At 66.8% G+C, this 45,764-nt stretch carries 40 protein-coding genes, 1 tRNA gene and 1 pseudogene; 20 read left to right on the plus strand and 22 right to left on the minus strand.

The annotated features are described in order from the left end of the window. Positions 1 to 235: 235 nt before the first annotated feature. A complete protein-coding gene (locus AC1RQF_RS28140; protein ID WP_492873455.1) occupies positions 236 to 925 on the minus strand; it encodes a hypothetical protein in 690 nt (229 codons plus the stop codon). Between the two features lie 36 nt (positions 926 to 961). Here AC1RQF_RS28140 and xisR point away from each other — a divergent pair, with 36 nt between their 5' ends. Then, the gene (gene xisR / locus AC1RQF_RS28145; protein WP_273996585.1) at positions 962 to 1,171 is read left to right on the plus strand and encodes an excisionase family protein; all 210 of its coding nucleotides are present in this window, start codon (positions 962 to 964) and stop codon (positions 1,169 to 1,171) included. Between the two features lie 23 nt (positions 1,172 to 1,194). Next, on the plus strand, positions 1,195 to 2,328 hold the full coding sequence (locus AC1RQF_RS28150) for a tyrosine-type recombinase/integrase (RefSeq protein WP_492873438.1): 1,134 nt from the start codon (positions 1,195 to 1,197) through the stop codon (positions 2,326 to 2,328). Positions 2,329 to 2,352: 24 nt separating this feature from the next. Here AC1RQF_RS28150 and AC1RQF_RS28155 read toward each other — a convergent pair. The 6 genes from AC1RQF_RS28155 to AC1RQF_RS28180 form a co-directional block, all read right to left on the minus strand. Beyond that, positions 2,353 to 2,428: transfer RNA gene (locus AC1RQF_RS28155), tRNA-Ile, on the minus strand. A 148-nt stretch (positions 2,429 to 2,576) separates the two neighbouring features. After that, on the minus strand, positions 2,577 to 5,000 hold the full coding sequence (gene rpoD, locus AC1RQF_RS28160) for an RNA polymerase sigma factor RpoD (protein ID WP_492873439.1): 2,424 nt from the start codon (positions 4,998 to 5,000) through the stop codon (positions 2,577 to 2,579). A gap of 77 nt (positions 5,001 to 5,077) precedes the next feature. Beyond that, positions 5,078 to 6,958 (minus strand): DNA primase, encoded by a 1,881-nt coding sequence (dnaG, locus tag AC1RQF_RS28165; protein WP_492873440.1) that lies wholly within the window; start codon positions 6,956 to 6,958, stop codon positions 5,078 to 5,080. A gap of 63 nt (positions 6,959 to 7,021) precedes the next feature. Further along, on the minus strand, positions 7,022 to 7,468 hold the full coding sequence (locus tag AC1RQF_RS28170) for a GatB/YqeY domain-containing protein (protein ID WP_273996589.1): 447 nt from the start codon (positions 7,466 to 7,468) through the stop codon (positions 7,022 to 7,024). A 164-nt stretch (positions 7,469 to 7,632) separates the two neighbouring features. Further along, the gene (rpsU, locus tag AC1RQF_RS28175; protein WP_006479415.1) at positions 7,633 to 7,845 is read right to left on the minus strand and encodes a 30S ribosomal protein S21; all 213 of its coding nucleotides are present in this window, start codon (positions 7,843 to 7,845) and stop codon (positions 7,633 to 7,635) included. 81 nt (positions 7,846 to 7,926) lie between these two features. After that, positions 7,927 to 9,144 carry a BaiN/RdsA family NAD(P)/FAD-dependent oxidoreductase gene (locus AC1RQF_RS28180; RefSeq protein WP_492873441.1) on the minus strand — a complete coding sequence of 406 codons (1,218 nt, stop codon included), beginning with the start codon at positions 9,142 to 9,144 and terminating at the stop codon, positions 7,927 to 7,929. 115 nt (positions 9,145 to 9,259) lie between these two features. Here AC1RQF_RS28180 and tsaD point away from each other — a divergent pair, with 115 nt between their 5' ends. Beyond that, positions 9,260 to 10,300 (plus strand): tRNA (adenosine(37)-N6)-threonylcarbamoyltransferase complex transferase subunit TsaD, encoded by a 1,041-nt coding sequence (gene tsaD, locus AC1RQF_RS28185; RefSeq protein ID WP_273996592.1) that lies wholly within the window; start codon positions 9,260 to 9,262, stop codon positions 10,298 to 10,300. Between the two features lie 95 nt (positions 10,301 to 10,395). Here the strand turns inward: tsaD and folE2 are convergent, their stop codons facing one another. The 4 genes from folE2 to AC1RQF_RS28205 all read right to left on the minus strand — a co-directional run bounded on the left by folE2 (position 10,396) and on the right by AC1RQF_RS28205 (position 14,492). Then, on the minus strand, positions 10,396 to 11,205 hold the full coding sequence (gene folE2, locus AC1RQF_RS28190; protein ID WP_273996593.1) for a GTP cyclohydrolase FolE2: 810 nt from the start codon (positions 11,203 to 11,205) through the stop codon (positions 10,396 to 10,398). Between the two features lie 119 nt (positions 11,206 to 11,324). Next, positions 11,325 to 13,229, minus strand: a complete 1,905-nt coding sequence (gene dxs, locus AC1RQF_RS28195; protein WP_273996594.1) for a 1-deoxy-D-xylulose-5-phosphate synthase — start codon at positions 13,227 to 13,229, stop codon at positions 11,325 to 11,327. A gap of 88 nt (positions 13,230 to 13,317) precedes the next feature. Continuing rightward, positions 13,318 to 14,202, minus strand: coding sequence for a polyprenyl synthetase family protein (locus AC1RQF_RS28200; protein ID WP_273996595.1), 885 nt, complete (start codon positions 14,200 to 14,202; stop codon positions 13,318 to 13,320). Further along, on the minus strand, positions 14,199 to 14,492 hold the full coding sequence (locus tag AC1RQF_RS28205) for an exodeoxyribonuclease VII small subunit (RefSeq protein ID WP_273996596.1): 294 nt from the start codon (positions 14,490 to 14,492) through the stop codon (positions 14,199 to 14,201). Before AC1RQF_RS28205 ends, AC1RQF_RS28200 begins: the two co-directional genes overlap by 4 nt. 259 nt (positions 14,493 to 14,751) lie before the next feature. Between AC1RQF_RS28205 and AC1RQF_RS28210 the strand changes: the two genes are divergently transcribed. Together AC1RQF_RS28210 and AC1RQF_RS28215 are read left to right on the plus strand one after the other, a co-directional pair. Next, the gene (locus AC1RQF_RS28210) at positions 14,752 to 15,858 is read left to right on the plus strand and encodes an aromatic ring-hydroxylating oxygenase subunit alpha (protein WP_273996597.1); all 1,107 of its coding nucleotides are present in this window, start codon (positions 14,752 to 14,754) and stop codon (positions 15,856 to 15,858) included. Positions 15,859 to 15,956: 98 nt separating this feature from the next. Next, the gene (locus AC1RQF_RS28215) at positions 15,957 to 16,826 is read left to right on the plus strand and encodes a sulfurtransferase (RefSeq protein ID WP_273996598.1); all 870 of its coding nucleotides are present in this window, start codon (positions 15,957 to 15,959) and stop codon (positions 16,824 to 16,826) included. Positions 16,827 to 16,844: 18 nt separating this feature from the next. On the opposite strand, the gene AC1RQF_RS28220 is transcribed toward AC1RQF_RS28215, so the two are convergent. Then, positions 16,845 to 17,720 (minus strand): dienelactone hydrolase family protein, encoded by an 876-nt coding sequence (locus AC1RQF_RS28220; RefSeq protein WP_492873442.1) that lies wholly within the window; start codon positions 17,718 to 17,720, stop codon positions 16,845 to 16,847. A gap of 629 nt (positions 17,721 to 18,349) precedes the next feature. Here AC1RQF_RS28220 and AC1RQF_RS28225 point away from each other — a divergent pair. Further along, positions 18,350 to 20,134, plus strand: coding sequence for a TadG family pilus assembly protein (locus tag AC1RQF_RS28225; protein ID WP_492873443.1), 1,785 nt, complete (start codon positions 18,350 to 18,352; stop codon positions 20,132 to 20,134). Between the two features lie 67 nt (positions 20,135 to 20,201). On the opposite strand, the gene AC1RQF_RS28230 is transcribed toward AC1RQF_RS28225, so the two are convergent. Both AC1RQF_RS28230 and polA read right to left on the minus strand, forming a co-directional pair. Beyond that, positions 20,202 to 21,530 carry an NAD(P)/FAD-dependent oxidoreductase gene (locus AC1RQF_RS28230; RefSeq protein ID WP_492873444.1) on the minus strand — a complete coding sequence of 443 codons (1,329 nt, stop codon included), beginning with the start codon at positions 21,528 to 21,530 and terminating at the stop codon, positions 20,202 to 20,204. 235 nt (positions 21,531 to 21,765) lie between these two features. Beyond that, entirely contained in the window at positions 21,766 to 24,543 is a 2,778-nt protein-coding gene (polA, locus tag AC1RQF_RS28235) for a DNA polymerase I (RefSeq protein WP_492873445.1), read from the minus strand. A gap of 2 nt (positions 24,544 to 24,545) precedes the next feature. Between polA and AC1RQF_RS28240 the strand changes: the two genes are divergently transcribed. After that, complete coding sequence (locus tag AC1RQF_RS28240) at positions 24,546 to 25,295, plus strand: LOG family protein (RefSeq protein ID WP_492873446.1); 750 nt, start codon at positions 24,546 to 24,548, stop codon at positions 25,293 to 25,295. A gap of 98 nt (positions 25,296 to 25,393) precedes the next feature. Here AC1RQF_RS28240 and AC1RQF_RS28245 read toward each other — a convergent pair whose 3' ends face one another. Continuing rightward, positions 25,394 to 27,544, minus strand: coding sequence for an FUSC family protein (locus tag AC1RQF_RS28245; protein ID WP_273996607.1), 2,151 nt, complete (start codon positions 27,542 to 27,544; stop codon positions 25,394 to 25,396). Positions 27,545 to 28,608: 1,064 nt separating this feature from the next. Here AC1RQF_RS28245 and AC1RQF_RS28250 point away from each other — a divergent pair. The 3 genes and pseudogenes from AC1RQF_RS28250 to AC1RQF_RS28260 all read left to right on the plus strand — a co-directional run bounded on the left by AC1RQF_RS28250 (position 28,609) and on the right by AC1RQF_RS28260 (position 30,195). Next, a pseudogene (locus tag AC1RQF_RS28250) lies at positions 28,609 to 29,090 on the plus strand (DUF2778 domain-containing protein). Beyond that, positions 29,087 to 29,392 (plus strand): hypothetical protein, encoded by a 306-nt coding sequence (locus tag AC1RQF_RS28255; protein WP_492873447.1) that lies wholly within the window; start codon positions 29,087 to 29,089, stop codon positions 29,390 to 29,392. The pseudogene AC1RQF_RS28250 and the gene AC1RQF_RS28255 overlap by 4 nt, the downstream one beginning before the upstream one ends. Positions 29,393 to 29,724: 332 nt before the next feature. Next, the gene (locus AC1RQF_RS28260; RefSeq protein ID WP_492873448.1) at positions 29,725 to 30,195 is read left to right on the plus strand and encodes a GNAT family N-acetyltransferase; all 471 of its coding nucleotides are present in this window, start codon (positions 29,725 to 29,727) and stop codon (positions 30,193 to 30,195) included. Between the two features lie 246 nt (positions 30,196 to 30,441). On the opposite strand, the gene AC1RQF_RS28265 is transcribed toward AC1RQF_RS28260, so the two are convergent. Next, positions 30,442 to 31,968 carry an AMP nucleosidase gene (locus AC1RQF_RS28265; protein ID WP_273996613.1) on the minus strand — a complete coding sequence of 509 codons (1,527 nt, stop codon included), beginning with the start codon at positions 31,966 to 31,968 and terminating at the stop codon, positions 30,442 to 30,444. A 159-nt stretch (positions 31,969 to 32,127) separates the two neighbouring features. Here AC1RQF_RS28265 and AC1RQF_RS28270 point away from each other — a divergent pair, with 159 nt between their 5' ends. From AC1RQF_RS28270 to AC1RQF_RS28290, 5 genes are all read left to right on the plus strand, one after another. Further along, positions 32,128 to 32,526 carry a hypothetical protein gene (locus AC1RQF_RS28270; protein WP_492873449.1) on the plus strand — a complete coding sequence of 133 codons (399 nt, stop codon included), beginning with the start codon at positions 32,128 to 32,130 and terminating at the stop codon, positions 32,524 to 32,526. A gap of 112 nt (positions 32,527 to 32,638) precedes the next feature. Then, the gene (locus tag AC1RQF_RS28275; protein WP_273996617.1) at positions 32,639 to 33,634 is read left to right on the plus strand and encodes a homoserine kinase; all 996 of its coding nucleotides are present in this window, start codon (positions 32,639 to 32,641) and stop codon (positions 33,632 to 33,634) included. Beyond that, a complete protein-coding gene (locus AC1RQF_RS28280) occupies positions 33,625 to 34,431 on the plus strand; it encodes a BPSS1780 family membrane protein (protein ID WP_273996619.1) in 807 nt (268 codons plus the stop codon). Before AC1RQF_RS28275 ends, AC1RQF_RS28280 begins: the two co-directional genes overlap by 10 nt. Before the next feature lie 127 nt (positions 34,432 to 34,558). Then, positions 34,559 to 35,011 (plus strand): MarR family winged helix-turn-helix transcriptional regulator, encoded by a 453-nt coding sequence (locus tag AC1RQF_RS28285; RefSeq protein WP_273996620.1) that lies wholly within the window; start codon positions 34,559 to 34,561, stop codon positions 35,009 to 35,011. Between the two features lie 142 nt (positions 35,012 to 35,153). Then, positions 35,154 to 35,573 (plus strand): organic hydroperoxide resistance protein, encoded by a 420-nt coding sequence (locus AC1RQF_RS28290; RefSeq protein ID WP_273996621.1) that lies wholly within the window; start codon positions 35,154 to 35,156, stop codon positions 35,571 to 35,573. Positions 35,574 to 35,686: 113 nt separating this feature from the next. Here the strand turns inward: AC1RQF_RS28290 and AC1RQF_RS28295 are convergent, their stop codons facing one another. Both AC1RQF_RS28295 and AC1RQF_RS28300 read right to left on the minus strand, forming a co-directional pair. Continuing rightward, a complete protein-coding gene (locus tag AC1RQF_RS28295; protein ID WP_252985265.1) occupies positions 35,687 to 35,863 on the minus strand; it encodes a DUF3563 family protein in 177 nt (58 codons plus the stop codon). 96 nt (positions 35,864 to 35,959) lie between these two features. Beyond that, positions 35,960 to 37,024 (minus strand): extracellular catalytic domain type 1 short-chain-length polyhydroxyalkanoate depolymerase, encoded by a 1,065-nt coding sequence (locus AC1RQF_RS28300; RefSeq protein ID WP_492873450.1) that lies wholly within the window; start codon positions 37,022 to 37,024, stop codon positions 35,960 to 35,962. A 242-nt stretch (positions 37,025 to 37,266) separates the two neighbouring features. On the opposite strand from AC1RQF_RS28300, the gene AC1RQF_RS28305 reads away from it, so the two are divergent. The 4 genes from AC1RQF_RS28305 (at position 37,267) to AC1RQF_RS28320 (ending at position 40,266) form a co-directional block, all read left to right on the plus strand. Continuing rightward, complete coding sequence (locus AC1RQF_RS28305) at positions 37,267 to 37,965, plus strand: phosphatase PAP2 family protein (protein ID WP_492873451.1); 699 nt, start codon at positions 37,267 to 37,269, stop codon at positions 37,963 to 37,965. Positions 37,966 to 38,080: 115 nt separating this feature from the next. Beyond that, the gene (gene modA, locus AC1RQF_RS28310) at positions 38,081 to 38,878 is read left to right on the plus strand and encodes a molybdate ABC transporter substrate-binding protein (RefSeq protein ID WP_492873452.1); all 798 of its coding nucleotides are present in this window, start codon (positions 38,081 to 38,083) and stop codon (positions 38,876 to 38,878) included. Positions 38,879 to 38,888: 10 nt separating this feature from the next. Beyond that, the gene (gene modB / locus AC1RQF_RS28315) at positions 38,889 to 39,563 is read left to right on the plus strand and encodes a molybdate ABC transporter permease subunit (protein WP_273996624.1); all 675 of its coding nucleotides are present in this window, start codon (positions 38,889 to 38,891) and stop codon (positions 39,561 to 39,563) included. Between the two features lies 1 nt (position 39,564). After that, the gene (locus AC1RQF_RS28320; RefSeq protein ID WP_273996625.1) at positions 39,565 to 40,266 is read left to right on the plus strand and encodes an ATP-binding cassette domain-containing protein; all 702 of its coding nucleotides are present in this window, start codon (positions 39,565 to 39,567) and stop codon (positions 40,264 to 40,266) included. 528 nt (positions 40,267 to 40,794) lie between these two features. Here the strand turns inward: AC1RQF_RS28320 and AC1RQF_RS28325 are convergent. The 4 genes from AC1RQF_RS28325 to AC1RQF_RS28340 form a co-directional block, all read right to left on the minus strand. Further along, positions 40,795 to 41,640, minus strand: a complete 846-nt coding sequence (locus AC1RQF_RS28325; RefSeq protein ID WP_273996626.1) for a TOBE domain-containing protein — start codon at positions 41,638 to 41,640, stop codon at positions 40,795 to 40,797. Between the two features lie 34 nt (positions 41,641 to 41,674). After that, positions 41,675 to 43,255 carry a CHAD domain-containing protein gene (locus AC1RQF_RS28330; RefSeq protein ID WP_492873453.1) on the minus strand — a complete coding sequence of 527 codons (1,581 nt, stop codon included), beginning with the start codon at positions 43,253 to 43,255 and terminating at the stop codon, positions 41,675 to 41,677. A 683-nt stretch (positions 43,256 to 43,938) separates the two neighbouring features. After that, positions 43,939 to 44,334, minus strand: coding sequence for a GFA family protein (locus AC1RQF_RS28335; RefSeq protein WP_273996628.1), 396 nt, complete (start codon positions 44,332 to 44,334; stop codon positions 43,939 to 43,941). Between the two features lie 289 nt (positions 44,335 to 44,623). Continuing rightward, on the minus strand, positions 44,624 to 45,010 hold the full coding sequence (locus AC1RQF_RS28340; RefSeq protein WP_273996629.1) for a tautomerase family protein: 387 nt from the start codon (positions 45,008 to 45,010) through the stop codon (positions 44,624 to 44,626). A gap of 113 nt (positions 45,011 to 45,123) precedes the next feature. Between AC1RQF_RS28340 and AC1RQF_RS28345 the strand changes: the two genes are divergently transcribed. Then, positions 45,124 to 45,764, plus strand: a 641-nt coding sequence (locus AC1RQF_RS28345) for a LysR family transcriptional regulator (RefSeq protein ID WP_492873454.1), incomplete at its 3' end; no start/stop codon positions are given.

The following is a 45,764-nucleotide window of genomic DNA, read 5'->3' on the forward strand; positions in this document are numbered from 1 at the left end:
AACGACCTCCTGGTTCAGGGTCAAGTTTGCCGCAAAACTCGCACTCGGATTGGTCCAGAATTCCTAAAGCGGATCAGTGTAGCAACCTCGATCTTTCGACCCTTGTATTCGTCGATTTGTGCGTTTCTCGGGCCGTGCTCAGTTTGGATTCTTGCCATAACAATCTCCATATCAATCGAAGAAAGATTGAAGCATGAAGAATACCCAGTTTGCTCCAGGCACAGATTATCTATTTTTACACGCGAGAAACGATTTCCCTATTCAATTTATCTGCTGCCTTCTTTAGAGAATCGCGCAAAATCATAAGGTCTCTTTCAAATTTTGCCAGAAAAACACCACCTGGACTTGGAAGGATCCGTACGGCCCGGGTGATGGCTATACGTACTTCCAGTACCGCCTCGGCAGCCGCCCCCGTTGGCGCCAATTCCGGTGGAAGAATAGAAACTATCTCAATTGACGCTCTCATAGCGACCACAAGTTCGTCGTCGAGCTGTTTTGCTCCCGCATTCATCGGCGCCATAACGGAGTACTTGTACACCTCATCTACTCGCGCCCAACATCTATCGATCATCGTCCAAAGAGACTCCAGTCGATCGCACACTTCGTCAACTCGTAGACGCCGGTCCGCCCGCGCCTGCCGTGATGCAATCCAAATGGCCGCCGCAATGGCCGCGATCGATCCGACTCCCTGAACCCACGCAGCATATACCTGCGAAACCGTTGCCGAGGCCGCATCCATGCGTGAACTCCCGATATTGTTTTCTGGTTCGATGGTACGGGCCATCCTTGACGGTCGCAAGACGCAGACGCGTCGCGTCGTGAAGGTACGCGGCGACCAGCCTCCAGCATGGGCGGCGTTCGCGTCCGCCGTCGCGCGCGGCTCGCAGTTCATCTCGTAGCCACGCATTACAAATTTCTTCTGCATCTGTCCAATCATTTCTTGAGACTGAGGGATCGTTACATGCTCGAATCTCCCCCCCTTATAGCCCCCGCCCCCTACGTCACGGTCGCCCTGGCCGCGATGGTCACCGGCCTTACCCAGAAGGCAATACGCCGCAAGATTGAAGACGGCAAATGGATCGAGGGCAAAGAGTTCCGTCGCTCGCCTGACGGCGGCATTTTCATTTCCATCAAGGGATACCAGCAATGGGGCGAAAAGGAAGCGGCATAGAGATTCGCGCAAAGTCGATCCGCATGACGTTCGTCATCGACGGAGTCGAAGTACGCAGGACACTCAAGGTTGCCGGCAAAGCCATGCTCCCCACGCCGGCCAACATCAAATATGCACATCGACTCGCCGCTGAAATTCGAGATCGAATTCGTCATGGAACATTTAGCATTACAGAGTACTTTCCAGACGAAGGAGGGACCACCACAAGTTTGATCGGTGAATGGTTGGACACATGGTTGGCCGCGCAGCGGATCGAAGCATCGACACGAGCGGGATATGTAGCCGCAATCAGATTCTGGAAGGGAGTGGCGTATGACAAAAACCAATCAAAACCGCTCGGCGCTCTGGCGATTCGAGCGCTCAAGGTAATCCACATCCAAACAGCGATCGCAAACAGACCGGACCTTAGCGGTAAGACGATCAACAACTACTTGTCCGTGCTGCGCACGGCGCTATCACTCGCGGTCGTTGATAATCTGCTCGCGGGAAATCCCGTCAAGAGCGTCCCTAACGCGAAACATCAAAAGCGCCCGCCAGACCCATTCTCGCGCGATGAGGCGCATTTGATCATCGCCGAGGCCCAGCGGGCATACGATGAGCAAGTCCATAACTTGATCGAGTTTTGGTTTTGGACCGGCCTGCGGACCTCCGAAATTCTCGGGCTGGAATGGCAGAACGTCGACCTGGCCAACGGCACCATGCTAGTAGCAAAAGCATTCGTGCGCGGCCAGCAATTAGATCGGACGAAGACGGAAGTGCCGAGAGTCGTTCACCTGAACAGCCGGGCCTTGGCGGCGTTGCATCGCCAACGGACACACACGCAGATAATCGGCAATCGGGTTTTTCATGATCCGCGGTACGGCGCGGAGTGGGCAGACGAGGACGCGTTCCGGCGCACCTACTGGGCCCCGATGTTGAAGCGTTTGGGCGTCCGATACCGGCGCCCATACAACATGCGGCATAGCTACGCGACCGCCATGTTGATGGCCGGCATGACGCCCGCATTCTGCGCAAAGCAGCTCGGCCACAGCGTCGAAATGTTCCTCACCACCTATTCGAAGTGGGTCGACGGGGAGCAAAACGAACTGGAGATGGCGAGACTGGAAAATGCGATTTCCTCCCCGGAACCTCCCCAGAGAAGACGCAAACCCGCCTAAGCGATTGATTTACCAGAAAAACCTTGGTGGGCCCGGTGGGTTTCGAACCCACGACCAATCGATTATGAGTCGACTGCTCTAACCCCTGAGCTACAGGCCCTGCGGAGAAAAACGCGAGACAACAACCCCGCTCCGGCGTTTGCTGACGCGTGCCGGGGCGGCATTGTAACAACTTGGAAGACAACTGGAGGGAAAAACCGCCGCCGGGTTTCAAACCCCGGCGGCGGCGGTACGACATCAGACGTCGATCAGTTCCCTTCGAGGAACGACTTGAGCTTGTCCGAACGGCTCGGATGACGCAGCTTGCGCAACGCCTTCGCCTCGATCTGGCGGATCCGTTCGCGCGTCACGTCGAACTGCTTGCCGACTTCCTCGAGCGTGTGATCCGTGCTCATCTCGATACCGAAGCGCATCCGCAGCACCTTCGCCTCGCGCGGCGTCAGCGAATCGAGCACATCCTTCACGACGTCGCGCATGCTCGCATGCAGCGCGGCATCCGCCGGCGCGACCGTGTTGGTGTCCTCGATGAAGTCACCCAGATGGGAATCGTCGTCGTCACCGATCGGCGTTTCCATCGAGATCGGCTCCTTCGCGATCTTCATGATCTTGCGGATCTTGTCTTCCGGCATCTCCATCTTCTCGGCCAGCGTCGCCGGATCCGGTTCGAGGCCCGTCTCCTGCAGGATCTGACGCGAGATGCGGTTCATCTTGTTGATCGTCTCGATCATGTGAACCGGAATCCGGATCGTACGCGCCTGATCCGCGATCGAGCGTGTGATCGCCTGACGAATCCACCACGTCGCATACGTCGAGAACTTGTAGCCGCGACGATATTCGAACTTGTCCACCGCCTTCATCAGGCCGATGTTGCCTTCCTGGATCAGGTCGAGGAACTGCAGACCGCGGTTCGTATACTTCTTCGCGATCGAGATCACGAGACGCAGGTTCGCCTCGGTCATCTCGCGCTTCGCCTGGCGCGCCTTCAGTTCACCCGCCGCCATCTGGCGGTTGGTTTCCTTCAGGTCCTTCAGCGGCAGCACCACGCGCGCCTGCAGATCGAGCAGGCGTTGCTGCTGCTCACGGATCGCCGGGATGTTGCGCGTCAGGATCGGGCCATAGCTATGGCCTTCCGCCACCACCTTCTCCGACCAGTCGAGATCGGTCTCGCTGCCCGGGAACCGCGTGATGAATTCCGAACGCGGCATGCCGCACTTGTCGACGACGATGTTCAGGATCTGCCGCTCCACCTGGCGAACCTCGTCCACCTGCGCGCGCAGCGTGTCGCACAGACGCTCGACCGTACGCGCGGTGAAGCGGATCGTCATCAGCTCGTTCTGGATGGTTTCCTGCGCCTTCAGGTAGGACTTCGACTTGTAGCCCTCCTTCTCGAACGCACGGCGCATCTTGTCGAACCACTCGCTGATCGACGCGAACTTCTCGAGCGAAGCGCGCTTCAGCGCGTCGAGCTGGGCCGCGTTGGCCGTGGCTTGCGCCGCACCGTCGTCGTCCTCTTCCTCTTCTTCCGCCTCTTCTTCCGCTTCCTCGTCCTCGTTCTCGATCTCTTCCGCTTCCTTCGCGGAGAAACCGTCGGTGTCCGTGTCCTGCGCGTTCGGATCCATGAGGCCGTCGACCAGCTCGTCGACGCGGATTTCCTCGTTCGCCACGCGCTCGGCCATCGCGAGGATGTCCGCGATCGTCGTCGGGCATGCGGAGATCGCCATCACCATGTGGCGCAGGCCGTCCTCGATCCGCTTCGCGATCTCGATTTCGCCTTCGCGGGTCAGCAGCTCGACCGTACCCATCTCGCGCATGTACATCCGGACCGGGTCGGTCGTGCGGCCGAATTCGGAATCGACGGTCGACAGCGCGACTTCCGCCTCTTCCTCGACTTCATCGTCCGACGACGCGGCGGGCGCGTTGTCGTTCAGCAGCAGCGTTTCCGCATCGGGCGCCTGCTCGTACACCGCCACGCCCATGTCGTTGAACGTGCCGATGATGCCTTCGAGCGCTTCCGTTTCCGTGAAGTTGTCCGGCAGATGGTCGTTGATCTCGGCGTACGTCAGGAAGCCCCGCTCCTTGCCGAGCTTGATCAGCGCGCGCAGCTTCGAGCGTCGCTCCTCGAGCTCCTCGGCGGTGCCGGGCTGGCTCGTCGCGAACGCCTCCTTCAGCAGCGCCTTTTCCTTGGCGCGACGATCGCGCGCCTTGGCTTTCTCGCCTTTGCCCGGTGCAGCGGTCGGCTGCTCGTCGCTCTGATTTGCGTCGTCATCGACGGATACTTCGTTCAGCTTTTTCGTCATGGAGTTCGCCGTACCGGCTAAATCGACTCGCGGCTGCTGGACAACAGCCGATTGAACCGTGGATGCTTGAGTAGTGCGTACTGCCGAATCGTCCGGCGCGGCAGCCGCTCCCCTTGCGCTTTTCGCACTCGCCCGCTTCGCGGCCGGCTTCGCAACCGACCTGGATTCGGACTTCGCGGCGGCCCGTGTCACCTTGGCCGCCGGCGCCGGCGCAGCGTGAGCAGTGCCGGCCGCGGCCTGCTTTCCCGCAGCGGGCGCCGCACCGGCTGAAGACGTCCGCGCGGAAGAAGAAGCAGACTTGGCCGACATGACCTTCGTGGTCGGCTCCGTTGAGCCCTTGCCCGCTGCTTTTTTCCCGCCTGTAGTCTTTGCCATTGCGATTCTCGCCTCTGCTTAGAAAACAAACCGCTGAAAACCTTATATTATAGCACGTTGGGACAGCCTCTTTCGGCCTAGGCCCCAAGGCGCCGCTTCATCTCAGCGCGCTTCTGGTGCAGGTCCTTGAGTTCCGCCAATATTTCGGGAGTCGGCGCCGATTGTCTCGACAACTGGTCGAGCCGGCTGCAACACGCGTCATAGCGCATCTTGAGCACCGCAGCCTGAAGCTCCTCCCCCGCAATCCGTTCCCGCTCGCGCAGCCCTTCCTGCCCTGCGTCATCCTCCGGATTCTGTGGCATCAAGTCGCGGACGTTTTCATCATAGACCAGAATTTCGCGGAAAATTTCATCGTAGGTCGCCGCGTTAGCCGAATTGCGGAGTATGTCGGTCAACAGACGGAATTCAGCCGCATCCCCCAACGCACACGCATGCTCGATCACCTCGTCGAACAGCTCCCCATTTTTCGACAAGGTCCGCAGCGCCTCGCGATCCTCCTCGCCGAGCGCGATCGCCACTCGCGGCAGCATCACAAGCGTGCGCAGCGCGCGCTTGTCGCCGTCGGTCACCCGGCGCCGCTCGCTGCGCGCGGGCGCCTGGCGCGCCGGCGCGGCGATCCGCGCGTCCACGTCGCTCAGGCCCGCCACCTCCTCGAACGGAATGTCGAGACGGTCCGCGAACATATGCATGATCTGCGCGCGCAGCGCGTTCGCCGGCAGCGCCTGCAGCAGCGGCTTCGCGTCGAACAGCGCCTTCGCGCGCCCTTCCGGCTGGTCCAGCTCCTTGCCCACCGTCGCCTCGTTCAACAGGAACTGCGACAGCGGCATCGCTCGCCGCACCTGCTCCGAGAAGGCATCCGCCCCGAATTCCCGTACATAGCTGTCCGGATCGTGTTCCTGGGGCAGGAACAGAAACCGGATCGTGCGGTTGTCCGCCGCGTGCGGCAGGCAGGCTTCCAGCGCGCGCCGGGCGGCGCGCCGCCCGGCCGAGTCGCCGTCGAAGCTGAAAATCACCGTGTCGGTCTGTCGCAGCAGCTTTTGCACATGGATCGGCGTGCACGCCGTGCCGAGCGTCGCGACCGCGTTCGGGAACCCGAGCTGCGCCAGCGCCACCACATCCATGTAGCCCTCGACCACGAGCGCGTACTTGTGCTCGCGGATCGCGAGCCGCGCCTCGAACAGCCCGTACAGCTCGCTGCCCTTGTTAAATAGGGGTGTTTCGGGCGAATTCAAATACTTGGGCTCGCCGCCGTCCAGCACCCGGCCGCCGAAACCGATCACCTGCCCCTTCACGTTGCGGATCGGGAACATGATCCGCTCGCGGAACCGGTCGTAGCGGCGCGCCACGCCCTGCGCATCGGTCTTCTCGCTGACGATCACGAGCCCCGCCTCGACGAGCGCGTCGTTGCGGTAGTCGTCGAACGCCCCCTCCAGGTTCTGCCAGCCGTCCGGCGCGTAGCCGAGGCCGAAGCGCAGCGCGATCTCGCCCGTCAGGCCACGCTTCTTCAGGTACTGGACCGCGTTCGTCGCACCGCGCAATTGCTTGCGGTAGAACTCGCTGGCTGTCTGCATCAGGTCCGACAGCGCGGTCGTGACAGCCTTGGACGCGGCCGGCGGCGCATAGCCGTCCCCGCCGCCACCGCCGCCACCGCCGCGCATCGGCGACGGCTCGTGCGGCACCGTCAGGCCGGCGGACTGCGCCAGCTCCTGCACGGCCTCCGGGAACGTCAGCCCCGCATGCTCCATCAGGAAACCGATCGCGGTGCCATGCGCGCCGCAGCCGAAGCAGTGATAGAACTGCTTGGTCGGGCTGACGGTGAACGACGGGCTTTTTTCGTTATGGAATGGGCACAGGCCCATGAAATTCGCGCCGCCCTTCTTGAGCTGCACATACCGACCGACCACGTCGACGATATCGACGCGGTTCAGCAGGTCTTGCAGGAAGGAATGCGGAATCACCGTGTTTTCTGGGCAGAGATCAGGTCGGGGGGACGCGCGGGCGGCCACCCGCGCACATGGCGCTTACTTCGAGAGCGCCGCCTTGACGAGCGCGGACACCGCGGTCATGTCGGCCTTGCCGGCCAGCTTGCCCTTCAGCACGCCCATCACCTTGCCCATGTCCTGCGGGCCGGCCGCGCCGGCTTGCGCGACCGCCGCCTGCACTTCCGCGGCGACTTCGGCCTCCGACAGCTGCGCCGGCATGTAGGCGGCCAGCACCACCAGTTCGGCCTGTTCCTTCGCGACCAGATCGTCGCGCCCCGCCGCCTCGAACTGGCTGATCGAATCCTTGCGCTGCTTGATCATCTTGTCGATGACGGCCGTCACCGCGGCATCGTCGAGCATCACGCGCTCGTCGACTTCACGCTGCTTGATCGCCGCCAGCAGCAGGCGAATCGTCGCGAGGCGCTCGCTCTCCTTGGCGCGCATCGCAGTCTTCATGTCTTCGCTGATCTGGTCTTTCAAACTCATCATTCACCCGAATATGGAAAAATCGGTGAGACGCCCATCCCATAGGCATCAACACAAAAACCCGCTTGGGACGTTTTCCTCAAGCGGGTTTGCTCGGATCCGGCATCGGCGGCACTCGCGAACCACCACTGCGCCGCCCGGCGAACCGCGCGGCGCGACAGGTCTCAGTACAGCTTTTTCGGCAGCGTCTGGCTGCGGATGCGCTTGTAGTGGCGCTTCACGGCTGCCGCCTTCTTGCGCTTGCGCTCGGCGGTGGGCTTCTCGTAGAACTCGCGCGCACGCAGCTCGGTCAGCAGACCGTTCTTCTCGATCGTGCGCTTGAAGCGTCGCATCGCGACTTCAAAAGGCTCGTTTTCTTTAACGCGGATGATCGTCATGACCCGTCACGTAAAAAGTTGGAGTAACGCGGAGAAAGACTTTCGAGTATAGCAGACGGGCTGCACAAACGCACTAGCCCGTCAAGCGCCGCGCGCCTGTTCGGCCGCCGCCCGCCCGGCCGCCGCGCCCGACGCCCACGCCCACTGGAAGTTGTAGCCGCCCAGCCAACCCGTCACGTCCACCGCCTCGCCGACGAAATAGAGGCCCGGCACCCGCGTGCTCATCAGCGTCGCCGACGACAGCTCGCGCGTGTCCACCCCACCCTTCGTCACCTCGGCCTTCCGGTAGCCTTCGGTGCCGTTCGGAGTCAGCGTCCAGCACGACAGCGCGTCGCCGACCAGGCGCAACGTCCGGTCCGCGAGATCGGCCAGACGCGCGTCCGGCGCAACCCGATGCGTATCGAGCCAGACATGCGCGAGCCGATGGGGCACCCACTCGGACAGCAGCGTCCCGATCTGCCGCTTCGAGCCGGACTTCGCCTCGACCAGCGCGTCGGCGGCGCGCTGCTGCGGCAACAGGTCGATCCGGATCGGATCGCCAGGACGCCAGTAGCTCGAGATCTGGAGGATCCCGGGCCCGGACAGCCCGCGATGGGTCAACAGCAGGTCCTCGACGAAAGCGCCGCCGCCCTGCTTCGCGCCCGTCGCCACGCGCACCTCGAGCGATACGCCGGACAGCGCGGCAAACGGCGCCCAATCCTCGCTCGAGAAGGTCAGCGGCACGAGCGCCGGGCGGGTGTCGACGAGCTTGTGCCCGAACTGCTTGGCGATGCGATAGGCGAAGTCGGTCGCGCCGATCGCCGGAATCGACAATCCGCCCGTCGCGATCACGAGCGCGCGCGCGCGGATCGGCCCGGCGCTGGTATCGAGCGCGAATCCGTCCGCTTCGAGATGCCGCACCGCCTCGACCGCCACCGGCCGCCGCCAGGTCACGCCGCCCGCGTCGCACTCGCGCTTGAGCACCTCGATGATCGCGTCGCTCGACTGGTCGCAGAACAGCTGCCCCTTGTGCTTCTCGTGCCACGTTACCCGGTGGCTTTTCAGGAGCGCCAGAAAATCGCGCGGCGTGTAGCGAGCGAGCGCCGAGCGGCAAAAGCGCGGGTTCGAGGACAGGTAGTTGTCGGGCCCGGCATGCAGGTTCGTGAAGTTGCAACGGCCGCCGCCCGAGATCCGGATCTTTTCCGCGAGCCGCGGCGAATGGTCGATCAGCACCACGCGCCGGCCGAGCTGGCCGGCCACCGCGGCGCTCATCATGCCGGCCGCGCCCGCGCCGATCACAGCAATATCGAAATTTTCCATGGCGCGGATTGTACCCGCGTCGCCCGCCGGCGCCGGCGAGCCGCCGGGCCGCACTGTTATACTTTTCCGTTACGTTGATTCCGGGTTGCGCCCGTGCAGCCGCCCGCCCCACACCATGCTCGTTCTCGGCATCGAAAGCTCCTGCGACGAAACCGGCCTCGCGTTGTACGACACGTCCCGCGGCCTGCTCGCGCATGCCCTCCACTCGCAGATCGCCATGCATCGCGAATACGGCGGCGTCGTGCCCGAGCTTGCCTCGCGCGACCATATCCGGCGCGCCCTGCCGCTGCTCGAACAAGTGCTGGCGGAAAGCGGCGCGCGCCGCGAGGATATCGACGCGATCGCCTTCACCCAGGGCCCCGGCCTCGCCGGCGCGCTGCTGGTCGGCGCGAGCATCGCGAACGCACTCGCGATGGCGTGGGACAAGCCGACGATCGGCATCCATCACCTCGAAGGCCACCTGCTGTCGCCGCTGCTCGTCGACGAGCCGCCGCCGTTTCCGTTCGTCGCGCTGCTCGTGTCGGGCGGCCACACCCAACTGATGCGGGTCACCGACGTCGGCGTCTACGAAACCCTCGGCGAAACGCTCGACGACGCGGCGGGCGAGGCCTTCGACAAAACCGCGAAGCTGCTCGGCCTCGGCTACCCCGGCGGCCCCGAAGTCTCGAAGCTCGCGGAATCGGGCACGCCCGGCGCGGTCGTGCTGCCGCGCCCCATGCTGCACTCGGGCGATCTCGATTTCAGCTTCAGCGGCCTCAAGACCGCCGTCCTGACCCACATGAAGAAGATCGAGGCCGCCGGGCTCGACGGCGCCGCGCTCGAACGCGCGAAGGCGGACCTCGCGCGCGGCTTCGTCGATGCGGCGGTCGACGTGCTGGTCGCGAAATCGCTCGGCGCGCTCAAGCAGAGCCGACTCAAGCGCCTCGTGGTCGCGGGCGGGGTCGGCGCGAACCGGCAACTGCGCGATGCGCTGTCGGCCGCGGCCCGCAAGCGCGGCTTCGACGTGCACTACCCCGACCTCGCGCTATGCACCGACAACGGCGCGATGATCGCGCTCGCGGGCGCGCTGCGGCTCGCGCGCTGGCCCGAACACGCGAGCCGCGACTACGCCTTCACGGTAAAGCCGCGCTGGGATCTGACATCGCTCGCGCGCTGATCCCGCCGCCGCAGCAGCGGGCGAAGAACCGGCCCACAGCAAAAAGGCCCGTCCATCAGGACGGGCCTTTTTGCATGAACCGCTGCGCCGGGGTCTTACGCGGCCACGCGCTTGTCGCGCTCGATCAACGCATAGGCGCTGTGATTGTGGATCGATTCGAAGTTCTCGGCTTCAAGCACATACGCGACCACCCGGCCGTCCTGATCGAGCCGTTGCGCGACGTCGCGCACCAGGTCCTCGACGAACTTCGGATTCTCATAGGCGCGCTCGGTCACGAACTTCTCGTCGGGCCGCTTGAGCAAGCCCCACAGCTCGCACGACGCCTCTTCCTCCGCGATGCGGATCAGATCCTCGACCGGCACGTCGTCGCCCAGTTCGGCGTCGATCGTCACATGCGAACGCTGATTGTGCGCGCCGTACTGCGAGATCTTCTTGGAGCACGGGCAGAGGCTCGTCACCGGCACGAGCACCTTCAGGAACAGGCGCGTCACGCCGCCCCGCACGTCGCCCGTCAGCGTGACTTCGTAGTCGAGCAGGCTGCGCACGCCCGACACCGGCGCCGTCTTGTTCACGAAGTACGGAAACGACACCGCGATGCGGCCCGCCTCGGCCTCGAGCTTCTCGAGCATCCCGGCCAGCATCGTGCGGAACGCGGCGAGCGTGAGCGGCGCCTGGTGCTCTTCCAGCAGCGCGACGAAGCGCGACATGTGCGTGCCCTTCTGATCGGCCGGCAGATGCACGTCGAGATCCCAGGTCCCGACGCTCGGCTGGACCGCGCCGTCCGCGGCCAGCACCGTCAACGGATGACGCACCGCCTTGACACCGACGCGCTGGATCGGAATCTGACGGGTATCGACCGTGCTCTGCACGTCGGGCATCACGAAGGCGGGATTCATCTGGTTCATCTTGTTCGATCCTCAAAAGCCGGACGCGGCATGACGCCGCACCCCTGCGCGGGGCCTGCCGGAAAAGCAACATGGGCCCGCAGGCCCATGTATTCCTGAAACGGAGAAGACCGCTTCGCTCAGGCAACCCGCTTGGCCTGGCTGGCCACGTCGGCCGCCGGACTCAGGAAGCGCTCGCGAATCGACTTCGCGATGCCCGCGCCATCCAGGCCGCATTGCGACAGCAGTTTCGCGGGCTCGCCGTGATCGATGAAGCGGTCAGGGAGGCCCAATTGTATTACGGGCCGGATAACCCCACTCTCCATCAGGGCTTCCACGCACGCGGAGCCCGCGCCGCCCATCACGCAACCTTCCTCGACCGTTACCAGCACGTCGTGCGTTTCGGCCAGCTCGCGCACGAGTTCGGCGTCGACCGGCTTCACGAAGCGCATGTTCGCGACGGTCGCGTCCAGTTCCTCCGCCGCCGCGAGCGACGGCGCAACCATCGTGCCGAACGCGAGGATCGCCACGCGCTTGCCCTCGGGCTGCGCGCTGCGACGACGCACTTCGCCCTTGCCGACCGGCAGCGCGGTCATTTCCTTGACTGTCGCGACTCCCGTGCCCGCGCCGCGCGGATAGCGCACCGCGGTCGGGTTCGGCTGCTGGAGCGCCGTGTACAGCATCTGGCGGCACTCGTTCTCGTCGGACGCAGCCATCACCGTCATGTTCGGGATGCAGCGCATGAACGCGAGATCGTAGGCGCCCGCATGGGTCGCGCCGTCCGCGCCGACGAGGCCCGCGCGATCGATCGCGAACACGACGGGCAGGTTCTGCAGCGCGACGTCGTGGATCAGCTGGTCATACGCGCGCTGCAGGAACGTCGAGTAGATCGCGACGACCGGCTTCAGCCCTTCCGTCGCGAGGCCCGCCGCGAACGTCACCGCGTGCTGCTCGGCGATGCCGACGTCGTAGTAGCGATCCGGGAAGCGCTTCTCGAATTCGACGAGCCCCGAGCCCTCGCGCATCGCCGGCGTGATGCTGACCACGCGCGAATCGAGTTCCGCCGCGTCGCACATCCATTCGCCGAACACTTGCGTGTAGCTCTTCTTCGCGGGCGTCGCCGACGGCTTGATGCCTTCCGCCGGGTTGAACTTGCCCGGCCCGTGATACAGCACCGGGTCCGCTTCGGCGAGCTTGTAGCCCTGCCCCTTCTTCGTGACCACGTGCAGGAACTGCGGCCCGCGCAGTTCCTTGATGTTCTGCAGCGTCGGGATCAGCGAATCGAGATCATGGCCGTCGATCGGCCCGATATAGTTGAAGCCGAATTCCTCGAACAGCGTCGCCGGCACGACCATGCCCTTGGCGTGCTCCTCGAGCTTGCGCGCGAGCTCGAGCACGGGCGGCGCGACGCTCAGCACACGTTCGACGCCCGCGCGCGCGGCTGCGTAGAAGCGGCCGGACATCAGGCGGGCGAGATGGCGGTTCAGCGCGCCGACGGGCGGCGAGATCGACATGTCGTTGTCGTTCAGGATCACGAGCAGCTTCGCGTCCTCGCTCACACCCGCGTTGTTCATCGCCTCGAACGCCATGCCCGCCGTCATCGCGCCGTCGCCGATCACGGCGATCGAGAAGCGATCGTCGCCTTGCAGCTGGCTGCCAAGCGCCATGCCGAGCGCGGCCGAGATCGAGGTGCTCGAGTGCGCCGTGCCGAAGGTGTCGTATTCCGACTCCGAGCGGCGCGGGAAGCCCGAGATGCCGTCCTGCTGGCGCAGCGAATGCATCTGGTCGCGGCGGCCCGTCAGGATCTTGTGCGGGTAGGTCTGATGGCCCACGTCCCACACGATGCGATCGTTCGGCGTATTGAAGACGTAGTGCAGCGCAATCGTCAGTTCGACCGTGCCGAGGTTGGACGACAAATGGCCGCCCGTCTTCGACACGCTGTCGAGCACATACGCGCGCAGCTCGTCGGCGAGCGGTTGCAGTTGGCGACGGTCGAGGCGGCGAAGGTCTGCCGGGGCGTCGATAGTTTTCAGCAAGTCGTACATCGTCGTTCCAGTGTAGGAAAACAAACGCGCCCGCACTCTTCAGCGCGCGCAGGCCGGATGGCCACGCGCGCGGCGGCGGGCTTTCGCGTCAGCTGACCCGGTTCACTACCAGGTCGGCCAGTTCGGCAAGGCGCTGCGCGCGGGCGCCGAACGGTTCCAGTGCGGCATGCGCGTCGGCGCGCAGCTGCGCGGCAAGCGCGCGCGATGCATCGAGACCGATGATCGACACGTAGGTCGGCTTGCCGTCTTTCGCATCCTTGCCGGCGGTCTTGCCGAGCGTCGCCGAATCGGTGGTCACGTCGAGGATATCGTCGACCACCTGGAACGCCAGGCCCACCGCCGCCGAATAGGCGTCGAGCGCGCGCATCGCGTCGTCCGAGGGCGTCTCGCCGGCCAGCGCGCCCATCCGGACCGCTGCGCGCAGCAGCGCCCCCGTCTTCATCCGGTGCATCGTTTCCAGCTGCTCGCGCGTCAGCGTATGGCCGACGCTCGCCAGATCGATCGCCTGACCGCCCGCCATGCCGATCGAGCCGCTCGCCAGCGCCAGCTCGCGCACCAGCGCGGCCTGGCGCGCCGGCGTCAGCACCGCCGCGTCGGTCAACGCGACGAACGCCTGCGACTGCAGCGCGTCGCCGACCAGGAGCGCCGTCGGTTCGTCATATTTGACATGTACCGTGGGCTTGCCGCGCCGCAATGCATCGTCGTCCATGCACGGCATGTCGTCGTGCACGAGCGAATAGACGTGGATCATCTCGAGCGCCGCCGCGGCAGCGTTGCACGCCGCCTCGGTCGCGCCGGTCAGTTCGCCCGCTGCATGGCACAGCAGCGGCCGAACCCGCTTGCCGCCACCGAGGACGGCATAACGCATCGCCTCGTGGAGTTGCGCGGGCACCTCGGTTTCAGCCGGCAAATACCGGCCGAGTGCTTCCTCGACGCGCTCGAGCACTGTGCGCGTCCATTGTTCGAATGTCATAGATCGTCGTCTCCGCCGTCCGTGGCGGTCATTCCGGCGGCAAGCGGCTTCAGTGTCGCGCCATCCAGCACGCGCACCTGCTGCTCCACCTTCTCAAGTTGTTGTTGGCAAAACGCAACGAGTACCGCCCCCCGGCGGTAGGCCGTCAGCGAGTCTTCCAGGCTCAGCGCGCCGCTCTCCATCCGGGCGACCAGCGCCTCCAACTCCGCGAGCGCTGCCTCATAATTTTCCGGCAGCGCGTCGGGGCCGGCATCTGCCGGTGCGGTGCCCTTGGGTGCGGTTTTCGCCATGGGACGGGGTGTCAAATTTCAAAACAAGTCGGACATTCTACGGCAAAAGCAGAATTCCCGACCTGCCGACTTGGGGCCACAAGCCTCCGATCCGGCCCCGCGCCGCTGGGGCGCGGCAAGGCGCCCGGGAAATTTTGACGTAAATCAGGTACTTATCCCACCCCAAGTATACCGATCCAGGTATAATCACCGGTTCCCCTAAATCGATTTTTCGATGGTTGGGTTGTTCACTGCTTTCACGCTAACACCGGGAGTGGGAATGTCCAATCTGAGCGACTCGCTGCAGTTGAAGTCTGCACACAGCCAGCTTCCAGTCACCGCTTACTTCGATGAGGCGCTCCTCGAGCGCGAGATCGAAACCCTTTTCAAGAAAGGACCTCGCTATATCGGGCACGAATTGATGGTGCCCGAGGCGGGAGACTATTTTGCGCTGCCCTCCGAAAACGAGGGCCGCGTGCTCGTGCGCAACCAGGCGTCACGGATCGAGCTGTTGTCGAACGTGTGCCGCCACCGTCAGGCGATCATGCTGAACGGCCGCGGCCAGGCCCAGAACATCGTCTGTCCGCTGCACCGCTGGACCTACGACCTGCAAGGCCAGCTGCTCGGCGCGCCGCACTTCCCCGACAAGCCCTGCCTGAACCTCAACGCGACGCCGTTGCAGAACTGGCAGGGGCTGCTGTTCGAGGCGGAGGGCCGCGACGTCGCGCACGACCTCGCGCAGCTCGGCACCAAGCACCACTTCGACTTTTCGAGCTATCAGTTCGATCACGTCGAGGTCCACGAGTGCGACTACAACTGGAAGACCTTCATCGAGGTCTACCTCGAGGACTACCACGTCGTCCCGTTCCACCCGGGGCTCGGCAGCTTCGTGTCGTGCGACGACCTGAAGTGGGAGTTCGGCGACTGGTACAGCGTGCAGACGGTCGGCGTGCACAACGCGCTCGCGAAGCCCGGCAGCCCGACGTACCAGAAGTGGCATGACGCGGTGCTGAGCTACCGCGGCGGCGTGCCGCCGGAGTTCGGCGCGATCTGGATGGTCTATTACCCGGGCCTGATGATCGAGTGGTATCCGCACGTGCTCGTGGTGTCCTGGCTGATTCCGCGCGGCACGCAGAAGACGACCAACATCGTCGAGTTCTATTACCCCGAGGAAATCGCGCTGTTCGAGCGTGAATTCGTCGAGGCCGAGCGCGCCGCCTATATGGAAACCGCCGTCGAGGACGACGAGATCGCGATGCGGATGGACGCCGGCCGGCGCGCGTTGATGCAGCGCGGCGAATCGCAGGTGGGCCCGTACCAGAGCCCGATGGAAGACGGCATGCAGCACTTCCACGAATTCCTGCGCCGCCAGCTCGGCACGCTGTGACGCGCGCGCGGCGGGAACCATGAAAAGACGGGCTGCGGCCCGTCTTTTTTTGTTTAGACTTAGAGCATCTGGCCCGTTTCTCCATCAGGAGCCGTCTCATGCCTCACACCCACTACACCACGCTGATCTCGGCGGACAACCTCGCCGAACGTCTGGCTGCCGCGCCCGACAGCGTGCTGATCCTCGATTGCCGCTTCGATCTCGCGAATCCCGACGCGGGCGAAGCCGCCTATGCGGCAAGCCACATCCCCGGCGCGCATTACCTGCACCTCGACCACGACCTGTCGGGCCCCAAGACCGGCGCCAACGGCCGCCACCCGCTGCCCGCGCGCGACGCGCTGGCAGCCGCGCTGGCCGCGCGCGGCCTCGCGCAGAACCAGCAGGTCGTCGCCTACGACGCGCAAGGCGGCATGTACGCGGCGCGCCTGTGGTGGATGCTGCGCTGGCTCGGCCACGATTCGGTCGCGGTGCTCGACGGCGGCCTGCCCGCCTGGCAGGCCGCGGGACATGCGCTGACCTCGGACCGGCCGGCCGCGACGCCCGGCAATTTCCGCGCGCAAGCCCCGCTCGCGGCGGCCGTCGACGTGCAGGCGGTGCTCGCGAACCTGACGACCAAAGACCGGCTCGTGATCGACGCGCGCGCGGCCGACCGCTATCGCGGCGAGAACGAAACGCTCGACCGCGTCGGCGGCCACATTCCCGGCGCGCGCAATCATTTCTTCAAGGACAACCTCACCGCCGACGGCCGGTTCAAGAGCGGCCATGACCTGCGCGCAGCGTTCGCCGCAGTGCTCGGCGACACCCCGTCCAACCGAGTGATCCTGCAGTGCGGCTCGGGCGTCACCGCCTGCCACAACGCGCTGGCGATGGAGATCGCCGGGCTGCACGACGCCGCGCTGTACGGCGGCTCGTGGAGCGAATGGAGCGCGGATCCGGGCCGCCCGGTCGCAACCGGGCCGAATCCGTAAACGGGAGGCGGCCGCGCGTCACATGACGCCGTATTTGCGGAACCACGCGAGGGCGCGCTTCCAGCCGTCCTCGGCGTCCGCCTTCACGTAGCTCGGGCGGTAATCGGCGAAGAACGCGTGCCCGGCGTCCGGATAGACGAGGATCTCCGATTCGCTGCCGGCCCGGGTCTTGGCGGCCACGAGACGCGTGCGCATCTGCGCGAGCGATTCCTGCGAGATATTCGTGTCCTTCGCGCCGTACAGGCCCAGCACCGGGGCCTTCAGTTGCGCGGCATGGTCGACCGGGCTGAACGGCGTCATGTCGGTGGCGTCGCCGACCACCATGCCGTACCAGGCCACGGCCGCGCGCACGCGGGCATTGTGTTCCGCGAACAGCCAGGCCTGCCGCCCGCCCCAGCAGAAGCCCGTCACGCCCAGGCGGCTCAAATCGCCGCCGTTCTTCCCCGCCCATTCGACCGTCGCGTCGAGATCCTCGCTCACCTGCCGGTCGGGCACCTTGCTCACCACCGCCTGATACAGCGCCTGGATCGTCGGATAGGCGGACGGATCGCCCTGGCGCGCGTACAGGTTCGGCGCGATCGCCAGGTAGCCGAGCTTCGCGAAACGGCGGCACACGTCCGCGATATGCGCATGCACGCCGAAGATCTCGTGGATCACCACGATCACCGGCAGATTCGTCTTGCCTGCCGGCTGCGCGCGATAGGCGGGCACGTTCGCATCGCCAGAACGGACCTCGACCGTTCCGGCCTCCAGCCCCGCGCTGTCGGTCGTGATGGTCTGCGCGGACACGGGCAGCACCGCCGCCGCGAAGCTGCCGCCGAGCGCCGCCTGGACAAAGCGGCGGCGCGTAAACGGAACGTGGGGAACCAGACTGTCGACCTCGGGCTTCAACATAATGGCAACGCTCCTAGGGTAAGGCCGCGTGCAACCCACGCGCGCGGCCGGGTTCGGATCGGGAAACCGGCAAGGCGGCGGATGGCCCGGGGCGCCCGAACCGCCCGCCCGTCGCCGGCTCCGCGCCGCCGGAAGCGCACACGATGCCCAAGAACCGGCATCGGCGTCAACCGGCACGGGTGCGCGCCCCACAGCGCCGACGCATGGCGCTCGGGCGCCACCGCGCCCCGCATGTCGCCATGAAATGTCATGCATCGTCCAATGCGCAACGATATTCCACCGCCCCACCCGGGCAGTAAATTTTATTAATCCAATTTAAATCCGCTCACAGTCATACAACCCGATCCGCGCACCGGAAAATGACGCCACAACCCAGCAAAACCCTTACGGGAAGGCCCTCCCCACCACCCAACCCGGTAAAAGATCGGATTGCAAAATAAATCAACCTATCCACATCATTCATTCAAGCGCCATGAAAAATCGCTTAAAAGGAATCCGCTTCGCCCTGATTTCCAAGCATGACGGGGCGTGACACCGCGTGCAGGCGCGGCGGTCCGCCGCCCCGCACGCGCCCCGGCCCCGCCCCGTCAGGCGGGCACATGCGCCATGCCGTTGCACACGAGGCAGGAATGGAACAGTCACCTCGCCATACGCCCGTCGGGCCCATTCCCGTCAGCCGGACCGGCCGACGCGCGCCGCCGCGCCGCCAGCGCGGCTCGCTCGCCACGCTCGCGGTGCTCGCGCTGGCCGTCGCCATGGTCGCGCTCGGCGCGATCGACATCGGCAACCTGTTCTACCAGCGCCGCCAGCTCCAAAGCATCGCCGACATGACCGCGCTCGCCGCCGCCGAACGGATGGACGACGGCTGCGTGCAACCGCCCGTCACCGCGCAATCGGTCGCGCTCGCGAACGGCTTCGACAGCACCGTGGCCGGCCAGACCCTCAGCACGGCCTGCGGGCGCTGGGACCTGAAGGACAACAGCGGCCCGAGCTTCTACACGGCCGCCGCCTCCCCCGCAGCGGGCTCCGACGCGCAGCTCAACGCGGTGCAGGTCACGGTCACGCGCAGCGTGCCCTATTATTTCCTCGGCCCGGCGCGCACCGTCTCCGCGGTCAGCGTCGCGCAGGCGACCGACATCGGGACCTACTCGATCGGCACCACGCTCGCGCAGCTGCAGGGCGGCGCGGTCAACACGCTGCTCAACACGATGCTGGGCACCAACCTCAACCTGTCGCTCGTCTCCTATGAAGGCCTCGCCAGCGCACACATCAAGGTCAGCGACCTGATGAACGTGGCGGGCGCCAGCACGGTCAACCAGCTGCTGGCCATGCAGGTCAGCGTGCCGACCCTCGCCAGCTGGCTGTCGAGCGCGCTGGCGGCCACCACGGTCGTCAATACGAACCTGCAGACCGACCTCAGCACGATGAGCTCGATCGCGAGCGCAACCTACACCAACAGCCAGAACATCGCGCTCGGCAATTCGACGAGCACGCCGGGGCTGCTCGCGGTCAACCTGTCCGATCCGCAGACCGCGCTCAACGCGATGATCAGTCCGTTCGATATCCTGATGACCGCGGCGGAAATCGCGGCGGGCCAGTCGGCGCTCACGCTCACCGGCGGCCTGAGCATCGGCGGCCAGGGCGCGACCGTGCAGATGCAGATCATCCAGCCGCCCGTGATCGCGATCGGCGAAGGCGGCATCGATCCCGTATCGCACACCTGGCGCACCGTCGCGCGGACCGCACAGGTTCGCCTTTACCTGAACGTCAGTCTCGGCACCACCAACCTGCCGCTGGGCCTGCTCGGCGCGCTGGTGCCGGTGCAGGTGAGCCTGCCGCTGTCGCTGCAGGTCGCATCGGGCACCGGCTGGCTGCAATCGGCCGCGTGCACCGCGTCGACCGCGACCTGCGCGTCGGTCATCGGCGTGCAGACCGGGATCGCGAATCTGTGCGTCGGCAACGCGCCCGCCAACATGTCGGCGTCGCAGCCGTTCAGCTGCTCGACGCCCGCCACCCTCGTCAACGTGCTCAATCTCGTCAAGATCACCGCGCTCGCCGCGCTGCCCGCCAGCGTCCCGGCCGCGACCGCGCCCACGCTGACCTTCTACGGCACCACGGGCGGCTATCAGAGCACCAACGCGAACGGCGTCGGCAGCGTGCTGGGGAACGCGCTGTCCGGCCTCGGCGCCTCGCTGCAACAAACCCAGGTCACGCTGCTGGGCGGCCTGTCGCTGCCGCTCACGCCGGTCGAATCCGCGCTCGGCAGCTTCCTCAACACCGCACTGACACCCGTGCTCGGCGGACTCGACGCCGCGGTCGTGCCGCTCCTGCAAACGCTCGGCGTGCAGGTCGGCGAAAGCACGATCCACGACATCGCGCTCAGCTGCGGCGTGTCGACGCTCGTCTATCAGTAAAGGGGAAACGCGGGCGAACGCCCGCGTGGAAGGGGTCGCGGGCGCGCCGCGCCCGCGAAGGACATCGTCAGTGCAGCTTGACGCGCGGCAGCGTCGAGCGCCGCAGCCAGTGCGCGACGGTGTCGAGCACCATGCGCGGGTAGCCGTGCAGCGCAGCGATGTGCAGCCGGTACAGCGACATGTACATGAACCGCGCGAACAGCCCCTCGATCAGCATGTTGCCACCGATCAGGCCGCCCATCAGGTTGCCGACCGCGCTGAAATGGCCGAGCGACACCAGCGAGCCGAAATCCCGGTAGGTGAACTGCGGCAGCGACTGGTTCGACAGGCGCGCGGCCAGCGCCTTCAGCAGGAAGCTCGCCTGCTGGTGCGCAGCCTGCGCGCGCGGCGGCACGTTGCGCTCGTTGCCGGGCCATTCGCAGGCCGCGCAGTCGCCGAGCGCGAAGACGTTCTCGTCGGTCACGGTCTGCAACGTGCGGCTCACCACCAACTGGCCGAGCTTGTTGATCTCGAGCCCGTCCAGCTGGGCGAGCACGGACGGCGCCTTGATGCCGGCCGCCCAGACCGTCAGGTCGGCCCGCACGCTCTTGCCGCTCGCGGTGCGCACCACGCCCGGAGCGACCCCGATGACGCGCTCGCCGAGCATCAGCTTGACGCCGAGCTTTTCGAGCAGCTCGGCGGTCGCGGTCGACACGCGCTCCTGGAGCGCGGGCAGGATGCGCGGCCCCGATTCGACCAGCACGATGCCGACATCGTGGCGCGGATCGAGCTTGTGCAGGCCATACGCGGACAGCACCTGCGCGGTGTTGCGCAACTCGGCGGACAGCTCGACGCCCGTCGCGCCGCCGCCGACGATCGCCACCTGGATGCGCGGCTCCGACGGATCCGCCTGCGGATCGACCGGCTGGTGCTCGGCGCGCATGCACGCGGCAATCAGGCGCTTGCGGAAGCGCTCGGCTTCGCCGACGGTATCGAGCGCGATCGCGTTTTCCGCTGCGCCCTGCACGCCGAAGAAATGCGTCGTACTGCCGATCGCGATCACGAGCGTGTCGTATTCAAGCTCGCGCCGCGGCAGCAGTTCCTCGCCGTCGCTGTCGTTGACGGATGCGAGCGTGATGCGTTTCGCGCTGCGATCGAGCGCGGTCAGTTCGCCCTGCTGGAATTCGAAGCCGTGCCAGCGCGCCTGCGCCGCGTACTCCAGCTCCTGCGTGAATGGATCCATGCTGCCCGCCGCCACTTCGTGCAGCAGGGGTTTCCAGATATGGGTCGGATAGCGGTCGACCAGCGTGACCAGTGCGCTTGCGGGCCGATTGCCGCGTGCGCCATAGCGGTCGCCCAGTCGGGTGGCCAGTTCCAGGCCGCCCGCGCCGCCGCCGATGATAATGAAACGATGCATCCGATCCCCCTTGTGCGATTCAACACTGCCTGGGCGCAGGGGCGCGGACAGCCACCCCGTCAGGCCGGCGCCCGGAACCATCCGGACACCGTATTGGCCGCCGCCCGCCAGGCCGGCGCGCCCACCCGGACATTGTCCCGGAGCAGACGCCTTGACGACAAGCAAGCAATATACATAAATGCCATGTTCGCGACGATATGCCACGCGCCGCGGGGCGCGACGCGCGGCCGGCGGATCAGTGCGCCTCTTCCCAGTTGTCGCCCGCGCCGACTTCGGCGACGAGCGGCACCTTGAGCTTGGCCACCCCGCACATCATTTCGGGCAGCTTCTCGCGCACCCGCGGCAATTCGGCCTCCGGCACCTCGAGCACCAGTTCATCGTGCACCTGCATGATCATCCGCGAGGCCAGGCCGTCGGCCTCGAGCCAGCGATCGACCGCGATCATCGACAGCTTGATCAGATCGGCGGCCGTGCCCTGCATCGGCGCATTGATCGCCGCGCGCTCCGCCGCCTGGCGGCGCGGGCCGTTGCCGCCGTTGATCTCCGGCAGCCACAGGCGGCGGCCGAACACGGTCTCGACGTAACCCTTCTCCTTCGCGCTCGCGCGGGTGTCCTCCATGTAATGGGCGACGCCCGGGTAACGGGTGAAGTAGCGGTCGATGTAGAGCTTCGCCGCGTCGCGCGTGATGCCGAGGTTCGACGCGAGGCCGAACGCGCTCATGCCGTAGATCAGGCCGAAGTTGATCACCTTCGCGATGCGCCGCTGGTCCGAGCTGACTTCGAGCGGCGTCACGCCGAACACCTCGGCGGCCGTCGCGCGGTGAATGTCCTCGCCGTGCGCGAAGGCGCGCAGCAACGATTCGTCGCCCGAAATGTGCGCCATGATGCGCAGCTCGATCTGCGAATAATCGGCCGACACGATCTTGCAACCCGGCGACGCGATGAACGCCTCGCGGATGCGCCGCCCTTCGGCCGTGCGCACCGGAATGTTCTGCAGATTGGGATCGTTCGACGCCAGCCGCCCGGTCACCGCCACCGCCTGCGCGTAGTTGGTGTGCACGCGGCCCGTATCGGGATTGACCATGCGCGGCAGCTTGTCGGTGTAGGTCGACTTCAGCTTCGACAGCCCGCGATGCTCGAGCAGCAGCTTCGGCAGCGGGTAGTCCTCCGCCAGCTTCTGCAGCACCTCTTCATCGGTCGACGGCGCGCCGCTCGGCGTTTTCTTCACGACCGGCAGCTGCAGCGTCTCGAAGAAGATCTGGCCGATCTGCTTCGGCGAGCCGAGGTTGAATTCGCCGCCCGCCAGCTCGTACGCGCCCTGCTCCAGCTCGACGAGGCGCGTCGCGATCTCCTGGCTCTGCGCCTGCAGGCGGGCGCTGTCGATCAGCACGCCGGTGCGCTCCATCTTGCGCAGCACGAGCGACACCGGCATCTCGATGTCGCGATACACGTGCTCGAGGCCCGGCTCGCGCCGCACCTGCGGATACAGCACCTGATGCAGCTGCAACGTGATGTCCGCGTCCTCCGCCGCGTATTCGGCGGCCTGTTCGAGCGACACCTCGTCGAAGCCGATCTGCTGCGCGCCCTTGCCCGCAACCTCCTCGTACTTGATCGTCTTCACGCCCAGGTGACGCAGCGCGAGGCTGTCCATGTCGTGCGTGCGGTGCGATTCCAGCACGTACGATTCGAGCAGCGTGTCGTGCTCGATGCCGTTCAGCGCGATGCCGTAGTTCGCGAGCACCTGCGCGTCGTACTTCATGTGCTGGCCGAGCTTCTTGCGCGCCGGGTTCTCGAGCCAGGGCTTGAGCTTCGCGAGCACGTCGTCGCGCGGCAGCTGTTCCGGCAGATCCGGCCCGCGATGCGCGAGCGGAATATAGGCCGCATGCCCCGGCTCGACCGACAGCGACACGCCGACCACCTGCGCGAGCATCGGATCGAGCGAGGTCGTCTCGGTATCGAACGCGGTCAGCTCGGCTGCCTCGATCTTCGCGAGCCAGGCGTCGAACTGCGCCCAGGTCTGCACGGTCTCGTAGTTCCGCTCCGCCGCGAAGGCCAGCTCGCCCGACCCGGGCGTCGCCGCGACGGCGCCCGTGCCGGCGCCCGCGTCCGCATCGGCCGCGGCGGCCGCCGACGCGCTGTCGATCTCGCGCAGCCAGGTCTTGAAACCGTAGGTCGAGAAGATCTCGCGCAGCGGCTCGCGCTGCTCGCCGCCCGTCGCGAGCGACGCCTCGATCGACTCCACCTGCGCGTCGAGGTCGCAGGCCGTCTCGACCGTCACCAGCGTGCGCGCGAGCGGCAGGAAATCGAGCGCGCGCCGCAGGTTGTCGCCGACCACGCCCTTGATCTCGGCCGCATGCTCGACCACGCCGTCGAGCGTCGCGTATTGCGTCAGCCATTTCACCGCGGTCTTGGGCCCGCACTTGTCGACGCCCGGCACGTTGTCGACCGTGTCGCCGATCAGCGTCAGGTAATCGACGATCCGCTCCGGCGGCACGCCGAACTTCGCGATCACGCCGTCACGATCGAGCACCTCGTTCGTCATGGTGTTGATCAGCGTGACGCGATCGGTGACGAGCTGGGCGAGATCCTTGTCGCCCGTCGACACGATCACCTTCATGCCGCGCTGCTCGGCCGCCTTGGCAAGCGTGCCGATCACGTCGTCGGCCTCGACGCCTTCGACCATCAGCAGCGGCCAGCCCAGCGCGCGCACCGCGGTGTGGATCGGCTCGATCTGTTGCGCGAGATCGGTGGGCATCGACGGCCGGTTGGCCTTGTACTCCGCGTAGAGATCGTCGCGGAAGGTTTTGCCCTTTGCATCGAACACGCACGCGCTATACTCTGCCGTGACTTCCTTGCGCATCCGGCGCAACATGTTGATGATGCCGTAGAGCGCGCCGGTCGGCTCTCCGCCGGGGCCCCGCAAATCCGGCATCGCATGGTAGGCCCGGTACAGGTAGCTCGAACCATCCACCAATAGCAGGGTCTTACCTTCCAGGTTCAGTTCTTCAGGCATTTATGGACAAGAGAAAAGTGATTCCGAGTCTGCGTTCGCTCGCAGATCAAGAACGCGCGACGGCGAAGAAGGCCCGCGCTTCGTGGCAGATGTTCACGATTATGGCAGAGTTTATCGAGGCGACCGAGTACCTGTCGGAGATCCGCCCGGCTGTCAGCATCTACGGTTCCGCGCGCCTGAAGCCCGATACGCCGCACTACAAGCTCGCCGTGCAGATCGCCCGCAAGCTGTCCGACGCCGGCTTCGCCGTGATCTCCGGCGGCGGCCCCGGCATCATGGAAGCCGCCAACAAGGGCGCGCACGCCGGCAAGGCGCCGTCGGTGGGCCTCAACATCGAGCTGCCGCACGAGCAGGCCGGCAACCACTTCCAGGACATCTCGCTGCGCTTCCGCCATTTCTTCACGCGCAAGGTCACGTTCGTCAAGAACTCGGACGCGGTGATCGTGATGCCGGGCGGCTTCGGCACGCTCGATGAGCTGTCCGAAGTCCTCACGCTGATCCAGACCAAGAAGTCGCGCCTCGTGCCGATCATCCTCGTTGGCAGCGACTTCTGGCAGGGGCTGCTGCAATGGTTCCGCGACCAGTTGATCCCGATGGGCCTCATCAACGCGGACGACATGAACCTGATGCAGGTGATCGACGATCCGGATCAAGTGCTCGAAGCCGTGATGGCGTTCTACGAAGACCGCGGCGATGAAGGCGACGATTCGCAGCCGCCGCGTCCCGAGGAAGACCGGATGTTCTATCTGTGAAATCGTGACGACGTGATCGCGCATCGCGCGATGGAACGGGCGGACGCCTCGCGGCGCCGCCCGTTTTTCCTTGGCGCGCGGACGCCGCGCGGGCGCATCTACTCCGCCCGTCGCGCGCGCGGTTCCGCCGCGTCGGGCGCGCCTGCGTCGCCGCGCAGATCGACGAGCAGACGCTGCAGCAGCGCGATCTGCCCGACCGCGTCCACCTCCAGCCGCGACAGCCGCTCGCGCGGCGGCAGCGCGTGACGCGCCGATACGCCATCCGGTTGCAGCAGCAGCTCCATCTCGCGGCTCATCACCGCGAGCCAGACAAGCAAGGCCGCGTCGCGCGGCTGTCCGTATTCGCTCAGGCGCAGATGCGCGGCCGTGCCCGCCATCCGGCGCAGCAGGCCGAGGATCGTCGAGGCGGTGGTGTCGAAGCGCGTATCGTCGAGCCGCTCCAGCCGCAACCGGTTGAACGCCTCTTCCGCGTTGTTGCTGGCGAGACCGGCCGCGCGCCGCACCTGCTCCGCATCCGCGTCGACCGCGCCCGATCGCGCCAGCGCATCGGCCAGATAACGCAGATTCGCACGCACCGCGTCGTCGAGCCGCGCGCGCAGATCGATCCGCTCGCGCGTCGGCCACAACAGGAAAGTCGCGAGCAGCGCGAGCGCGCAGCCGAGCACGTTGTTGCCGAGCCGGGTCAGCGCGTAGGTGAATTCGCGCGCGCCGGGCACGGCAAAATCGGCGACCAGCACGAAGGTCGGCGTCAGGAACAGCACGAACAAGCTGTAGCTGACCGGCCGCAGCGCCATCGTCGCGCACACGAGCGGAAACACGACGAGCGAGATGCCGAGCGGCGAATGGATCGCCAGCCCGATCAGCGCGGCCAGCAGCCCGCCGACGATGCTGCCCGCCGCGCGCTCGACGCTGCGCGGCCACGTCAGCGCGATCGACGGTTGCAGGATCAACAGGATCGCCATCGTCGCCCAGTAGCCGAACGGCACGCCGAGCAGCCGCACGATCAGGAACGCCGTCGTGGTCGCGACGCCGACCCGCAGCGCATGCCGCAACCCCACCGACTGCCACGACAGGTTCGCGCGCAGCGTCGCCCCGGCGCGCGCGAGCGCATCGCGCAGGCCGGCGCGCCAGCTCGCGGCGGCCGGCTCCGGTGACGGGACCGGTGCAGGCGGCGCAGGATCCGCCGCGGTCGCCCCGGACAACGCGCCGCCCAGCGCCGCATCGAGTTGCCGGGCAAGGCCGCGCAGGCGGCGCTGCGCTTCGACCGGACGCGCCCAGGGCGCATCGTCGAGCGCGCCGCCGATGCGGCGCAGCCGCTCCGCAAAGCCGTCGAGCGCGCGCGCGGCGCGCCGCGTGGCGCGCGGATCGGCGAGCCCATGCTGGCAGGCGCCCGTCACCGCGATCAGATATGCGAACCAGCGCTCGCCGTCGGCCAGCGCGATCAGCAGATTCGTGTAGGTGTCGCGCTGATCGGCGCGCGCCGCCGGCACGCCGGCCAGCACCTTGCGCGCACGTTCGAGCGCCGTGCGCGCATCGGCGCGGAATTTCGCGGCATGCAGTTCCCAGTGTCGCGCGCCCGAAGCGGGCGCGCGAACGAGCCGCGCGCTGTCCGCGGCGATGTCGGCAAGCCGCGCATAGGCGGCGCGCAGGGCGGCGCGGCTGGGCGCAAACGGATGGATGCGCCAGACCGTGAGGCTCAGCGCGATCGCGAACAGGCAGCCGCCCAGATAGATCGCGACGAAGCTCAGGCTTGCGCGCCAGTCGTGCATGGGCCGATCGACCATCACGACGCAGGCGGTGGCGGCCAGGATCGCGACCTGGGCGGCGGCCGCGCCCCAGATGCGGCCGAACGCGCCCGCCGTCGTGAACAGCAGCACGGCGCACGCCGCCGCCACGGTGCCCGCGCCCGATGCGAACGCGGTCAGGGTGCCGCATAGCGTGGACAGCAGTGCGAAGCTCGTCATCGATGCGAAGCGCGAGCGGTTCGAGCCGGCGGCGTCGGCCAGGCAGGTCCAGAACGCGCCGATCGCGGCCCATGCGAATTCGGGCTCGTGCAGCAGGTTGCCGAGGACCAGCATCGCCGTGGATGCGCAGGCGGCCCGCAGGCCTTCGGACAGGCTGGCGTCGCCGAGCGCGAACGACACCATCCACACCGGCCGCCGGCGCGACCAGGCGGCGGCGGACAGATAGAACCCTCTCAGCGAGCGGGTGGCGGTCTGCCGGATCCTGCGGTGGAGGTGGTGAAACATGACGCGTTCGATGATAGGACTGGAAAGGCGGCAGGCTCCATCGGCAGCGGGTCGGCCGGGGAGGCGCGGCGGGGACCGGATGGCCGGGCTGGCGTCATGTTAAGGGAAAACCCTTACGGAAAATAAATAAGTTCGCGATCGGCAGGCAGAAGAGGAGCCTGGGTGGCGCTCAGCCCTTGCGCGCCTGATGGGTTAACCAACCCGCCCGGCTTAAAGCCCGCTATTCCACCCTCCCCGCCCGTCGGGCGGCGCCGCCCGAACCTGACGTGTCCACCTTACCTTGGTCTGCGCCGAATGCACGCGCGTCGGATCAGAAGTCGAGTTGATTCGCGCCAATGCCCAGCGCGGCCACGATCTTCACCCGCGACGACGCCCGCAATTTGTCGCTGTTTTCCTGCTGCGCCTAGGCGGACTGGCTGACGCCGAGCCACCTCGGCCTGGGTCAAGCCGAGGTGTTCACATCTCGCACGCCCGGGCGTCGCCCCATCCGCCGTGCGACCCCGAACCTCATTCACGATCACAACCCGCATCCCGGACACGTTTCTCTAACACTTTGTGAAAATATTGAGCAGCCACCTACTCAGATCGCCGCCAGCTTCCTGGCTCAAGTGTTAGCCAATGCTTTTGGCTCACCCGCCACCAAGCCATCACATACTCATCGACCTCGCCAGGGCCGGCTTCGCCGTTGCGGCAATCGACCATCCTGAGTTCCACTAAGCTGCCAAGACAGTCGCGCGAAAACGCTTTTGCGCCCTACTACATGCGAACGGAACGTACGCTGACGTCCCGCGGAAAAATCTTTCTTACCGGACAACCAACGCGCGCGGAATAGCGTAGCTACTGAACGTCGAGGACCTCCACCCACCAGTCGCTCTCGCCCCTTCCATTCAGTGCGGTAGCAGCGCGTCGAACGACCCGTTTGATTGCGCCTACACAGCGACTGATTAACCAATCCGGGTAGCCGAGCAAGATGGAAAGTGCAACACTATCGCCGCATCAGAAATCTGCTCTGCCGAGCCCGCACACGCCAATCCACCCGAAAGACTTGCACCGAGGAAGCCCCGATGCCCGTCGAATGCACGTTCGTCTTGAATCATCGAAGCCTGTCGACTTTGACCTGCCCCGGCTTCGGTAGCGTCGCGGCCTTCTCCGGTAACGGCAGGTACACCAACGACCCCAGCTCAACCGCTGTCGCTGATAAGCGGCCCTTGCCGACCGGAACATATTCATCGTCGACCGCCAAAGCGGCGGGCACATGGGCTGGTTCTGGGATTCCGTGAAAGATATCGGCGCCGACACGCACCGCGCGGACTGGTTCGCTCTCTACCGCAACGATGGCCGTATCGACGACGAAACGATTGTGAACGGCATCCGTCGGGCGCACTTCCGACTGCATCCGGTCGGCCGCTTCCGAGAAAGCGACGGATGTATCACGCTCACAAGCCCCGCACAGTTCGACAAGTTGCGTACGTTCCTCAGGGCCCAGCCGACTTTCCAGGTGCCGGGGACCACGCTGAAGGCCTATGGCCGGGTGACGGTCCGATGAAACCGATTGCTCGCACCCTGCTCGCCCTCGCGCTCACGATGCCTATCTACGCCGGCATCACGGCAATTCCAGCGCTGGCTCACTGGTTCAATTCCGGCTCCGGATGGGATACCGTGGGGTCGCTCTTTCGGGCACTCGGCTCGGAAGGTGGTGAGCAGAACGACGACTACCTGTTCGGTTCCCTGCTGCTCGTGAGTTTCGTCATCGCACTCGTCACCTCATCCGTCCTGGTGAGCGGGTTCTCCCGGATCCGGGATCGATCCAGGAAACCGGGCGCGGCGAAATCGCCCCGCAACAGGTAATACCGTTCTGTCAACGTGGCCGGGCTCGAAGATGAAATGCACGAAGTACGACGCCTCACCGTCGTTTTTGGGTGCCTTGAAACATGGTCCACACTCTATCGTTCGCGGCAACCGTCGTGTTGCCCATCGTGCGGTCGGTCCATTTACAGCGTATGTGATCCATTGACGACGCCCTTGCGTAAGAGTCGCTGTACTCGGATGCTGCGTGTCCAAGTGGAGCAAGTACAATCGAACGAGGGGCTTGGTATAGATCGCTTGAAATGGCCCGCTGGGCGTCGTCGTAGCGGCTCGACATCCGCGTCACCGAACATGGACTGAGCATAGTGAATGGCATGGAAGCGCAGATCCGTGCGTACGAGACCTCGGATATTAAAAAATTATCAGAAATTTGGTTTGGCGCCTCCAGTCGAGTGCATGCCTTTCTTGGCGAGCAGCGACTTCGTGAGCAGAGGACGCTAATCGAAGACACCTACTTGCCAAGATCGGAAACTTGGGTGGCTTGTCAGAATGGCAAGCCCGTTGGATTCATAGCGCTAATCGATACGTTTATTGGGGGGCTATTCGTAGACCCAGCTATGCAGGGGAGTGGTATTGGCCGGGCACTGGTTGCGCATGCACTCAATCTCAAAGGTGAGCTGCAATTGGAGGTCTACGCCCTTAACCTTGATGCGCATGCCTTTTATCAACGGATGGGGTTCGAGGAAGTTACTCGGCAGGCAGAGGAAGAGGATGGCCTTCCCTTTGAGGTCGTTCAGATGCGTTTTAAGGCGACTGACCACTCTGCAAATGAGCCGACTAGATGAAACGTTGAAACGGGAGTCATACGATGATTGGCGCCAATCGCATGTGACCCCACGCGGCTGACCACGCGAATTTCTTTTCCTGCGCTGAATAACCAAAAAAACGCTGCATCGCGGCGCACTACACGAAATCTCGCGAAATAGAACGCGTCCAGCCCGTTCCAGAGACACGCAAGTTAGACACCAACGCTCATAGTGAGCGCGAGGGCTCCCCGAACCATCCGGGGAGCCTTATACGACAAAAGGTCGTTACTGGAACGCCACTTCCGCGAAGCTCCGCAGCTTGCGGCTATGCAACCGCTCCAGCCCATTGGTGCGCAGGATCTCCATCGCCCGCACCCCGATCTGCAGATGCTGGTCGACCTGCGCGCGATAGAACTGATCGGCCATCCCCGGCAGCTTCAGCTCCCCGTGCAGCGGCTTGTCCGACACGCACAGCAGCGTACCGTACGGCACGCGGAACCGGAACCCGTTCGCGGCGATCGTCGCGCTTTCCATGTCGAGCGCGATCGCGCGGCTCTGCGACAGGCGCTGCACCGGCTCGCGATGATCGCGCAGCTCCCAGTTGCGGTTGTCGACGCTCGCGACCGTGCCCGTGCGCATCACCCGCTTCAGCTCCACGCCCTCCAGCTGCGTGACCTGCGCAACCGCGCGCTCGAGCGCCACCTGCACTTCCGCGAGCGCCGGGACCGGCACCCACAGCGGCAAGTCGTCGTCGAGCACGTGGTCCTCGCGCACGTAACCATGCGCCAGCACGTAGTCGCCGAGCCGCTGGGTGTTGCGCAGGCCCGCGCAGTGGCCGAGCATCACCCACGCATGCGGGCGCAGCACCGCGATGTGGTCGGTGATCGTCTTCGCATTCGACGGCCCCACGCCGATGTTGACCATCGTGATGCCGCTGCCGTCCGCGCGCTTCAGGTGATACGCGGGCATCTGCGGCAGCCGCGGCGGCGGCGTGCCTTCGGTCGCCTCGTCGCCGAGGTTCGCGTTGTGCGTGATCACGTCGCCCGGTTCGACGAACGACGTGTATTCGCTGCGGTACGCGCGCACCTCCGGATCGTCGCTCGCCGACATCAGCGTGCGGCCGAGCTTCACGAACTCGTCGATGTAGAACTGGTAGTTCGTGTACAGCACATAGTTCTGGAAATGCGTGGGCAAGGTCGCCGTGTAGTGGCGCAGCCGGTGCAGCGAGAAATCGACGCGCGCGCCCGTGAACAGCGCAAGCGGATACGGCTCGCCCGGCGCCGGCTCGTACGTGCCGTTGACGATCCGGTCGTCGAGGTAGGCGAGATCCGGCGTGTCGAACACGTCGCGCATCGCGAGCAGCCGGTCGCGGTCGAGATCGCCCTCGAGGTGGATCCCCTCGGGGAACGCGAAATGAATCGGAATCGGCTGCTGCGACACGCCGACCTCGATCTGCCCATGATGATTCTTCGCCAGCAGCCGCAACTGCTCGCGGTAATAGCTGGAGAACAGGTCGGGACGCGTGACGGTCGTCTCGAACACGCCCGGGCCGGCGACGAAGCCGTACGAGCGGCGCGAATCGACGTTCGTGTTGACATCGGTGCGGACCCGCAGGAACGGATAGCACGCGCGCACGTGCTCGTTGAACACTTCGTTGCGGCGATAGCGCGCGAACGCGTCGCGCAGGAAGGCGGTGTTCGCCTCGTAGATCGCCGCCAGGCGGGCGACGGCGGCGTTCGGATCGTCGAAGGACTCGACGGGCGGGCTCTCGGGGGGCAGCGTCCGGGAGCGGCGGTTCAGGTCGTTCTTCATGATTCGCTCGGATCCTCTTCAGATCCAACCGACATTACCACGGAAATCCGGCCGCGCAACCGATGCCCCCGGCGCCCGCAAGGCCGCACGCGAAGCCCCACGAGCCCCGGCGGACGGCCGGGATTTGTTAGAATTGCACGGTTCCCTAGGAGAATCACGATGAAGCCGCTCCTTTTCGCCGCCGCACTCGCGGCTCTCGCCCTCGGCGGCGTCGCGCACGCGGCCAACACCGCGCAGCCGAGCGCCGACGCTCAGGCCCAGGCCGCAGCCAACGAGGCCGCCGGCCTGCCCGACCTCACGAAGATCAACCGCCCCGGCGCGGAGGTCACGTCGAAGGTCGACTTCAACGACATCCAGCGTACGCCGAGCTTCCACGAGAAGAGCAAGAGCGGCACCGAGATCACCGAGTATCGCGACCGCGGCAAGCCGGTCGAGATCAACGTGAAATCGAACTTCGGCACGCGCTACCAGATGACCGCCTCGCCGGACACCTCGCCGCGCCCGCATGACGCCGGCGTGCCGATCACGCGCCTGCCGTCGGTCAACCTGCGCTACTGAGCGTCGCCGCCCGCCGGCGGCCGCGGCGCGCGGTCGACCGCGCGCCTCAGCCGTCCTTTCGCTGCGCCGGCGCCTCCGCCGGCCAGCCCAACCCGAACCGACGCTTTCCTGCATGGCCGTTTTCACTGCTGTTTCCGACTCCGATCTCGCGCACTGGATGCGCCATTACGATCTCGGCGACGTCGTCGCGTTTCGCGGCATTCCGTCCGGCATCGAGAACAGCAATTTCTTCCTCACGACGTCGCGCGGCGAGTACGTGCTGACGATCTTCGAGAACCTGACGGCCGCCCAGCTGCCGTTCTACATTGACCTGATGAGTCACCTGTCCGGGCATGGCGTCCCGGTCCCGGCGCCCATCGCGCGCGACGACGGCACGCTGTTCGGCACGCTGCACGGCAAGCCGGCCGCGATCGTCACGAAACTCGAGGGCGCGGCCGACATGGCGCCGCGCGTCGAGCACTGCGTCGAGGTCGGCCAGATGCTCGCGCGCATGCACCTCGCCGGCCGCGGCTATCCGCGCCGTCAGCCGAACCTGCGCAGCCTGTCCTGGTGGCGCGACACCGTGCCCACCGTCGCGCCCTTCGTGAGCGACGCGCAGCGCGCGCTGCTCGCGGGCGAGCTGGCGCACCAGGCCGCGTTCTTCGCGTCGGCCGATTACGCCGCGCTGCCGGAAGGCCCATGCCACTGCGACCTGTTCCGCGACAACGTGCTGTTCACGCCCGCGGCGCCCGGCACCGGCCATACGGTGCGGCTCGGCGGCTTCTTCGATTTCTATTTCGCCGGCTGCGACAAGTGGCTGTTCGACGTCGCGGTGACGGTCAACGACTGGTGCGTCGACCTCGCCACGGGCGCGCTCGATCACGCACGCGCCGACGCGCTGCTGCGTGCGTACCAGACGGTGCGCCCGTTCACGGCCGAGGAGCGCCGCCACTGGAACGACATGCTGCGGGCCGGCGCCTACCGCTTCTGGGTGTCGCGCCTGTATGATTTCCACCTTCCCCGCGCCGCGGAAATGCTGAAGCCGCACGACCCGGGCCATTTCGAGCGCATCCTGCTTGAGCGCATCGCGCACGCCAGCGCGCTCCCCGAGATTCCTCAATGCAACTGATCGAAGTTCCCGCCAAGACCGGCTACGTATGGTTCCGCCAGGGTATCTGGCTGTTCCGCCGCAATCCGCTCGCGTTCATCACGCTGTTCTTCACCTACCTGCTCGCGATGATGCTGGTGTCGCTCGTGCCGGTGATCGGCGCGGCGCTGCCGCTGCTGTTCATCCCCGGCATCGCGGTCGGCTTCATGGCCGCGTGCCGCGACACGATCGCCGGCAAGCCGGTGATGCCGACCATCCTGGTCGACGGCTTCCGCTCGTACGGGCCCGTGGTCATGCAGCGGCTGTTCACGCTGGGCGGCCTCTACATCGTGTCGATGGCGGTCGTGTTCGCCGCGTCGGCGCTCGGCGACGGCGGCACCCTGCTCAAGGTCATGTTCGGCCTCGGCGGCGCCAACCCGGATCCGGAAACGCTCGCGTCGCCGGGCCTGCTGGTCGCGCTGCTCGTCGCCGCGACGCTGTACATGCCCGTCGCGATGATGTTCTGGTTCGCGCCGGTGCTGACCGCGTGGCACGACATCCCGCCCGTCAAGGCGCTGTTCTTCAGCGTCGTGAGCTGCTGGCGCAACCGCGGCGCGTTCACGCTCTACGGGCTGCTGTGGTTCGCGGTCGCGCTCGGCGTGTCGTTCGGCATCGCCGCGCTGATGCAGGCGATCGGCGCCGGCGCCTATGCGCTGACGGTGATGATGCCCGCCACCATCATCATCACCTCGATGCTCTACTGCTCGTTCTACGCGACGTATCGCGGCTGCTTCGGCGTCCAGGAGCCCGACGCGCCGACCCTGCCCACCTCCCGCTGATCCCCCGCGGCCGCGCGCCCCGTCGCGCGCGGCCGCTCGATCCTTCCCCCGATTTTCCGCCGCTCGCCATTCGTCACATTTCGGCGCAGAATCATTTGCACGCTAATCTTTTGCACCCGCAGCCATCATGGACGCCCTGCCCACCCTGCCGCAAACGCTCGACGAACAGCTCTGCTTCGCGCTGTACTCGACCTCGCTCGCGATGACGAAGGCGTACAAGCCGCTCCTCGACAAGCTCGCGCTCACCTATCCGCAATACCTGACGATGCTGGTGCTGTGGGAGACCGACGACATGGCGGTCAAGGACATCGCGGCACGGCTCAGCCTGGATCCCGCCACCGTCACGCCGCTGCTCAAGCGCCTCGAGGCGCTGGGCTACATCGAGCGGGTGCGCGGCACGCTCGACGAGCGGGTGGTTCACGCGCGCCTCACCGCCGAGGGCGCGGCGCTGCGCGACAAGGCCCGCTCGGTGCCCGCCGACCTGTTCTGCGCGATGCGGCAAACGCCCGAGTTCCTGGTCCGGCTGCGCGCCGACCTGACGCAGCTGCGCAGCGCGCTCGCCGACAACCTGCCGGACTGAACCCCATCCGATCCCACTATCGCCTCGATAGCGAAAATTTAATTTGCACACTAATCATTATCGAACTATATTTCATCCCGTGGCCGACGCATCCTTCTCCGCCGAGCCGCCTTTCCAATCTATTCTAGTCAGGAGTCGCACCATGAACATCCTTTACAAGACGAGCGCTACCAGCACCGGCGGCCGCGATGGCCGCGCCGTCTCCGTCGACAACAAGCTGGATGTGAAGCTCGCGGCGCCGCGCGAACTGGGCGGCACGGGCGCGGAAGGCACGAATCCCGAGCAGCTGTTCGCCGCCGGCTATTCCGCGTGCTTCCTGAGCGCCATGAAGTTCGTCGCGGGCCAGAACAAGCAGGCGCTGCCGGCCGACACGACGGTCACGGCCCAGGTCGGCATCGGCCCGAACGATCACGGCGGCTTCGCGCTCGACGTGGAACTGCGCATCGCGCTGCCGGGCTTCGACACGGCCGCCGCCCAGGCGCTGGTCGACAAGGCGCATCAGGTCTGCCCGTACTCGAACGCCACCCGCAACAACGTCGCGGTGCGCCTCGTGGTGGCCTGAGCCTCAGCGCGCCGGCCCGGCCCACGGGCTGGGCGCGCGAAAAGCAAAAAGGCCTGCCGGCTTTAGCGCCGGCAGGCCTTTTTTAACTTTATGCGTATAAATTTACTAAACGCTTAGCGTGCGGTCATCCACGACGGCTGGCTCATCGCGGTCTCGCGGTCGAGCTTGCGCATGCGGAATTCGAGGTCGTACAGATCGGTGGCGTCGGCCAGGTAGGCATCGACACGCTCCTTTGCGATCTGCTCGGACGACTTCGTCAGGAACAGAAACAGGCGGCTCAGCAGATACATGATCGGTTTCTCCAATCCAAGGGATTTCTCTTAGGTATTTACCCGTATTATAGGGAAAACCCTGATCGAGTGCCAGCGCCCTGTGTCCGCGTGTCGCTACAACACGACAACGTCGCGCGCGCTCGCCGCGAAGAACGACCAGATCAGCGCGCTCGCGTCCGGCCCGATCGCCGCGTGGAACGGAACGGTGTCGTCGCCGCCCGCCCAGGCGTGGCCGAGGCCCTTGACGCGGCACAGCCGGACCACCGTCCGCGCGCCCTTGCGGTACTCGAGCGTGTCCATCCGGTCGTCGCGGGTCTCGACCCGAGACGCGCCGCGCAGGCTGCCCTGTGCGTCGGCCAGCCCGTTCAGCCGCAGGAATTCGACCGCGAGCTGGTCGGCGTTCTGCGGCACCACCACGCGATCGTCGTCGCCGTGGACGATCAGCGCCGGCATGCCCGGATACGCGCCCGGCTCGACCAGCGCATCGACGGCCGCGGCCGGGTTCTGATGCAGCCCGCGCCGCATCACGTCCATCGCCGTGATGCCCGACTGCGCCTCGCCGAACGCCGGACCGGAGTGCAGCGCCACCGCGGCGAAGCGGTGCGGATAGTAGAGCGCCAGCAGCGTCGCGAGCCCCGCGCCCGCCGACAGCCCCGCGACGTAGACCCGCGCCGGATCGAAACCGTGTTCGGCGACCAGCCCGTCGACCAGATCGGCGACGGCGCGCGCCTCGCCCCGGCCGCCGCGCTCGCTGTCGTCGTACCAGTGCCAGCAGCGGTGCGGATGCACGCGCGGATCCTGCTCCGGATAGAGCACCGCGAAACCGTGGCGGTCGGCCAGCAGGTTCATGCGGGTGCCCTGGGCGAACTGGTCGATGTCCTGCTTGCAGCCATGCAGCATCACCACCAGCGGACGTGGGCCATCGACCTCGCCCGGCGGCACGTACAGGCCGTAGGACAGGTGTTGGACGAAGCGGCCGAGCATGGGCGGCAGCGGATGTTCTGCGCGCAGCCAGTCGCCGCCCGCCCACGCGGCGGCGCGTGGGCGCACGCGCGATTCGCGCGGCGCGACGGATGCCGCGGCGGGCCACAGCGCGCCCGCTTGCTGGCCGGGCTGGGGCGGCAGGTGAAGCATGCGTTTCATCCCGCCCAGCCAGAGTTTCGTCAGACTTTTGGTCATCGATCGAGGCTCACAGTCGAAAGGGACGCGCCGGGACGCGCCAAGGTGAATTTGTGCAACGCACAATAGCATGCTTTGCGGAAACTTTCCGACGCCCCCAAAGTTCTCCAAGCGAACTATCGGAATCCTGAACGCGCCCCCCTGTATACTGAAGGCTGGTTGCTTGGATTATTCGTTGTCGTCGCTGTGCCCGGCTCGCGCGTTGATCAAGCATTTCCCCCCTCCTGCCTCCGTCACCCCTGATGTACGACCTGCCGCCTCGTCTGTGGATCTCGATCACCGCGCTCGGTGGCGCGGGCCTCACGCTGCCGCTCGCCGTCACGATCGCCCTTTGGCTCGCGCTCGGCTACTCGCTGCGCCGCGCAGCGGCCTGGCTCGCCGTGCTGGGCGCCGCGATCGGCGTGGTCGCGCTGACCAAGATCGCCTTCCTCGGCTGGGGCATCGGCGTGCGCGCCTGGGATTTCACCGGCTTCAGCGGCCATGCGATGCTGTCCACCTCGGTCTATCCGGTCGCGCTGTTCCTGATGCTCTTCCACACCCGCACGCCGGTACGCATCGCAGGCGTCGCGCTCGGCCTCGCCGCGGGCGTCGCGGTCGGGCTGTCACGCGTCGTGCTCGACGCGCATTCCCCCTCCGAGGCGGTCACCGGCTGCATCATCGGCGCGCTCGCCGCCCTGACCTTCATTATCGGCTCCTGGCAGGCGCAGCCGCACCGCTGGTCGGCGTCCGCCGTGGCGGTCAGCCTCGTGCTCGTGACCCTCGCGCTGCACGGCGTCACCGTGCCGTCGCACCGCTGGGTCACCCAGGTCGCGCTGCAACTGTCCGGACACGAGCGTCCGTATGTCCGCGCGCGCTGGAAGGCGAACCCGAACTATCGCCCCGCCGCGCGGCCCGCCTCCCAGCAGCAAACTCTCGACACGCCCGCCCCCCGTCACGCCTGAGCCCCGCCCCGCGCGCGCCGGGCCGTCATGCGCGCCGCCGGATGACCGGTATGTCGAGCGTTATTACCCACCCTATATTACGATTACGTTTTTCCTCCACACGAGCGCCACCGCCATGTCCGCAGCCCGCTTCGCCCGCCGCCTGTTCGTCCGCACGCTTTCGCTCGCCGCGCTCGCGGCCGGGTTCGCCGTCCAGCCGGCGGCCCGCGCCGCCGACGAACTGGTCGTGTCCGCCGCGGCCAGCCTGACCAACGCATTCAAGGCAGTCGGCGACGCCTACGAGAAGCAGCATCCGGGCACCCACGTGCTGTTCAATTTCGGCGCGTCCGACGTGCTGATGCAGCAGATCGCGAAGGGCGCGCCCGTGGACGTGTTCGCGTCCGCCGACCAGAAGGCGATGGATCGCGCGGTCGGCGAGAACGTGATCGCGACCGGCACGCGGCGCGACTTCGCCGCGAATTCGCTGGTGCTGATCGTGCCCGCCGACAGCCCGGCGCGCTTCGCCTCGCTGCGCGACCTGACGGCGGCCGGCGTGAAGCACGTCGCCTACGGCGACCCGGCGTCCGTGCCGGTCGGCCGGTATACGGAAGGCGCGCTGAAGGCGGCCGGCGTGTGGAACGACGTGAGCCCGAAGGGCGTGCTCGCCGCCAACGTGCGGCAGAGCCTCGACTATGTCGCGCGCGGCGAAGTCGACGCGGGCTTCGTGTTCGGCACCGATGCGGCCGTGATGCCCGAGCGCGTGAAGGTCGCGCTGACGGTGCCCACCCAGACGCCGATCACCTATCCGATCGCGGTCGTGAAGGACAGCCGGCGCGCGGCCGATGCGAAGGGCTTCGTCGATTTCGTGCTGTCGCCGGCGGGCCAGGCGGTGCTGGCGAAGTACGGCTTCAAGCCGGCCGCAACGGCGAACTAGGCGGTTCGTCATGCATGACGCGTGGATCCCGCTGCTGCTGTCGCTGAAGGTCGCGGGCTGGGCGACGGCGCTCGACATCGTGCTCGGCGTCGCCGCCGGCTATGCGCTCGCGCGCTGGCGCTCGCCTGCGCGCGACGTGGTCGACTCCCTGCTGACGCTGCCGCTCGTCCTGCCGCCGACCGTGCTCGGCTACTACCTGCTGGTGCTGCTCGGCCGGCGCGGCGTGATCGGCGCATGGCTCGACCAGCTCGGCATCCAGCTGGTATTCACCTGGCAGGGCGCGGTGATCGCGTCGATGGTGGTCGCGTTCCCGCTGATCCTGAAGTCGGCGCGCGCGGCCTTCGAATCGGTCGATCCGCAGCTCGAACGCGCCGCGCGCACGCTCGGCGTCAGCGAAGCCGGCATCTTCTTCCGGGTCACGCTGCCGCTCGCCGCGCGCGGCATCCTCGCGGGCGCGCTGCTCGCGTTCGCGCGGGCGCTCGGCGAATTCGGCGCGACGCTGATGATCGCCGGCAACCTGCCCGGACGCACCCAGACGCTGTCGGTCGCGGTCTACGCGGCCGTGCAGGCCGGCGACGACAACACCGCGAACTTCCTCGTGCTCGTCACCTCGGTCACCTGCGTGCTGATCCTGCTCATCGCCGGCCGGCTCGTGCCGCAGCGCGCGCTGCTCGGGGCCCGCTGACATGAGCCTCGTCGTCGACATCCGCAAGACCTATGCGACGCCCGAGCGCCAATTCGCGCTCGACGTCGCGTTCGCGTCGAACGCCCAGCGCATCGTGCTGTTCGGGCCGTCCGGCGCGGGCAAGAGCCTGACGCTGCAGGCGATCGCCGGGCTGCTCACGCCGGAGCAGGGCAGCATCTCGCTGAACGGCGAGGCGCTGTTCGATTCGGCGCGCGGCATCGACGTGCCGACGCAGGCGCGGCGCGTCGCCTACCTGTTCCAGGACTACGCGCTGTTTCCGCACCTGAACGTGCGCCAGAACCTCGCGTTCGGCCTGCGGCGCGGCTGGCGCAATCCGCGCGCGAATGCGTTGCCGCCCGAGGTCGCGTACTGGTTGCGCGCCTTCGAGCTCGAAGCGCTCGCGGGCCATTTCCCCGCGCAGTTGTCGGGCGGACAAAAGCAGCGCGTCGCGCTCGCGCGCGCGCTGATCGCGCAGCCGCGCATCCTGCTGCTCGACGAGCCGTTCTCCGCGCTCGACGTCGCGATGCGCCAGCGCATGCGCCGCGAACTCGCCGACCTGCAGGCGCGCCTCGACATTCCGATGGTGCTGATCACGCACGACCCCGACGACGTCGCCGCGTTCGGCGACGAGGTCGTGCGCCTGCACGACGGCCGCGTGCAGCCCGGGGCACCGCTGGCGGAATGGGTGGCGAGCGTGCGCTGAGGCCGCGCCGGGCCGGACATGCGGGGGCGGGGGTGAGGCCGCTTCGGTTCCGGTCCGTGTGACAGGAGCGTTCGACGCTATCTGTCCACGCTGCGCGCTGCCCGAATGAGCGGCCCGCGCGGATCGCCGCAACAGCGGATACGGAGAACGCTGCGCGGAGCGCGCCAGATCTCTGCCAACCGAGCCGGAGTGCTCACACGCCACGCCCGGCAATCTCGAACCGCGGGCCCGCACGAGCGGCAAGCGCATGTCATTGCAACGGCAGATTTCAAATGGCATCGGCTGCGCGCTCGGGATCGCGTGAGCCGACGCCTCCATCGCGCGCTCAAGCGCATCGATCACAGTCCCGTATCGGCGAGGCGCTTGCGCTGGAGCATCGAAGAACGGCGCGGGCCGCGCCCATGTCTTCATCGAACGCTTCGATCGATCCCCGCCCGCCAGGCGCCCTCGAAAAACAAAACCCCGCACTGAGAACAGCGCGGGGTTCGCCAAACCATCAGCCCGCCTGACGCGGGCCACGCTCGCGCGTCAGCCGTTCACCGCCAGGATCACGCTCGACGCCTTGAACGCCGCGAGCGCTTTCACGCCCTTCGCGAGCGCGAGCGCATCGACGCTTTCGTTGGTCACGATCGCCGCAAGCGTCACGCCGCCGTCGAGCGCCAGCAGCACCTCGCTGTTGACCGCGCCCCGCTTCACGTCGCTCACCACGCCGCGCAGCTGATTGCGGGTCGACAGCCGCAACGGCGCGCCGTCGTCCTCCGTCGCCAGAATCACCCACGACGCCTTGACGAGCGCGCAAGCCTGCCCGCCGACCGCGAGACCCAGCGCCTCCGTGCTCTCGTGCGTCACGACGGCGACGATCGTCTGGCCGCCCGGCAACGCCAGCGTGACTTCGTCGTTTACCGCCCCATGCTTGATCGACGCGACCTCGCCGAGCAACTGGTTGCGTGCGCTTGTCTTCATGCCAATTCTCCCGATGAGTTCCCAGTTGACCGCAAAACCTGCCACCGCCGCGCTCGCGGCCTCGACAAACCGGCGATGCTCGCGCTCGATCACGCGAAACGCATCGATCAGCTCGATCGCGCGCGGCGTCAGCACCGTGCCGCCGCCGCCCTTGCCGCCCGTCGAGCGCAGCACGAGCGGCTCGCCGGCCAGATTATTCATCGTGTCGATCGCATCCCAGGCCCCCTTGTAGCTGAGGCCGACCGCCTTCGCCGCACGCGTGATCGAGCCGGTCTCGCCGATCGCGGCGAGGAGCGCGATGCGCGCCGCGCCGCCGAGTGTGTGCGCGCCCGCGTGCAGCCACAGTTCGCCGCGCAGCGCGAGCGGTTCGCGAGCGGAAGCCGATGACGGCAAGGGGGTGGGATCGGTCATGACAGCGAGGCGGCGGCGGGGAAACTCATTATAGTCAAGCCGTGCGCCCGCCGATCTTCGGTGTGCGCAGCTCGCGCAACAAGCCCTCGGCCTCGCGCGCCGCGTGCCGCTGCGCGGCCGCGCCATAGCCGCGCGCGAACCCCAGCTGATAAGCAGGCGCCGCCAGCCGTTCGAGGCAGCGCAGCGCGACGGCCGCGTCGTTCGCGTCGCCGAGCACGCTCTGGACGCGCGCAAGCACGCGCGTCGTCTCGCCGCGCGTGCGGCGCGACGCCAGCGAGGCGAAGAACTCCAGCGCGTAACGCAGCCGCTTCGCATCGATCCGCACCTGGTGCCGCGCGGCCGCATCGAGCGCCGTGAGTTTCGGCGCGCCGTACAGATGCCCGAACAGCCGGCTCACGCGCTTCGCCGCATGGCGCTTGAGCGAGGGCAACGCGCGGTCCGCGCCGCGTGTGGGCGACGCCTCCTCGGCACTCGCCTCCGGCGCGCCGAGCCCGCACAGCCATTCGAGCCAGGACAGCGCGAGCCCCGCGTAACGCGCCGAGCCAAGCGCCTGACGCAACTCGGTGCGCGCCGCCGCGCCATGCGCGTGCGCGGCGGCGAGTGTCGCGCTCCACGCGTCGGGATCGCTGTCCGCCGCCGCCAGCGCCGGCAGCGTCGAGGCACCGCAGACATCCCAGTCGCGCACCGCGCCGAGCAGGCCGCCCAGCCAGCCCAGCTCACCCGCGAACGCGTGCTTCCACGCGCCATCGGCGAAATGCGGAAACAAACGCATCAGCGTGCGCAGGCGGCGCAACGCCACCCGCATCTGGTGCACGTATTCCGGATCGTCGGTGTCGCGCGCGCCGGCTTCGTTCGCGAACCACTGCGCGGTCACGTTGCCGCCCAGCGCAAACAATGCCGCGCGCTGCGTGCGCAGCCCGGTCAGATCGACGCGCGAGGTTTTCACGGGCTCGGCGCGCGCATCCAGCGCCATCCCCTGACATGCGCGATCGAGTGCGCCCGTCAGCAGCGGGAAGGCGGGCCACGCACCGCTCAACTCCCGCACCGCACGGAACAGCGCGCGCAGCGCCGCCGCGCGCCGGGTGTCGTCGTCGGCGTCCGCGACGGCCGCGCGCAACTCGCAAAAACGCAACGCGCCGTCGGCGTCGGGCTGGGTGAGATCGTCGAGCGTCAACTCGATCACAAGGCCGTCCTCGTCCTGCCAGCGGCCACGTCGACGCATGCTGACGAGCGTGGCCGCCGGCGCGCCGGCGTGGTCGGAGGAATCGGTTGGAGGCGGCGCAACCGGCAGTTCGGCGTGCCGTTCATCGAAGCGCTCGCGGATCGCAACGCCGGGCGCAAATGCACGCGCACGCGCGGCGAGCACATATCGGCCCTGGTCGGTGGTTTCGATCCAGGTCCACCAGCAGCCCGGCGCGCCGGGCTCCGCCTCGGGCATCCGGCAGGGCGCGATCGAGATGCGCTCGGCGCCGCGCCGCATCTTCACCTGCGGACAGATCCGCCACGCGCGCACCAGTTCCGCGCCGAAATCGCGGGCCGCACGCCCGCGGACGCCGGCGTTCGCCGGCCAGTGTTGCAACGGAAATCCCAGCACGATCTCCAGCACGCGCGACATGGCCCCTCCGCGATCGGCGCGCCCGGGCGGGCGCATCCGGTGCCATGGTACACGGCCTCCCAGCCGCCCGGACAGCGTCCGGACGCCGCGCGGCGCACCAAGGTGCGCGACTTCCTGCATCGCTCGACGACGTCTCGATGCGTGCGCCGCCGTCGCGGCGTTCCGATACGGGTGCGTCGTCCACGGTGTCCGGAACGCGCCGGCGGTGGATGCCCGGCCGTCTTGATCATGCCGGCGATGGCGGGTCGCTTCGCATGCGTCCCCCGCCTCATGCCGCCCGGGTCCGGCGTCGGCGGCGCGCAACCGGGCGGGCCAATTCAGAATGCGTGATCGCCGCAGGGGCGTTCCGATACCGGCACGTCGCCAACGATGTTCGAAGCGCAACGCCGGTGGATGCCCGGCAGCATTGAAACCCTGGCGGCCATTGCGGGCCGCTGCACATGCGTCCGCCGCCCCATGCTGCCCGGGACCGGAGTCAGCCGCGCGCCCCCGGACGGGCCCACTGAGAACGCGTTACAACCGCTGTGGCGCTCCGATACAGGCGCATCGCCAATCTATTCGGAATGCGCCCTCGGCAAATGCCCGGCGGTATTGGCACCCTGTCGGCAATAGCGGACCTTCGCCTGCTTCCCCGCCCCATGCTGCCCGAGCCTGGGACCCGCAGCGTGCTAGAGCGGGCCCACTCAGAAAATGTGTTCGGCGTCCGCCGGCGGAACGACCCATGCGTGCATGCGTTCTTCGTAGACCGAGACGTTCGGCGCGGGGAAGCTCGGATCGGCGAACGCCCCGACGGGAATCGCCAGGTACGCCTCCAGTCCCTCGGGTTCGTAGTAAACCGTCGAGCCGCAGTGGGGGCAGAAGTGGAATGTGATGCGGGAGCCTTCGTCACCGACGCGCACGTACTCGGATGAAGTCCCTGAAAGCGATACGTCCTCGCGACGGAATCTGGCCTGCTGGCTGAAGGCGCTGCCCGTCCTGCGCTGGCAGGCGAGGCAGTGGCAGATGGAGATACGTACCGGCTCGCCGACGACCTCGGCGCTGAGCTGGCCGCAACTGCAGGATGCTAGACGTCGAGACATAGGTCCTGAGGATCGTGGTCGTCAATGGCTGGATGATAGCGGCAGCGGCGGCCATGGTCAGCCCGGTTTTCAAAACCGCCGCCCGCACGACGTCGACTATCGCGATGACCGCGACCCGGTCGACGCCGCCGCGCACCTCGATCGGTTGCAGCCGACGCTCGCACCGGGGAAGCGGGGGAACGGTTGCGCGGAAACCGTCGGCGCAGCCGGACGCCTGGAAAATCGTCGAGCGGGCGACACGCGAAGCCGCCGGCATCCCCCCGCATCGCCGCGCCGGTTACGCGACCGACTATTCCGGCGCGTACTGCGCGATGCCGTTGCCGAACGACCAGTTCTCCTTGCGGACCTCGACGAGATTGATGAACACGTCCTCGGGACGCACCCCGGGCGACGCCGCGAGCGCCTCGACGATCTGCCGGTACAACGCCCGCTTCTGCTCCGGCCCGCGGGAATCGGTGACCGTGATCTGGATCATCACGAGATCGTCGCTGCGCGCGATGCCCAGGTACTGACGGTCGTAGAGGAAGTTGTCGTCGCGATGCTCGGTGACGGCCATGAAAAGGTCGTCGTCGGGCACGTTGAACACGCGCGTCAAGGCCTGTTGAATGCCGGCTGACAAGGCGCGGCGATACGCGGCCGGCTTGCCTTCGCGCAACGCGATTCGGGTGAACGGCATGGCGGTTCTCCTGATTGAGGGGGACGGGACGGTCGTCAAATCCACCTTCAGCTTAGGCACCCCCATCTATAATGAACAGATATCAATGAATATTTCATCCATTTCCACCTGAAATGAAACCCCTCGATCTCGATGCCGTGCGCGCGTTCGTGCTGGTGGCCGATCTCGCGAGCTTCACGCGCGCCGCCGACGCGCTCGGCACCACCCAATCGGCCGTCAGCCTGAAGCTCAAGCGGCTCGAAACCCATCTCGGCAAGCCGCTGCTCGCGCGCACGCCGCGCGTCGTGAAGCTCGCGCCCGACGGCGCGCGCTTCCTGCCGGCCGCCCGCGCGCTGCTCGACGCGCACGAGCAGGCGCTCGGCGCGCTCGCGGCCACGCCGCGGCGGCTCGTGCTCGGCGTCAGCGAGCACGTCGCGGTGCCGGACCTGCCCGCCGTGCTGAGCGGCCTGCACCGGCACGACCCGGGGCTCGCGCTCGAAATGCACCTCGGCACCTCGAGCGACCTGCTCGCCCGCTACGACGACCGCCGCCTCGACGCCGTCATCGTGCGCCACGAGCCCACGGAAGACCCGCCCCGCGACGACGGCACGCTGCTGTTCAGCGAACCGCTGGCCTGGCTCGCCGCGCCCGGCTGGACGCCGCGCGCGGGCGAGCCGCTGCCGCTCGCGGTGCTGGCCGGCCCGTGCGGGGTCCGCTCGGCCGCGCTGCGCGCGCTCGAGCGGGCCGGGCTGCCGTGGCGCGAACGCTTCACGGG

The organism is Burkholderia sp. GW821-FHT14F03, from assembly GCF_058803765.1.

Excerpts from the sequence above, each read along its gene's own strand:
- AC1RQF_RS28140 (WP_492873455.1), bottom strand. The coding sequence starts at position 925 with ATGCAGAAGAAATTTGTAATGCGTGGCTACGAGATGAACTGCGAGCCG.
- xisR (WP_273996585.1), top strand. The coding sequence starts at position 962 with ATGCTCGAATCTCCCCCCCTTATAGCCCCCGCCCCCTACGTCACGGTC.
- AC1RQF_RS28150 (WP_492873438.1), top strand. The coding sequence starts at position 1,195 with ATGACGTTCGTCATCGACGGAGTCGAAGTACGCAGGACACTCAAGGTT.
- rpoD (WP_492873439.1), bottom strand. The coding sequence starts at position 5,000 with ATGGCAAAGACTACAGGCGGGAAAAAAGCAGCGGGCAAGGGCTCAACG.
- AC1RQF_RS28170 (WP_273996589.1), bottom strand. The coding sequence starts at position 7,468 with ATGAGTTTGAAAGACCAGATCAGCGAAGACATGAAGACTGCGATGCGC.
- rpsU (WP_006479415.1), bottom strand. The coding sequence starts at position 7,845 with ATGACGATCATCCGCGTTAAAGAAAACGAGCCTTTTGAAGTCGCGATG.
- AC1RQF_RS28180 (WP_492873441.1), bottom strand. The coding sequence starts at position 9,144 with ATGGAAAATTTCGATATTGCTGTGATCGGCGCGGGCGCGGCCGGCATG.
- tsaD (WP_273996592.1), top strand. The coding sequence starts at position 9,260 with ATGCTCGTTCTCGGCATCGAAAGCTCCTGCGACGAAACCGGCCTCGCG.
- folE2 (WP_273996593.1), bottom strand. The coding sequence starts at position 11,205 with ATGAACCAGATGAATCCCGCCTTCGTGATGCCCGACGTGCAGAGCACG.
- dxs (WP_273996594.1), bottom strand. The coding sequence starts at position 13,229 with ATGTACGACTTGCTGAAAACTATCGACGCCCCGGCAGACCTTCGCCGC.
- AC1RQF_RS28200 (WP_273996595.1), bottom strand. The coding sequence starts at position 14,202 with ATGACATTCGAACAATGGACGCGCACAGTGCTCGAGCGCGTCGAGGAA.
- AC1RQF_RS28205 (WP_273996596.1), bottom strand. The coding sequence starts at position 14,492 with ATGGCGAAAACCGCACCCAAGGGCACCGCACCGGCAGATGCCGGCCCC.
- AC1RQF_RS28210 (WP_273996597.1), top strand. The coding sequence starts at position 14,752 with ATGTCCAATCTGAGCGACTCGCTGCAGTTGAAGTCTGCACACAGCCAG.
- AC1RQF_RS28215 (WP_273996598.1), top strand. The coding sequence starts at position 15,957 with ATGCCTCACACCCACTACACCACGCTGATCTCGGCGGACAACCTCGCC.
- AC1RQF_RS28220 (WP_492873442.1), bottom strand. The coding sequence starts at position 17,720 with ATGTTGAAGCCCGAGGTCGACAGTCTGGTTCCCCACGTTCCGTTTACG.
- AC1RQF_RS28225 (WP_492873443.1), top strand. The coding sequence starts at position 18,350 with ATGGAACAGTCACCTCGCCATACGCCCGTCGGGCCCATTCCCGTCAGC.
- AC1RQF_RS28230 (WP_492873444.1), bottom strand. The coding sequence starts at position 21,530 with ATGCATCGTTTCATTATCATCGGCGGCGGCGCGGGCGGCCTGGAACTG.
- polA (WP_492873445.1), bottom strand. The coding sequence starts at position 24,543 with ATGCCTGAAGAACTGAACCTGGAAGGTAAGACCCTGCTATTGGTGGAT.
- AC1RQF_RS28240 (WP_492873446.1), top strand. The coding sequence starts at position 24,546 with ATGGACAAGAGAAAAGTGATTCCGAGTCTGCGTTCGCTCGCAGATCAA.
- AC1RQF_RS28245 (WP_273996607.1), bottom strand. The coding sequence starts at position 27,544 with ATGTTTCACCACCTCCACCGCAGGATCCGGCAGACCGCCACCCGCTCG.
- AC1RQF_RS28255 (WP_492873447.1), top strand. The coding sequence starts at position 29,087 with ATGAAACCGATTGCTCGCACCCTGCTCGCCCTCGCGCTCACGATGCCT.
- AC1RQF_RS28260 (WP_492873448.1), top strand. The coding sequence starts at position 29,725 with ATGGAAGCGCAGATCCGTGCGTACGAGACCTCGGATATTAAAAAATTA.
- AC1RQF_RS28265 (WP_273996613.1), bottom strand. The coding sequence starts at position 31,968 with ATGAAGAACGACCTGAACCGCCGCTCCCGGACGCTGCCCCCCGAGAGC.
- AC1RQF_RS28270 (WP_492873449.1), top strand. The coding sequence starts at position 32,128 with ATGAAGCCGCTCCTTTTCGCCGCCGCACTCGCGGCTCTCGCCCTCGGC.
- AC1RQF_RS28275 (WP_273996617.1), top strand. The coding sequence starts at position 32,639 with ATGGCCGTTTTCACTGCTGTTTCCGACTCCGATCTCGCGCACTGGATG.
- AC1RQF_RS28280 (WP_273996619.1), top strand. The coding sequence starts at position 33,625 with ATGCAACTGATCGAAGTTCCCGCCAAGACCGGCTACGTATGGTTCCGC.
- AC1RQF_RS28285 (WP_273996620.1), top strand. The coding sequence starts at position 34,559 with ATGGACGCCCTGCCCACCCTGCCGCAAACGCTCGACGAACAGCTCTGC.
- AC1RQF_RS28290 (WP_273996621.1), top strand. The coding sequence starts at position 35,154 with ATGAACATCCTTTACAAGACGAGCGCTACCAGCACCGGCGGCCGCGAT.
- AC1RQF_RS28295 (WP_252985265.1), bottom strand. The coding sequence starts at position 35,863 with ATGTATCTGCTGAGCCGCCTGTTTCTGTTCCTGACGAAGTCGTCCGAG.
- AC1RQF_RS28300 (WP_492873450.1), bottom strand. The coding sequence starts at position 37,024 with ATGACCAAAAGTCTGACGAAACTCTGGCTGGGCGGGATGAAACGCATG.
- AC1RQF_RS28305 (WP_492873451.1), top strand. The coding sequence starts at position 37,267 with ATGTACGACCTGCCGCCTCGTCTGTGGATCTCGATCACCGCGCTCGGT.
- modA (WP_492873452.1), top strand. The coding sequence starts at position 38,081 with ATGTCCGCAGCCCGCTTCGCCCGCCGCCTGTTCGTCCGCACGCTTTCG.
- modB (WP_273996624.1), top strand. The coding sequence starts at position 38,889 with ATGCATGACGCGTGGATCCCGCTGCTGCTGTCGCTGAAGGTCGCGGGC.
- AC1RQF_RS28320 (WP_273996625.1), top strand. The coding sequence starts at position 39,565 with ATGAGCCTCGTCGTCGACATCCGCAAGACCTATGCGACGCCCGAGCGC.
- AC1RQF_RS28325 (WP_273996626.1), bottom strand. The coding sequence starts at position 41,640 with ATGACCGATCCCACCCCCTTGCCGTCATCGGCTTCCGCTCGCGAACCG.
- AC1RQF_RS28330 (WP_492873453.1), bottom strand. The coding sequence starts at position 43,255 with ATGTCGCGCGTGCTGGAGATCGTGCTGGGATTTCCGTTGCAACACTGG.
- AC1RQF_RS28335 (WP_273996628.1), bottom strand. The coding sequence starts at position 44,334 with ATGTCTCGACGTCTAGCATCCTGCAGTTGCGGCCAGCTCAGCGCCGAG.
- AC1RQF_RS28340 (WP_273996629.1), bottom strand. The coding sequence starts at position 45,010 with ATGCCGTTCACCCGAATCGCGTTGCGCGAAGGCAAGCCGGCCGCGTAT.